Here is a 56,157-nt window from a genome sequence, read left to right on the forward strand (position 1 = left end):
GAACGAGTTAGGCTTTTTGCGTTTAAGTCCCTCAGCAACAGCTAAACCAGCTCATTTCACCTTGCGCAAAGTAAATGTACTCGCGTTGCTCGCTGTCATTGTACTTTGCACTTCATTCATCCATGAAGCTGGGTTGGATGGTGAAGCTCGTACCTAGCAACCTTTGGGCACATCTCCCTGTGGGGGGCTCCCGGCGCGTAATGCGTGTTATCGGCGTCCATGCCTCGCGTTCATCGCGCTGCGAAGCGGTGCTTCGGTCGCAATTCACCCTTGCGCAAAGTAAATGTACTCGCGTTGCTCGCTGTCATTGTACTTTGCACGTTACCTTTGCTGGTTAAAGGCGATTAACCATTGCGAAAAAATGATAACTGTATATACTCACAGTAAATGCACTGTATGGAAAACCAGTTATATGCGACCGCTTACTAAACGACAAGAACAAGTTTTTGAACTTATAAAAGTTTTCATTAAGGATACTGGCATGCCGCCGACTCGAGCAGAGATTGCCGAGTCACTTGGGTTCCGCAGTGCGAATGCCGCAGAAGAGCACTTGAAAGCATTGGCTAAGAAAGGTGTAATTGAAATGGTACCTGGTGCAAGTCGAGGGATCCGTTTGGTTGACGACGAGCCAGAGCAACTAGGGTTACCTTTAATTGGCCGAGTTGCAGCTGGTGAGCCGATACTCGCACAAGAGCATATTGAAAGCCATTGTTCGGTCGATCCTGCAATGTTTCATCCTGCCGCAGATTACTTGTTGCGGGTTAATGGAATGAGCATGAAGAACATAGGGATCATGGACGGAGATCTACTTGCAGTACACCGTACTCAGGTTGTGAATAACGGGCAGGTTGTCGTTGCACGAGTTGAGGAAGATGTAACAGTTAAGCGCTTTGAAAAGCTTGGTAAGAAAGTATACTTGCACGCTGAAAATGAAGACTTCTCTCCTATCGAGGTTGACCTAGAGCAACAGAATTTCTCTGTCGAAGGTTTGGCTGTCGGCGTGATACGCAGCGATATTTAATTCTTTCCTACCGTCCGGCGTGAGACATGCCGGGCGGATTTTACTTCTTGTAAACACTTATATGCAGCCACCCCAAGTGGTTCAGCGTATGAGTGACTCCTAACAAACAGCTATTTTTCAATTGTTTCCCTACCCTAGAAAACAAAATCAGCGTCAGATAAAAACTTGCTAAACGGTTAAATTTTGACTAGTTGTTAAATGGTCGTGCAGTACGCATGGGTTAACCCAAGTGAAATGACAGTCATCCGATAATAAGAACCGTTGCTTCGCACTCCTGAGGCAATCGAGGGAGACGTCTAATGAAAATAGCGAAACTCATCATAGTTGCGATGTGTTTACTCGTCAGTACGCTCGTGTTCGCAAGCGACTACAATATGCGTACGGGGGTTACAGACATCAGTAACCAAGTTTATCAGTTACACATGACCATATTCTGGATCTGTTGCGTAATTGGGCTGATAGTCTTTTCAGTCATGTTTTGGGCATTGATCCACCACCGGCGCTCTAAAGGTGCAGAGCCTGCGCAATTTCATGAAAGTACTAAGGTCGAAATCCTTTGGACAGCCATTCCGTTTTTAATTTTGGTGGCCATGGCAGTGCCTGCAACAAAAACTTTGATTGCGATGGAAGACACTGACAAGGCAGACCTGACAATCAAAGTAACGGGGTCACAGTGGAAATGGCATTACGAATATCTTGGCCATGATGTCGACTTTTATTCCTTAATGTCTACACCAAGAGCGCAGATAGACAATATGGAGAGTAAAACAGAGAACTATCTGCTCGAAGTCGACAAGCCACTGGTCATCCCAACTGGCAAGAAAGTGCGGTTTTTACTTACTTCTGACGACGTGATTCACTCCTGGTGGGTACCCGATTTCGCAGTTAAAAAGGATGCGAATCCTGGGTTTATTAACGAAGCATGGACGAATGTGAATGAACCGGGAACATATCGAGGTCAATGCGCGGAACTGTGTGGCAAAGACCATGGTTTTATGCCTGTTGTAGTGGAAGCAAAGCCCGAAGCTGAGTTTCAGTCGTGGCTTGCTAACGAGAAGGCGCAAAGAGCGCTTGCTGCGCAGCAAGAGGCCGCTTTATTAGATCAGACGCTTAGCAAAGAAGAGCTGATGGCAACTGGGGAGCGCGTCTATATGGCTTATTGTGCTGCTTGCCATCAGCCTACGGGCTTAGGTTTGCAGGGGGTGTTTCCTGCCTTGAAAGGCAGCGCTATGGTCACTGGGGACTTGCAAGCACACATAGCAATTATTATGGATGGGCGTCCAGGTACCGCGATGCAGGCTTTTGCCAAGCAACTCTCATTAAAAGAAGTAGCCGGAGTTATAACCTATAAAAGAAATAGCTGGGGGAATGATACCGGGGAAGTTATCCAACCCAGTCAAATACAAGCTTACCTTGACGGAAAACAGGAGGAAGCCAAATGACTTCGAGCACACAGCAAGCTGAACACGAGCACGATCATGCGCACCACGGTCCGGCAACCGGTATCAAGCGTTGGCTTTTCACAACGAATCATAAAGATATAGGGTCATTATATTTGTTGTTCTCTTTGTTGATGTTTCTGATCGGCGGTGGGATGGCTATGGTGATCCGGGCTGAACTGTTCCAACCGGGGCTTCAGCTTGTAGACCCCCACTTTTTCAATCAAATGACTACAGTCCATGGTTTGATCATGGTGTTTGGTGCCGTAATGCCTGCCTTTACCGGACTGGCTAATTGGATGGTACCCATGATGATTGGCGCGCCCGATATGGCGCTACCACGGATGAACAACTGGAGCTTTTGGATCTTACCATTTGCTTTTCTGATATTGCTGGCCTCGCTCTTTATGGAAGGCGGTGGCCCAGCGTTTGGCTGGACCTTCTATGCGCCTTTGTCCACCACTTACAGTAACGACAATACCGCTTTATTCGTCTTTGCAGTTCATATCATGGGTGTCAGCTCAATAATGGGGGCAATTAATGTCATCGTGACCATAGTCAACATGCGCGCGCCCGGTATGACATGGATGAAGTTACCTTTGTTTGTATGGACCTGGCTGATCACCGCATTTCTGCTGATCGCTGTAATGCCTGTGCTGGCTGGAGCGGTAACTATGGTGTTGACGGATAAGTATTTTGGAACGAGCTTCTTTGATGCTGCCGGCGGGGGGGATCCCGTGATGTTCCAGCATATTTTCTGGTTCTTTGGTCATCCAGAAGTATACATCATGATATTACCGGCTTTTGGGGTGATCTCTACGATAGTGCCGACTTTCTCAAGGAAAAAACTGTTTGGATATGCATCCATGGTATATGCAACCTCATCCATCGCCTTGTTGTCTTTTATTGTGTGGGCACATCATATGTTTACTACCGGTATGCCGTTGGCCGGTGAGCTCTTTTTTATGTATGCGACTATGCTTATCTCTGTACCAACCGGCGTCAAAGTTTTTAACTGGGTAGCTACAATGTGGCGTGGTTCAATCAGTTTTGAAGTGCCGATGTTATTTGCTATCGCGTTTATTGTACTGTTTACGCTCGGAGGCTTTTCGGGCTTAATGCTGGCGATTACGCCCGCCGATTTTCAGTATCACGATACTTACTTTGTGGTTGCTCATTTCCATTACGTGCTGGTCACAGGGGCTGTCTTTTCGATTATGGCAGCAGCTTACTACTGGTTGCCTAAGTGGACAGGCTATATGTACAGCGAGACCTTGGCTAAATGGCACTTTTGGTTGTCATTGGTCAGCGTGAATATCTTATTCTTTCCGATGCACTTTGTTGGGCTCGCAGGAATGCCACGACGGATCCCCGATTACGCACTGCAATTTGCAGACTTCAATGCTTTGATAAGTATTGGCGGCTTTGCCTTTGGTTTATCTCAGCTACTGTTTGTGGCTGTGGTATTCAAGTGCATAGCAGGCGGGCAGCGTGCGCCAGCCAAGGTGTGGGATGGAGCAGAAGGGTTGGAGTGGGATGTTGCGTCACCTGCACCTTATCATACTTTTAGTACACCTCCTGAGGTGAAGTAATGCATGCTCCGTTACTGAGAAAGCTTTTGTTATTGGTGCTGGGTATGTTTGCATTTGCGTTTGCCCTGGTGCCGCTTTACGACGTGTTCTGCGACATCACAGGGCTCAATGGCAAAGTAGAGCTAACAGCCGCTGAGGCAAGCAAAGAGCAAGACTTAGCGCGCAAAGTAGATGTGAGTTTCACAACGCATACGCAAGGACAGGCACCCTTTAAGGTGCAGGCCGAGACCTATCAAGTGACTGTTACACCTGGCACGTTAACAGAAGTCAGTTTTACGGCCGAAAATCTGAGCGTTGATGCTCGCATAATGCAGGCTATTCCATCTGTCTCTCCTGGTATGGCGGCAAAGTATCTGCATAAGCTCGCTTGCTTTTGCTTTGATCAACAAAGTATGCAAGCAAGGCAGAAAATGTCTTTCACCTTACGATTCTATGTCGACACAGAGCTGCCTACTGACATCGCAGAGCTGACGCTCGCATATACGTTGTATGACATCACAGATAGAAATGCGGCTGTTTATGGTATGCCTCAGTACCCAGCAATAAAGCAGTTTGGTGATTTCGAGCGTGACGCGGTTGGTAAAGGTTACGTTTACAGTATACAAGCCGCAGTGTATCAACAAATACGAGGATTAAGTCATGGCTAGTGGTTACGAAAAATATTATGTACCTGAGCAAAGCCCTTGGCCCATAGTGGGGGCCGTAGCCCTGTTTGGAGTTGCTGTAGGGGGAGGGTTAACCGTAATGAAAAGCCCTGCTGGCCAGTTTATTTTATATGCCGGGATTGGCTTACTGTTGTTTATGTTAGCCGGGTGGTTTCGGCATGTTATTCGGGAGTCGCAAGGCGGTTTATATTCACAGCAGATGGATCGTTCATTTCGACAGGGGATGGCCTGGTTTATTTTTTCTGAAGTGATGTTTTTTGCTGCATTTTTTGGTGCTTTGTTCTATGCGCGTATGTTTGCGGTGCCCTGGCTGGGTGGTGCAAGCAATAACGCTATGACAAACGAGTTACTGTGGCCTAGCTTTGAAGCGGTATGGCCTTTACTGAACACACCAAGTGGTGACACAACACAAGCCATGGGATGGCAAGGTCTGCCGCTGATAAACACCATTATTCTTTTGATTTCATCTGTCACACTGCATTTTGCGCACGCTGCCATGGAGCAGGACCAAAGAAACAAAGTAAAGGTGTTTTTAGGGTTAACTATTTTGCTGGGGTTTGCCTTTTTGGCCCTGCAAGTTGAGGAATATGTGTATGCCTATCAGGATTTGGGGCTTACTTTAGAGTCAGGCATTTATGGTAATACCTTCTTTATGCTCACTGGATTTCACGGTATGCATGTCACGCTTGGCGCTATTATTTTAGCAGTGGTTTGGCTACGGGTAATGAAGGGGCATTTTAGTGCACATCATCATTTTGCATTTCAGGCAGGTGCCTGGTACTGGCACTTTGTTGATGTGGTCTGGCTGTGCTTGTTTGTGTTTGTTTATGTGTTGTAGCGCCCGGGGCTGGGTTGAAGTTGAGCCAGCCCAGTCCTTTCGCAATGAGAATAAGCAGCAAAACGCTTGCTGAGAAAAACACCCTTTTACCCAACAGCCGAGACATTGACTCTCCTGATTGAGTCCCTTTGAGCATGATGAACAAAGCTCGAAACAGGTTATAGATGATGCTGAAAAGCAAAACAATAATAATTAATTTGAGTAGCATGACATATGACGCAGGTAAACATAAGTAGATCAAAGGTTAGCGCATATTGCTCAGTTTTGGCAGTGGGTGTTGTGGTGTGCACTTGCCTGGCTCTTTCTCTATGGCAGTGGCAAAGAGCGGCGCAAAAGATCCACCTGATTGAGAAGCGACAAAGCGATCAGTCACCGCTCGAGTTTAATGCGCTTGCTGACCTGCAAAACCCAAGTGCCCTGGAGGGAAAGCTGTTTAGGGTGAGGGGGTATTTTGATACGTCACGTTTTTGGCTGCTCGACAATCAGGTATTAAATGGCGCACCTGGCTATGATGTAGTTACCTTATTTCGCCCTGTTTACGGCGAAACGTGGTTGGTTGTCAATCTTGGCTTCATCCCGGCAACACACAGCCGCGCCGTTTTACCTGAGATTACACTCCCCAGCGAATTACAAACCGTTGACGTAGAGTTCAAAATCGGTAAGTGGGCAGGTTTTACGTTAGCTGCGCAGCCTGATCTGAATGTGACCCAGCCCGAGCTGCTCCAGTACCTTGATCATGCCTTTTTTGTTGCGCAGACACGGCGTCCGGTAGTACCTGCCTTAGCGTATGCTTCACGCCCAGTTATGAGCAACATACAGCCCCACTATGAAGCGGTTGTTATGGGGCCAGAGAAACATCGGGCCTATGCACTGCAATGGTTGTTGTTGGCAGTTGCTGCAGTGGTTGTTCCCTATTTTGCTTATAAAAGGAAGAATGATGAATAAGGTAGCCGGATTATTTTTAGCCTGTTGTATGTTACCTCTGATCGCTGCATGGGTGGTGCTCTGGTCGGGTTGGCAACCGGATAGCACGACTAATCAAGGTAACTTTCTGAGTCAGGAGGTCATCCTGGATGTGCCAGAACAAAGCCACAAGGCCTGGTTTATTGCTTTGAATCAGCCAGCTAGTTGTGCTCAGTTATGTCAGAGCCAGATTGCTTTGATGGAGCAACTCACTGTTGCACTGGGTAAGCATCGTCAGCAAGTGGGCTTGCTTTTGTTGGGTGAGGGACAAAGCGAACAAGCCAGTGTACTGCCAGAGGTTGCAAGTTTATCGCCGGGGGCTTTTTATCTGGTCGACAAGCACGGTCTGGTGGTACTGGAGTATTTACCGCAGCCAGACCAAACCGCAAACAGGGTGCTGCTGAAAGGCCTGCTGAAGGATTTAAAAAAGCTACTGTCTTACGAGCGAAGCAGTGCGGGAGGTAAGCAATGACGCAAGGGTTTAGAAGATTAGTATTTATGTCAGCCTTGCTGGCAGCTCTGGTGGTCACATTGGGGGCCTATACCCGGTTGAGTAATGCCGGCCTTGGCTGCCCGGACTGGCCGGGTTGTTATGGCTTTTTGACGGTGCCTAACGAATCTCATGAATTAATGTCGGCGCAGCAGAAGTTTCCCGGTGCAGAAGTACACCAAAAAAAAGCGTGGATCGAAATGATACACAGGTATTTTGCTGGCAGTTTAGGCTTGATAGTCGCAGTGATTTTTTTTATGGCACTGCGCCACTCCAGCGCCAACAAAAATATAAAAGGGTTGTCGGGGTTACTGGTCGTATTAATCATATTTCAGGCAATGCTGGGTATGTGGACCGTGACGATGAACTTACAGCCTTTGGTGGTAATGGGGCATCTGCTGGGTGGGTTTACCATACTTAGCCTGTTGACGCTGTTATGGCTCAAAGCTCGTCAGCCAGCTGCTGTCCCCATTGCTCATGTTGCCGGTTTGAGGTTTTTGACTCTGGCTGTGTTGTTGATACTGATACTGCAAATTGCGCTGGGCGGATGGCTTGCTGCTAACTATGCTGCGCCTCATTGCCGTGGTTTGCCGTTATGTGAAAATGGCGAGCTGTTCTCACTGAGTAGTCTGTTTCAGTTGCCACATTCTTCCGCCAGTTATGAGTTCGGTGTACTACCGTTTGAAACCCGGCTTTCCATCCACCTGGTTCATCGGGTCTGGGCCATGGTCACGTTGTGTGCCATCTTGCTGTTAAGCTGGCGTTTGTACCGGGGCATTCCCGACAAGCATGTGCGACCTGTCATTATGTTGCCGGCTATCCTTGTATTGTGCCAGGTGCTATTGGGCGGGGCGATTGTACATTGGCAGTTCCCGCTGTTGCTGACGCTATTTCACAATGTGATGGCGGCGCTTTTACTGCTGAGCATGGTTCGGGTGTGTTATCTGCTGTTTTATCAATCTAAGGAGTAAGTTATGGCTATGAGCGTACATCAACTCGGATCAGCACTGCCCGATTTCTACGCAGGTATCAAGCCCTACCTGGCGATCACCAAAGCTAAGGTGGTCATGATGCTGGTACTTACTGCTTGGGTAGGCCTTGCGCTTGCACCGGATACAGGGCGCACTGTGGTACAACAACTAATGAGTTTGCTGTCAATTGGTCTTATCTCTGCGGCGGCTGCTGCGGTTAATCATGTCGTTGATCGAAACAGAGACAGTAAGATGGCACGAACGCGCCACCGTCCCCTGGCGAGGCAACAACTCTGTGTATCAAAGGCGCTGTTGTTTGCCGCTTGTCTGGCTATTGTCGGAACCACAGGTTTATTGGTGTTCAGTAATTGGTTATGCACCGTGTTAACCCTATTGGCCTTGCTCGGATATGCGGTTGTTTACACTATGTTCCTCAAACATATGACGCCGCAAAATATCGTAATTGGTGGACTGGCTGGAGCTTTACCCCCATTACTGGGCTGGGTAAGCGAAACGGGCAGCATGGCGGCCGAGCCCTGGTTATTGGTGATGATCATTTTTGCCTGGACGCCTCCGCATTTTTGGGCACTGGCGATAGCGCGCGAAGCGGATTATGCCAGGGCAGGCACACCTATGTTGCCTGTGACGCATGGGATCCAGTTCACTAAATTGTGTATCGCCGTATATACACTGTTGTTGTCAGTGACCTGTGTGCTTCCTTATCTGATAGGTATGGTGGGGTATGTGTATTTGGCCACGGCCAGTGTACTCAATGGATTGTTTATCTTTTTGGTTGTGCGTTTGTATATTCATCATACAGGTCAACAGGCGATGGGGGTTTTTCGTTTTTCTATCTGGTATTTGCTGTTACTCTTTGTCTCACTATTCGTTGACAGAGCTCTGATATGAAAAAATTTTTTGTTCTTCTATGTACGATTGCACTGCTCCTTGGGTGCCAGCCTGCCCCCAAAGTGTCAGAGTTTGCCGTACATTATGAACAGCCAAGGGCGCTTAAGCCCTTTACGCTGGAAGATCAACATGGCGCGCCGGTTACAACCGAGCAATTAAAAGGGCAATGGAGTTTGTTGTTTCTCGGTTACACACACTGCCCTGATATCTGTCCAATGACTTTGGCCAAACTCACCAATATTGCCGATCAGTTAAAGCCTTACCAAAATGTCAGCGTCTGGTTTGTTGCGGTAGACCCACAGCGCGATACGCAAGAAAAACGAAAACAATATATTGATTACTTTAATCCTGATTTTGTCGCTGCATCAGCGCCCCATAACGTCTTGTTCCCATTTGTTCGGGACATTGGCTTGATCTATGCCATTAATAACAGTGACCAACCAGAGTATTATGTCGACCATAGTGCATCGATTGCATTAGTTAACCCGCAAGCGCAATTGGCGGCCATATTCAAGCCTGAGTTCAAGGCCGGGGAGGTGCCCGTTATTAATGAGTCTCAGCTAATTGAAGACTTTAAAGTGATAGTCCCTGGTCAGTAGTAGGCTGCGTAAAGTGACTGAATTTAATAATTAATTATTTCTTTTAAGTTATAAATATGGCAATTTCACGGTCACGGTCTAATCTATTCATATCAATAAGATTTGCAAGGAATGTGCAAGGCACATGATTAAACTTCCCCCGGAGCTGGTCATAAACCAGGTTGAAGAATTGCATCAGCAGCTGGTGCTTGAGCTTGATGCAGGCCATGCTATTTCTTTAGACATCAGTGAGATTGTGCGTGCAGACACGGCTTCAATCCAACTGCTGTGTGCGTTGCAAAAATATTTGTTGGATATTGGACAGCACATTTCCTGGGTAGGCGAAAGTGCCGCGTTGTCTTCATCTGTTGAGAAACTAGGGTTAACCGAACTTTTATCTATCAGTAGTACGAATTAAGAGGTCATTATGAAAAAGATTTTAGCTGTGGATGATTCTGCTTCAATGCGTCAGATGGTTGGCTTTACTTTAAAAAAAGCGGGCTTTGACGTGGTCGAGGCAAAGGATGGCAGTGAAGCGCTCAATCTGGCTAAACAACAAGGGTTTGATGCTGTGATCTCGGATGTGAATATGCCCGTTATGGATGGCATTACCCTAATTCGGGAGCTGAGAAACTTACCTGATTACAAGTTTACTCCGTTGCTGATGCTCACCACCGAGTCGGGCCTGGATAAGAAAAGCGAAGGTAAAGCGGCAGGCGCTACGGGCTGGATTGTGAAACCATTTAACCCTGAACAATTGCTGGCTGTACTGAAAAAAGTCATTCGTTAATCCTCACGAGGTGCTGCCATGAGTATCGACTTAAGTCAGTTTTTCGATGTGTTTTTTGAAGAAAGCTTCGAAGGGCTCGATGCGATGGAGTCTGAGTTACTGAACCTTGAACCAGGTAAAGAAGATCAGGAGACCATCAATACCATTTTTCGTGCTGCACATTCAATAAAAGGTGGAAGTGGTACCTTTGGCTTTACAGCAGTTTCTGACTTTACTCATGTGCTTGAGACTTTGTTAGACCAAATTCGCAACGGGCAACGACAGCTTACTGCGGAGCATGTCAATCTGTTGCTCAAGGCCGTTGATTGTTTACGGGCGATGCTGACGGCTTTGCAGGCGCAACAGGAGCCCGAGCAACAAGAAGCAAACGAATTAAAACAGCGCTTTGAAGCCATTCTTAATGGTGACGGTCGCACTGACGAGCAAGGGCAGGCTACCAGTACAAGCGACGATACATCCGAAGAGCAGGCACACCTTCCTATCACGTTTCAGATCGATTTCAAGCCTTTGCCCTACCTGTTTAAAACGGGCAATGAGCCCTTGTACATGATTGCTGAGTTGTCTGAACTCGGAGAGCTGGAAATCCAAGCTCTGCACGATGAGTTGCCTAAGTTCAAACAGCTGACGCCCGATGATTGCTACCTTTATTGGCGGTTTTTCCTGACCACCACACGTGGCGAGGCGGCAATTCGTGAGATCTTCGAATGGGTAGAAGATGATGCCGAAATCACCATAGTGCAATGCGGCGGTCTATTCGATGCGCCTGCTGAACCCACAGCACAAGTCGATATGCTGCCTTACGAGCAGGCTGAGCCCGAACTACCACTAGAGATAAATGTCCCTCAAAAACCGCTGCACGAAGTTAAAAAGGAGCCATCGGCGGGTAAAGATGCGCGTAAAAATGCAGATCCCAGCACCACTTCCATTCGGGTCGGTATAGATAAGGTGGATTCACTCATCAATATGGTAGGAGAGCTGGTTATTACACAGGCTATGCTCAGTCAGATAGGTGAGCAGGAAATTACCGAGTCCAGTATCGCGGCGCTGCAAGAGGGTCTTGCGCAACTGGCGCATAATACCCGCGATCTGCAGGAAAACGTGATGCGTATTCGTATGCTGCCGATCAGCTTTGTTTTCAGCCGCTTTCCACGACTCGTGCGCGACATTTCACAAAAATTAAATAAGCAGGTAGAGCTTAAGTTGATTGGAGAGCAAACCGAGCTAGATAAAACCGTCATGGAAAAGCTCTCTGATCCTATGGTGCACCTGGTACGCAACTCGCTGGATCATGGCCTTGAGACACCCGAGCAGCGCATTGCTCAGGGTAAGGATCCGGTCGGAACAGTCACGCTGAATGCATTTCACCAGGGCGGTAATATTGTGATTGAGATTATGGACGATGGCAAAGGACTGGATACCGATAAAATTCGCAACAAAGCTATTCAAAACGGGCTCATCCAGGCGCAGGACGAACTTTCTGTTGACGAGATCAATGAACTAATTTTTATGCCCGGCTTTTCAACCGCAGACAATGTCAGTGAAATATCCGGCCGGGGTGTTGGCATGGATGTGGTGCGTAAAAATATTCAGGCCTTGAATGGCTCAGTGGAAGTGAGTTCTGAAGCTGGCGTTGGGTCAACTTTTACTATCCGCTTGCCACTGACGTTGGCAATTTTGGATGGGCAACTGGTACAGGTTGCTGAACATACTTATATTATTCCACTGATCTCGATTGTTGAATCGCTGCAAATTGATATTACCAAAGTCAGTAACGTTGGTAAGGGCTTACAGGTGCTACGTTTGCGCGATGAGTACATTCCTATCCTTCGTTTGTATGACATTTTTAACCACAAAGGTGCGCGCGAAGAACTGGACAAGACCTTGCTGGTGGTGGTTGAAAACGACAATTACAAAGTGGGTATCCTGGTGGATGATTTATTAGCTCAGCAGCAGGTTGTGATAAAAAGCCTTGAAGCCAACTATCAACGTGTTGATGGTATTTCAGGGGCAACCATTTTAGGGGATGGCACGGTGTCTTTGATCATTGATATCAGTGGCCTGATAAAACTGAGCGGTTTAAGGCGACCTGGCTCGTCTGAGCTGCTCGTTGACCTGAAGACGGATGAGGGTATCCCGGCATGACAGAGCGCATGAACTTGAATCAGCAACTGGTGCTGGATGCCAATGCAGACGAGAAGCAGTTTCTGACGTTTATGATGGATGAAGAAGAGTACGGGATTGATATTCTAACGGTCCAGGAAATTCGTGGCTGGGAGCCTGTAACTGTGATCCCCAACTCTCCATCATTTGTTAAAGGTGCGATGAATCTGCGCGGGACGATAGTACCCATTATCGACCTGCGGCAGCGGTTTGGTATTACTCACATCGACTATGGCCCGCTCACTGTGGTGATAGTGGTGTCGGTAACCCTCAATGAGCAGAAAAAACTGATGGGCATTGTCGTAGATGCGGTGTCCGATGTGTATAGCATCTCAGAAGAGACCGCGAAGGATGTGCCCGATTTTCAGGACTCAGAAAATGCACAGTTTGTTCATGGTCTGGTCAATGTAGGGGAAAAAATGGTGGTGTTATTAAATTTGAAGAAAGTGCTCGATTTACACGACAAAAGTTGTGTTAAGAGTAACGGGGGCTGAAATGAGTAGTCAGAGTATCCAAAGTCGTTTAAACAATAAAATCATAATCGCCGGTGTGATACTGGTTGTCAGCATCGTACTGGGACTTCAGCTTGGGGGCACAGCTTCTGAAAGCATGAAGCTGGTGGCAGTGGCCTTACCTCTGTTTGGGGTTGTCGTGGCTTTAGGATACCTGAGGATGGCGCTATCAGCGTTTAGTGACCAGCTGGGTTGCGTGTATCGCGTGTTGCCGCATGTCTCGGTGGCAGATCAGGATGTGCTGCAGGGCATAGACCTAAGTGACTTTCCTGACTTGTTCAAAGCGTTAAAAGCCTCAGACGATGAGCAGGAGCAAAACGATTATACACAGAGCTTGCTGCTGGCACTGCAAGGTTGCCAGGCCAATATTATGGTGGCAGACGCCGATCTGAATATTGTTTATCTGAATGACTCCGTAAAATCTATGCTCAAAGTGAATGAGCAGCAATTACAGCAGGATTTACCGGGATTTAGTGTTGCCGGCCTGATAGGCACCAATATTGATTCCTTCCATAAAAACCCAAGTCATCAGCGTAATATTCTGGCCAATTTGCGCGACACCTATCAAACCAGAATTAAGGTTGCGGGGCTGTCATTTGATCTCATTGCCACACCCGTCTTTGATGAGGGGCACCGGATTGCGACACTGGTTGAATGGAAAGACCAGACGCAGTGGCTTGCGGCTGAAGAAAAACACCGCAGCCTGGCTGAGAAGAATGCGCGAATTTCCCGTGCCCTGGATGTGTGTCAGGCGAATGTAATGTTGGCCGACGAGCACCTCAATATCGTCTATGTTAATGAGTCGGTACTGGCCATGCTCAGAGGCAATGAGGCCCAGCTTCGCACGGCATTGCCTCACTTTGATGCTGATTCTTTAATTGGTACCAACATCGATGTGTTTCATGAGAATCCGCAGCATCAGCGCGGTTTACTGAACAAGCTATCAGATGTGTATAGCACCGATATTGTGGTTGCTGGATTTAATTTTGGTTTGATTGCCACGCCGGTCTTTGATCAAAAAGGGGCGCGCATTGGCACTGTGGTTGAGTGGGAAGATAAAACGGAGCGTTTGGCTGCTGAGCAAAAAGCGTTGCAGGCTGCGGGTGAAAACCTGAGGGTACGCCGTGCACTCGACAATGTGCAAACCAATACCATGATTGCTGACGCCAACAATACCATAGTGTATATGAATCAGGCGGTACTCGAGATGATGAGAAATGCCGAGTCTGATATCCGCAAAGACCTGCCTAATTTCGACAGTAACCAATTGGTTGGGCAAAATATCGATGTATTTCATCGCAATCCTGCGCACCAGAGACGCCTGTTAGAGACCTTGTCTAAACCTTATCAAACCGAAATAAAGGTTGGCGGGCGTACCTTTGGCCTGGTTGCTAATCCCATCATCACGGATGCTGGTGAGCGTGCCGGTACTGTGGTCGAGTGGGAAGACAGAACTGGCGAAGTCGCAATTGAGCAGGAAGTGAATGCGGTGGTGGAGTCGGCTCGTGCGGGGAATTTGTCAGCGCGACTGGAGGAAGGCGATAAGCAGGGGTTTTATTTACGCCTCACTCAGGGGCTCAATGGGTTGCTTGAAAGCGTCGATGGTGCTGTGACCGACACGGGGAATATGTTAGATGCGCTAGCCCGAGGCGATCTTACACAGCGCATTGAAGCCGACTATCAGGGGGCGTTCGACAAGCTGAAACAAGATGCGAACAGCACAGCTGACAAACTGACCAATGTGCTTGAGCGGATCAGTGCGTCAGCCACTTTGGTTGCCAGTGGTGCAGAGGAAATATCGCAAGGTAATGCAGACTTAAGCCAGCGTACTGAAGAACAGGCCTCTTCGTTGGAAGAAACGGCGTCGAGTATGGAACAAATGACCAGCACGGTGCGTCAGAATGCAGACAATGCCAAGGTCGCCAATGAGCTGGCTGAAGAAACCAGCGAAAAAGCAACGCGCGGCGGTGAGGTGGTTAATCGTGCGGTCGAAAGTATGTCTGCAATCAACGATTCGAGTAAAAAAATCGCCGATATCATCAGCGTAATAGATGAAATTGCTTTTCAGACCAATTTACTGGCGTTGAATGCCGCGGTAGAGGCAGCCCGGGCTGGTGAACAGGGGCGGGGTTTTGCCGTGGTGGCAGGCGAAGTGCGAAACCTGGCTCAGCGCTCCGCGGGAGCGGCAAAAGAGATCAAAGATTTGATCCGGGACAGTGTTAGCAAAGTTGAAGATGGTACGCTGTTGGTTAATGAGTCAGGTGAAACACTCAAGGAAATAGTGGCATCTGTCAGACGTGTCACCAATATGATCTCTGATATTGCGGATGCTTCGGTAGAGCAAAGCTCCGGGATTGAACAGGTAAATAAAGCCGTTACTCAGATGGATGAAATGACCCAGCAAAATGCAGCGCTGGTGGAGCAAGCATCCGCTGCGGGTGAATCAATGGCTGAACAGGCAAATGATATGCGCAATATGCTCAACTTCTTTAAAGTTGGAGAGGCGCCAGTTGCCCGCCAGGCTATAGCGAATAAACCTCAGGCGACAAATGGTCAGGCTCGCTCGCCTGCCATGGGTTTGTCGGCGCCTGAAAGTCGCACTACGCAAGCGCCTTTGGAAACCAAAGCCAACCGTTTTGCGGACGACTCTGAGGAATGGGAAGAGTTTTAACAGTTCTGGTTTGTTTGCACCGCTGTGCTGCGGTGCCGCGCACTTCGCATCAGCTTCGTGACAGTGGCACGTCTTAACCCACCGGAATTATCACATACCGAGTGCACGTAACACTGCATGATACGAGCGCTCGGGCTCATGACGCTTGGGTGAGGAGGGATATGAAAGAGTTTTTGATGACGGATGAGGACTTCAGCAGTATATCTCGGCGAGTTTACGAGACCTGCGGTATCGTACTCGGTCCTCATAAACGCGACATGGTGTACTCGCGACTAGCACGCAGAGTGAGGGCCAACGGATTAAGCTCATTTGCAGATTATCTGGCGTTTCTCAATGAAGAACCCGATGCAGAGTTTAGCCACTTTATTAATGCCATCACAACGAACCTCACCTCCTTCTTTCGCGAAGTGCATCATTTTGACTTTTTACACCAGAAGGTGATCCCTGAGCTAAAGCTCAAACATAAAACAGATAAACGGGTGCGGATCTGGTCCGCAGGCTGCTCGACTGGTGAAGAGGCTTATAGTATTGCGATGACCATAGGCAACGCATTTCCAGCTGACTGGGATGTGAAGGTACTAGCCACGGATCTGGACTCGAACGTATTGCACAAAGGCCAGGAAGGTATTTATAACAGTGCATCGGTGACAGGGTTGAATAGCGAGCATCTGAAAAAATGGTTTATGGGCAGCCCAGATGGCACTCAGTACAAAGTAAAAGAAACGTTGCGCTCGAGCGTGTACTTTAAGCGCCTTAATTTGCTGGAGCCGTGGCCAATGAAAGGGCCTTTCGATGTGATTTTTTGTCGTAATGTGCTGATTTATTTTGACAAGGCAACCAAAGACAGGTTGTTTGAAAACTTTTATCAACTGCTGGCCGAACAAGGTTATTTATTTATCGGTCACTCGGAGACGATGGGCAAAGAGCATTTGGAGTTTAAAAACCTGGGGAGAACTATGTATCAAAAGGCGGCGCAGATATGAACCAGTTTAAGCCTGTGTTACATGGCTTTGAACATGTAAAACGATTCTGGGATTCGGGTCGTGGTGCTGTTGTCGCAAAAGTGTTACCCGGAGAGTTTTATGTATCAAAGAATGATGAGCTGATCTCCACGGTATTAGGCTCCTGTATTGCGGCTTGCATTTATGACGAACACCACAGGGTGGGTGGTATGAACCACTTTATGCTGCCAGGTGTAAAAGGGACGACCGCGATTCATGCCGACGATCTTAATTGTCGCTATGGTAACTGGGCTATGGAATACCTGATCAATGAAGTGATTAAAAACGGGGCCAGACGAGAGAATCTAAAAATTAAGCTGTTTGGCGGCGGGAAAATCATCAGCTCGATGACAGACATAGGTATTGGCAACATTCGCTTTGCAGAAGCCTACGTAGAGGAAGAAAATCTCACTCTTATCTCCCACGATGTCGGTGGGCCCTGGCCACGCAAAGTGGTATTTCACCCTCAAACGGGTAAAGCTCAGGTGAAGAAGCTGCGTCAGATGCACAACGACACCATTGAAAAACGCGAGGTTAAGTATCTGCATGATATTGAAGAGCAAGGCAAGCAAACTGATATTGAGTTGTTTTAGAGAGAGCGCATGATTAAGGTACTGATAGTTGATGATTCCCCTTCGCTGAGAGCGATACTGACCAAGGTCCTTGAGCTTGCCCAGGATATCCAGGTGGTCGGGACGGCCGAAGATCCCTATGAAGCGCGTGAGATGATTAAGAAGCTCAACCCCGATGTGTTAACCCTGGATATTGAAATGCCAAGGATGAACGGGCTGAGCTTTCTCAAAAACCTCATGCGCCTGCGCCCGATGCCTGTGATCATGCTATCAACCTTAACGCAGCAGGGGTCGCCTGCAACGCTCGAGGCGCTGGAACTGGGTGCCATTGACTTCATCGCCAAGCCAACCTCAAATGTGGCTGCCCAGCTACACGCTTACGCAGAGACATTACATCAGAAGATCCGTATTGCCCGCCAGGCCAACCTGTATGCCCTTCGTGCTGAAAAAGATGTGCAACAGGCACCTGTATCGCAGCATACCCAGTTCAAAACCAGCGCTGTGTTGGCGCTGGGAGCATCTACAGGCGGTACCGAGGCATTACGTGAGGTTTTGGTCCGGTTACCCCAGCACTGCCCACCCGTGGTAATTGCGCAGCATATCCCCCCGGTATTTAGCACGTCGTTTGCGCAGCGTATGGACCGTATTTGCGATGTATCGGTTAAAGAAGCCGAAGATGGGGATGTGCTTATGCCCGGGGAGGTGTTTATTGCACCAGGAGACAGGCACCTTAAAGTGGTTCAAAAAGGAGGGCGCCTGCTGTGTCAGCTGTGCCAGAGTGAGAAAGTTAACCGCCACAGGCCCTCAGTGGATGTGTTGTTCGACTCTCTATTGCCATGGGCAAAACAGGTCAGCGCGGGTTTATTGACTGGTATGGGCAGTGATGGCGCTGCAGCGCTGCTGCGTCTCAGAGAGGCCGGAGCAAAAACGCTGGCGCAGGATGAGGCGACCTCTGTGGTGTGGGGCATGCCACGGGCCGCCGTTGAAATGAAGGCGGCCGATAAAGTGGTGCCGCTGTCCAAGGTAACGATGGAGCTGCTTAGTGCTGTGAAGCGTCCGTGATCACCCAAGGTTGCGAGTACCAGTAAAATTGTCCACTTTGTTTTTTTGAAGGCGCCGTACAGTTATAGCGAGAACGCCCATTCGATAAGGGTTTTGGTGTTGTAATCGTCACGGTTTTATCACCCTGCCAGGTCAGCTCTGCTTTGCCTGCACCAGATACAAAACAGGCGAACTGGCTCTGGTAAAAATCCATCTCTTTAAAGGTCAGGGTAATTGAGGGTGTGCGGTTATCCGTGACCGAATCCTGATATTTAGCCTGAGCCAGTGAAAACGGCAGTGAATAAAGCTTGGTTTTTAAGGTTTTCAGACTGGCATAGATGCCTGAAGCGGGAAAACGTGGCAGACGGGTAAAGTCTGAGTCTGGTCCAACGGCGCCAGAATGTTGTCCAATCCCTACCAGGTTCAGCTCGGCGACTAACGCTTGCAAAGGGCGGTTAAACTCGCCATAGGGGTAAGCGATATAAGGTAAATCATGGCCCACCTCGGCTTTGATCCGCGCTTGTGACCAAAGCAGATCCTCACGGATCCGGTTACGCCACTGAGCCTGGCTTTCTCCGGCTAGCTTATGATGCAGGTAATCGTGCTGAGCGCTGTGGTTGGCAATTAATGCACCGCGTTTTGCCAGCTGGCGCAGCTGCTCCCAGCTCATTACATAGCCTTTTTTCTCATCAATCAGTTTAGGGTTAACAAAAATCGTATAGGGATAACCAAATTGCTTAAGCAGTGGGGCTGCCGCTTCCATGTTGTTCAGGTAACCATCGTCAAAGGTAATGGCGACGGTTTTTGTAGGCAGTGCGTTACCTGCCTGCAGTTGCGTGATCAGCGTATCCAAGGCAATCACGTTAAACTGCTCTGTTTTGAGAAAGGTCAGGTGCTCAAGAAAAGTGGCTTCACTGACGCTGGTGACGGCCGGCAGTTTTTCACTGACATGATGATACTGTAGAATGACCGCGGCCAGGCCTGCCCGGGTGTTGAATAAAACGAGTATAAGAACTAAAACATGAAACCACTTAATCGCGCGCATACTTCCCACCATTTTCAATTGCTTGCTATTGCTGCCCCGATGATTTTATCAAATATCTCGGTGCCCCTGTTAGGATTAGTTGATACGGCGGTTATCGGCCATCTGAGTGAAGCCTATTACCTTGCTGGTATTGCGCTGGGTTCCGGCAGCATTGCCTTACTGTTCTGGCTGGCCAGTTTTTTGCGCATGAGCACCACCGGGGAAATTGCCCAGGCAAATGGCCAGCAAGACGCTGGACGGGCGCTTCAGTCGTTGTCGGCCAGTATGAGCTTTGCTGTGTTGTTTGCTCTGTTGTTGATAGCGAGTACGCCCTGGTTACTTGACCTGATCGCGGCGCTATCCGCGGCCACCCCTGAAGTTTTTGAACAAGCGGCGATATACTTTTCCATTCGTATCTTCAGTGCGCCCGCTGCCATGCTGAATCTGGTGATGCTTGGATTTATGCTGGGGATGCAATACGGACGTGGTCCTTTCTACGTGGTGTTGTTTACTAACATCGTTAATATAGTACTGGATGTCCTGTTTGTGGTAGTGCTGGACTTTGCCGTTGCAGGGGCGGCCTGGGCATCTGTGATTGCTGATTATTCCGCGCTGGTGTTGTCTTGTTATTTGCTGCGCGGGGTGCTTGAGCGGGCAGGCTGGCAGTGGCAGTTCAAAGTACCACACAAAGAGGAGATGCAACGTTTGCTGCATCTTAACCGTGATATTTTTATTCGTTCTCTCATGCTGCAGCTGTGTTTTAGCTTTATGACTTTTTATGGCGCGAGGCTGGGCGAAGATATTCTGGCTGCCAACGCGGTGCTGCTGAACTTTCTGATGCTGGTGAGCTTTGCGATGGATGGCATTGCGTATGCTGTTGAAGCCAAAGTCGGGCAGGCCAAAGGCGCACGAGACTTAGCTATGTTAAGGCGTTGGGTGCGGCTGAGCTGCTTCTGGGCTGGTTGCTTCGCCCTGGTGTATACCCTGGTGTTTGCTTTGTTTGGTCCGGCTGTGATTGGCTTACTCACCGACATTCCGGTGGTTATTGATACTGCACTGGTGTATTTGCCCTGGCTGGTCGTGTTACCTGTGATAGCAACCAGCTGCTTTTTATTTGATGGCGTATTCGTTGGCCTGACCCGGGCGAAGGAAATGCGCAACAGTATGTTACTGTCCGCTGTGCTTGGATTCTTTGTGCCGTTTTTGCTGGCTCAGCAATGGGGTAATCACGGATTATGGTTTGCCATGAGTTGCTTTATGGGATTAAGAGGGCTGACACTGATTGTGAAATATCAGCAGCTGAGTGCCAGGCAGCAGTTACTGGATTAAATCAACCTGCGGTATGCGCCAAAAGGCGCTGATGGCTTATTTCCATTCATCAAAGGCCTTTTTGGCCTCGGCTTTAGCGGCGTCACGTGCCGACAGTACCTGAGAAAAGCGATTGGCGAAGATCCCCAGATAGCCATAGCCGGCCACACCCAGTGCGAGCGCTAGTATGACTAAGCCAGGCAGCTGGAGCCAGGCTTGATAGAAATAACCCAGCGCAATCAGCGCCGCGCTGAGTGCAAACAACGCGAGCCCGCAGAGGAAAAACCGCAGACTCCGCTTAGGGTGAGACCCTAAGCGGTAAATCAAACGCCGCATACCCAATTAATAGTATGAGTGATCGCCTCGTGAGTGCTCGGTGATATCACGCACCCCAGTGATCTCTTCGAACTTGGCGATCATTTCTTTTTCGATGCCTTCTTTAAGCGTGACATCAATCATTGAGCAGCCGTTACAGCCACCACCGAATTGTAGTACCGCAATACCTTCAGCTGTGATTTCAACCAGGCTAACCTGACCACCGTGGTTGGCCAGCTGAGGGTTCACTTCGGTAACCAGCATGTGTTCAACGCGCTCTTCCAAAGAAGCATTGTTGCTGAGCTTTTTGGCTTTCGCATTCGGTGCTTTCAGGGTGAGCTGGCTGCCCATTTTATCGGTGACAAAGTCAATTTCAGCTTCTTCCAGGAATGGCGCGCTTTCTGCGTCAACGACGGCTTCAAAACCATTAAAGGGCAGGCGAATATCGCTGTCTTCAACGGCATCGGCTGGGCAATACGACACACCGCACTCCGCCTGAGCGGTACCTGGGTTGACGACGAATACGCGAATGTTAGTTCCATCGGCCTGATCGGCCAATAACTTGGCAAAATGTGACTGAGCTGTCTCTGAAATTGTGATCATAATCTACGCTATACTTGACTAAATTACTCGGTTAATCCCTATGATACTCCCCTCATCTTGTTGTAGCTAGTGTTGGGCGTAAAAATTTGCAGCAACTGGAATCGGGTTGCTAGCGTACTGGCTGGTTAAAAATTGCCAGAATAAACGGAGTATTTATGCATCGCCTGTTAATCGTGCTGTGTGTGTTGAGTTTACAGCTCAGCGCCAGGCCCCTGAGTTTTTATTTTGATGACACCAGTCAGTTCGACCCTAGCATCCCAAAACCACATGAGGTGATAGGCTATGACGTGGGCGAGTGGCATGTACGCCCCGAGCAGTTGGTTCAGTATTTAAACGTGCTGGCAGAGGCCAGCCCCAGAGTATCGATAAAAACGATAGGGTACAGTCATGAGCGACGTCCTTTGGTGTTACTGACGATCACTGAGCAGGCACGACAGGGCAATATTGAGGCCGTCAAAAACGCCCATCTAGCTGCGCTTGAGCAGCCGCAGCCGCGCAAAGATGCGCCGGCGGTTGTCTGGCTCGGTTATAGTGTGCATGGCAATGAACCCTCGGGCAGCAACACCGCTATGCTGGTGGCATACTATCTGGCCGCGGCACAGGGCGAGAAGATTGACGCCCTGTTACGCGATACCGTGATTCTGCTTGACCCGTCACTCAATCCAGACGGGTTGGCCCGCTTTGCCAGCTGGGCGAACAGTCACCGGGGAGCAGTGTTATCCAGCGATCCAGAGCACAGAGAGCATGTAGAAAGGTGGCCATCTGGCAGAACGAATCACTACTGGTTTGACTTAAACCGCGACTGGCTGCTGTTGCAGCACCCAGAATCACGCGCCCGGATCGCCGCCTTCCATGACTGGAAACCAAATGTACTGGCTGATTTCCACGAGATGGGCCCAAACTCCAGTTACTTCTTTCAGCCGGGGATCCCGTCACGCACACACCCGCTGACGCCAGCGCGCAACCAGAGTTTAACGGCGGCGATTGGCCAGTTTCATGCTGATGCGCTGGATCAGGCAGGTCAGCTGTATTTTACCCAGGAGAGCTTTGACGATTTTTACTACGGCAAAGGCTCGACCTATCCGGACATCAATGGTTCAGTCGGTATTTTGTTTGAACAGGCCAGCAGTCGTGGTCATATGCAGCAAACCATCAATGGCTTGCTGACTTTCCCGCAGACCATTAAGAACCAGTTGATCACCTCGTTATCTACTTTGCAAGGCGCAGCGGCTAACCGTCAGGCACTGCTTGACTATCAGCAGCACTTTTATCTCAGTGCGGAAAAGGAGGCCAAGCAGCAGGACTATCAGGGGTATGTGGTATCGGCAGGGCAGGATCCCTATCGTCTGAAGCAATTTGTGGAACTGCTTAGTCAGCATCAGATCACAGTAAAACAGCTGGAAAAAGCGCTGAAAATAAAAGACCAGCAGTTTAAAAAGGGTGACCTTTACATACCGCTGTCACAGCCGCAAGTACGTCTGATCAAAGCCATGTTCAGCGAGCAAACACATTTTAAAGACAATACCTTTTATGATGTATCGGGCTGGACACTGCCCTATGCCTACGATCTGGACTTTGCCCGGGTCACCAGCAGCTGGGGACTTAAGGTGAGCGAGTCAGGCTGGCAAGCGCGCAGCCTGGCAGCGCAAACGCCTGATGATGCGGCTTATGCCTACGCCTTTTCCTGGCAGCATTATCTGGCGCCTAAGTTACTCAACCGCCTGCTGACAGACGGTATTGAAGCGCGCGTTGCATTGCAGCCGTTCACGGCCAAGCTCACCCAGGGAGAGCAACAGTTTGAGGCGGGCACTGTGGTGATCCCAGCTGGCTTACAAGATCTGGACAAATGGCGAACTGTACTGGCCGAACAGGCTGTGAAACTGGGGATAGAGCTTAAGGCGATTAGCTCAGGTCTGACGCCTGAGGGAATTGATTTGGGCTCACGCCGGATGATGCCCCTGCACAAGCCACAGGTGTTACTGGTTGGCGGGCTGGGCACCAGTCAGTATGAAGTCGGTGAGATCTGGTATCACCTTGACAGACATATAGGAATTGCACCCAGCATCATAGAGCTGGACCGTCTAGAACGGGTTGACTTGAGCCGTTACAGCCACCTGGTTTTGGCCGATGGGCGCTATTCGGCGCTGAGTAAAAAAGCGCAGGCAGCCATTATCAGCTGGGTCCAAAAAGGGGGCGTGATCTGGGGACATAAACGCGGTGCCCAATGGCTGATTGAACATCAGTTGCTTAAGGCTGAGATCATCAGCACGAAAGAGCTGCGCGCGACCTTCGACACTCAGGGGCTGCGTTTCAAGGACAAAGAGCAACTGGCTGCCCAGCAGCGTATAGCAGGTGCCATTTTTGGCACTCAGCTGGACCTTTCTCATCCACTGGCATTTGGTTTTGACAACGCCATGTTACCCGTATTTAAAAACAGCGCCTGGGTGTTGCAGGCGAGCGAGGCCCCTTTTCGGGATGTGGCGGTATATCAGACGCAGCCTTTGCTAGCGGGGTATGCAGACGAAAGAAATGTCTCGCAGATAGCGAAATCCTCAGCACTGATGGCTGATACCTATGGTAAAGGGGTGGTCATTGCCATGCCGGATAACCCGGTATTTCGCGGTTTCTGGTATGGCAGCAGCCGCTTGTTTAATAATGCACTGTTTTTCTCGCAGGCCATTCATTAAGCGGGCGTCAGGCAGGTTGCACAGGCCCAGATCTGAGTCGCGCCCGCGCGTCGACAGAGCTGGGCTGCGGCATTCATAGTCGCGCCTGTGGTGATCACATCATCAACCAATAAGATACGCTGGCCTTTAAGGGAGCCTGCCAGGCTAAACGCCTGATTCTGATTGTGTAACCGCGCCCGACGATTTAAGGTTTGCTGTGCACGCGTCATGCGTTTCGACAAAACCGGCAGGATAGGCAGCTGTCCGTTGAGCACGCAGCCCCAGGTTTGCATCACCTGATTAAAACCTCGATTGATCAACCTGTGTCTGGGTAATGGGATGACGACGGCGGTATCCACTTGTGGCACTTGCTCTATGCAATAGCACTGCCACTGATAGGCGATAACCTGGCGCAGTAAACGGGCGGCATGGCGTCGCTGGTGCAGCTTTAACTCACATAACCAGCGCTTTAGTACCCCATGATACCAGCCACAGGCTATCAGCCCGTCGCAATCAGGCAAGTTAAACTGGGTTTGGATATCAGCACGCAACAACAGGTTACCCTCCTCAGGGAGAAACAGTGGCAGCGCCTCCAGGCAGGGCGTGCATAAGCCTTCATGAGTAACCGGGCTCTGGCAACACGCACAGTAGCGGGGAAACAGCGCCTGTGCGAGTACGTGGGACAATGACATTGCTTTCCATCCTTGAATCGCTATCATAGCGACAAGTTTGGTTGGAGAAGTGAATTAATGCAAAGCGAAATAGTCCTATTGCACGGCTGGGGGATGAATAAACAGGTATGGCAGCTGAGCATTGAGCAGCTTCAGCAGGCACAGCCTTTGGCGGTTCGCTCAGTCAATTTACCCGGCTTTGGGGGGGCTGCATTTGCGGAGCATATTTCCACGTTAGATGACCTTGCGGATGAGATTGCACGCGATCTCAGTGAGCACTCTGTATTAGTTGGCTGGTCTTTGGGTGGACTTGTGGCTATTAACCTGGCGTATCGCTATCCGGATAAAGTTGCCAAACTGGTGCTGGTGGCATCGAGCCCGTGCTTTGTTGAGTCGCCAGAGTGGCCGGGGATCAAGCCAAAAGTACTGGCGGGGTTCAAACAAGCACTGGCCGATGACAGTGCCAAAACCATAGAGCGATTTCTTGCGATCCAGGCCATGGGCAGTGAGCATGCTCGGGATGACATTAAACAGCTGCGCAAACTATTAGGTCAGCTACCCGCTGCACACCCCGAGGCGCTGAGTCTGGGGCTGGATGCATTACAAAGCTGTGACTACCGCGCTTATTTTGGCGCGCTCAGCCAGCCTGTATTCGGTCTTTTTGGCCGTCTTGATGCGTTGGTCCCGAGCGAGGTTATAGAGCGAATGGCGGCACTCAATCCACAATTCAAGGCATTCACCTTTGCCAAAGCATCCCATGCGCCGTTTATCTCTCACAAAGATGAGTTTGTTACTCATTTAAAATCAATTCTTTAGTTTTGCGCAACGAAAAAGCGGCAATTTTTTGCCGCTCTTACTTTATTTTGTTTATAAATTAAGCAATAATTAGGTGGAGAATTTTTAACTTTAGGGCGAGATATGGCAGTCAATGATATCCTCAATGCAGGTGTTCAGGGTTTTGAGTTTGCCCGCCAAAGTGCCGAGCAAGCCGCAGTCGATATCAACAAGGCAACGCTGGACCAGCAAAGTGAGCAACAGGTTGCACAGCAACGTCAGCTTCAGGGCGCGTCCAGTAATGAAGGTGTCACCGCACCTGTAGGACAACCTCCCAGGTTAGATGAAGCTGTGGTTGACCTGAAAGTAGCAGAATTTAACGCCAAGGCGAATGCGCAAACCATTCGCACAGCAGACGAAGTATTGGGTACTTTGATTGATATTAAAGTGTAATGAACATAGTAACGCCACCCCCGGCGATGAACCTAAACACGGCGAACGTCTACACTGAGACGGCGCAACGTGACAATCAGCTTCGCGAGGTTATTCCAAAACCCGCGCCAGTCTCCCCTGCGTTTACCGAAAACAAACCACTGTCTGATGGCGAAAAGCAAAAGTCATTCTCGGCGGACGATTCTGGCCTGTACGACAGCACGGGTCAGCTCAAAGAAGGTAAAACCATCGAGGAGCGTCAGGAAGGCGCACAAAGCGAGCAAGGGGAACAAAAGGATCAGCAAGATCCGCAGGAATTAAGTGAGCGCGAACAAGCCGAGCTGGAAGCTGAACAAGCTCAGCTGCAGGAGTTAAAAGACCGCGACCGGGAAGTGCGTCTGCACGAAGAAGCCCATGCCAGAGTGGGTGGTCAATATGCGGGCTCACCAAGCTATGAATACCAGCGTGGTCCGGACGGTAATAATTACGCCGTCGGTGGTGAGGTGATGATTGATGTCGCACCGACCGGAGATCCGCGCGAAACCATAGATAAAATGCAAACGGTCCGAGCGGCAGCGTTAGCACCGGCAGAGCCGTCGGGCGCCGACAGGGCCATTGCTGCGGATGCCACGGCTAAAATTGCTCAGGCGCAGGCAGACTTGGCCAAGCAATCTATCAGTGGTGATGAGGCAGAGGAAAGCAACAACCGTGTTGTTGGCTATCAAACTCGTCGCCTGAATGAGGATGAACTCAGCGAGCAACAACCTGAGTCCGCCCGGTTGGAAGAAGAAGTGGATCCCTTTGCAGTGGCATTGCCTATCGAGCGGGATCCTGAAATTGCCTCACGGGCGCTGCGAATAGAGGGCTTTTATAGCCATGTGACTCAGCCCAAAGAAGCCTCTCAGTTATCCGTGGTGATATAGCATTAGTATTCTCACCAATCAGTTAAACGACACAGGCCCGCATTTGCGGGCCTGTTTTTTTTGCTTCTATTTCTTTGTCTCTAAAGCAACTATTTTTTCAGCTTGGCAAAGGCTTCAGCAAAGGCATTGCCCATTGCGGCGTTGCCATTGTCGCGTCGGTTGTCTCGGCGACTATCTTTGCGTTGTGCAGGTCGCTGAGATTTGCCGCCTGGCTTTTGCGCGACCGGTTTATTTTGCTTTTGCCCTGTATTTGCCGGGATCTCGTCGTTCAGGCGCATGGTAAAGCTGATCCGTTTGCGGGCAACGTCCACTTCAATGACTTTGACTTTCACTATGTCACCCGCCTTGACCACCTCACGTGGATCTGAAATGAATTTATCAGTCAATGCTGAGATATGGACCAGGCCATCCTGATGCACACCAACATCGACAAAGGCACCAAAGTTTGCCACGTTTGACACTACGCCTTCCAGAGTCATACCAACTTTCAGATCTGCAATGGTTTCGACGCCGGCTTTAAACTGTGCTGTTTTAAATTCAGGGCGCGGGTCACGGCCCGGTTTGTCGAGCTCTCCCAGGATATCTGTGATAGTCGGCACGCCAAACTTATCGTCAACATACTCGGCGGGATCCAATTTGCTCAGCACATCGCTATTGCCAATCAACGCGGTGACATCAAGCGACTTGCTGGTGCAGATTTTCTTCACAACAGGATAGGCTTCCGGGTGAACCGCAGAGGCATCCAGAGGATCATCGCCATTGGCAATACGCAGGAATCCAGCTGCCTGTTCAAAGGCTTTTGGTCCCAGACGCTCTACCTGCTTCAGCTGTTTACGATTGCTGAACGAACCATTGGTATCGCGGAATTTAACGATGTTGGAAGCCAGAGTTTTATTCAGTCCGGATACGCGTGTTAGCAGAGGGACGGAAGCGGTATTGACGTCTACACCCACTGAGTTTACACAGTCTTCCACAACTGTGGTCAGCGTCTGACCCAGCTGGCTTTGTGATACATCATGCTGATATTGACCCACACCAATAGATTTGGGCTCAATTTTTACAAGCTCTGCCAGCGGATCCTGCAGTCGGCGTGCAATTGACACGGCACCACGCAATGATACGTCCAGGTCAGGGAACTCGTTGGCGGCAAACTCAGAAGCAGAATACACCGAAGCACCTGCTTCACTGACCATCACTTTCGTCAGTTTAAGCTCGCTGGCGGCTTTAAGCAGCTCGGCGGCCAGCTTGTCGGTTTCGCGAGACGCGGTCCCGTTACCGATAGCAATCAGCTCAACTTTGTGCTGACGGCATTGTTGTTCCAGCGTGCGCAGTGACTTGTCCCAGTGATTCTGCGGCGCATGTGGGTAAATGGTGCTAGTCGCCAGTAGTTTACCGGTTTTATCGACAACTGCGATTTTACAACCGGTTCTGAGGCCTGGGTCAATGCCCATAGTTACGCGCGGACCTGCCGGGGCCGCCATCAGTAGATCTTTGAGGTTTTTGGCAAAGACATCAATCGCGCCCTGTTCGGCATTCTCACGCGTCGCACCCAGCATTTCGTTTTCAAGGTGGGTGGCCAGCTTAATTTTCCAGGCCCACTGCACCACCGTCATTAACCAGCCGCTTGCCGCGCTTCCCGATACATCCAGACCGTAATGATCCGCTATCATTTGTGCACAGTACTGCTGTGGGTCTTCAGCCTGTGGCTCGGGATTAATTGACAGCTGTAAAATCCCTTCGTTACGTGCTCTAAGCATGGCCAGTGCACGGTGAGAGGGCACACCCGCCAGCTTTTCGTCGTGTTCGAAGTAGTCACGATATTTGCTGCCCGCTTCTTCATGCCCCGGAACAACACGGCTTTGTAAATAACCATGCTGTTTCAGCTGGTTTCTGAATTTGCTCAGCAGTTTTGCGTCTTCAGCGAAGCGCTCCATCAGAATAAACTTGGCGCCATCGAGTGCCGCTTTGCAATCTTTAATGCCTTTGTCGGCATTGATAAACGCTTCTGCCGCCAGCTCGGGTGTCTGACTTGGATCAGAGAACAGCAGGTCGGCCAGTGGCTCAAGCCCGGCTTCTATGGCTATCTGGCCTTTGGTACGGCGTTTAGGTTTGTAGGGCAGGTATAAATCTTCCAGTTCGGTTTTGCTTTGCACCTGATTTAGCTCTGAGGCTAACTGCTCTGTAAGCTTACCCTGCTCATCAATGGTTTTAATGATAAAAGCGCGGCGCTCCTCCAGTTCCCGCAGGTAGCCGAGGCGCTGCTCGAGTAAGCGTAGCTGTGTATCATCCAGGCCGCCGGTTACTTCTTTACGGTAACGGGCAATAAACGGAACGGTTGCACCTTCATCCAGTAGTGCGGTGGCAGCATTCACTTGCTGTTGTGATGCGTTTAGCTCAGCAGCTAAACGGGCTGAGATATTGCTCATGCAAAATCCTTATATAGTTCAATTGGCTAGGCCATTTTCTGGGCCTGCGTTTGCGCTCATCATATCATATCTGTAACGGTTGTGTTCAGGCCGTGTAGTCGATCTTATTGACGTACCAGAGCATCTCACCTTGCGGGGTTTTGACACTGTATTCTTCATCGACAGATTTTCCAAGTAATGCCCGGGCCATGGGGGAATCAATGGAGATATAATCGTTTCGCTCGTAGATTTCATCGGGTCCGACGATCCGAAAACGCTTTACCTCGCCATCATCATTTTCGATTTCGACCCAGGCACCAAAATACACCTTGCCCTGCTGCTGCGGTGAGTACTCAACAATTTTTAAATCTGGCAGGCGCTTTCGCAGGTAGCGTACACGGCGGTCTATTTGTCGCAACAGGCGCTTGTTAAAAGTATAGTCGGCGTTTTCTGAGCGATCGCCCAAACTTGCCGCCCAGTTTACGATTTTGGTCACTTCCGGGCGCTTTTCAAACCACAGGTGGTCGTGTTCCTGTTGCAGCTTGCGATAGCCCTCTGGGGTAATTAGGTTGGTTTTCATCTGGTTGCTTACTATCTCGGAACAACTACATGTGTCTAGTGTAATGTGGATCCCGGTCGATACCAATCTCACTGTGCCTGAGAGTAGCCGGATCACGTCATGGCATATCACGCCCGCACTTGTAACGTTCGGTAACAATCTTATTCACTGTTTATGGTGTCTAAGCGTTTTAATTTCAATTATATTTAGGGTCAACTAAAGAAAAAATAAGAAGAATGCCCATGGGGAATGAAACCACCAAAGTGTTAGTCGTCGACGATGATATGCGTTTGCGCAGCCTGCTGGAGCGATATCTGGTCGAGCAGGGGTTTATCGTTCGCAGTGCAGCCAATTCAGAGCAAATGGACAGGTTACTGGAGCGTGAAAACTTTCATCTTATGGTCTTGGATCTGATGTTACCCGGTGAAGATGGTTTGTCTATTTGTCGCCGTCTCCGACAGAAAGAAAATGAAATTCCCATTGTGATGTTAACGGCCAAAGGGGATGAAGTGGATCGGATCATCGGACTGGAGCTGGGCGCGGATGATTACCTGCCTAAGCCGTTTAATCCGCGCGAGCTATTAGCACGGATCAAGGCGGTGTTACGCCGCCGCGCCAAAGAAGTGCCGGGTGCACCTGCCGCGGAAGAAAACGAGGTCGAGTTTGGCGCCTTCAAACTTAACCTGGCAACCCGGGAAATGCAAAAAGGCGATGAAACCATTGCCCTGACCAGTGGCGAATTTGCAGTACTGAAGGCGCTCGTGAGTCACCCTCGTGAACCGCTGAGTCGGGATAAGTTGATGAATCTGGCTCGCGGCAGAGATTACAGTGCACTGGAGCGCAGCATCGATGTGCAGGTATCGCGGTTACGCAGAATGATAGAAGAAGATGCGTCTAACCCGCGTTATATCCAGACCGTGTGGGGTCTGGGTTATGTGTTTGTGCCAGATGGCGAAAAATAAATGAGTATTCTGCCGCGCAGCGCATTCGGGCAAACGGTTTTTTTTGTCGGTGCGCTGCTATTGATCAATCAGATAGTCTCCTACATTACCGTCACCCTGTATGTGTTCAAGCCGACTTTTGAACAGGTTAACCTGATGCTGGCCAAGCAAGTGAAGACGGTTTTCATCGACTGGGAAGAAGGGGTGGAGATTGACTCCACCCTGTCGGAAAAGTTTTTTGAGATCACCGGGATTGAGGTGATGAGTCAGCGGGAGGCCTATCGCAACGGGCTGGGAGATGCGAAAGAGTATACCTTGCTGTCGCGCAGTATGTCGGAGCAGCTTAATGGCTCAGCCCGGGTGCGGATCAGCCAGGGTGACCCTGTGGTGTACTGGGTCGAAGCGCCTCAGGCTCCGGGCTATTGGGTACGGGTGCCGCTCACCGGTTTTTCAGAAACCAAAATGGAATTTTTGGTGTTTTACCTCTCCAGTATCGGTTTTTTAAGTGTGCTCGGCGGCTGGCTGTTTGCCCGGCACCTGAACCGGCCACTCAAGGCATTGCAGATTGCGGCCAGCCGGGTAGGGGTTGGCGACTTTTCTACTCGTCTGGTTGAACATGGCTCTACCGAAGTCATTGAGGTGACTCGGGCGTTCAATAAAATGTCCAAGGGGATCGCCGAGCTGGAGAATGACAGACGTTTATTGATGGCGGGTGTATCCCACGATTTAAGAACGCCACTAACGCGTATTCGTTTAGCGACGGAAATGATGTCGGATGAAGAAGCCTACCTCAAAGACGGCATCATCGACGATATTGAAGACATGAATGCCATCATAGATCAGTTTATTGAATACCTCAGGCACCACAATAGTGGTGAAATGGTACTGGATGATGTGAATGCTGTTGTCGAGGAAGTGGTCCATGCAGAGCAGCAGCATCAGCGCGAAATTGTACTGACGACAGCCGCCAATGTTCCCGCCGTGATGATGAACCACGTGGCACTGAAGCGCGTAGTGACCAATATGATTGAGAACGCTATTCGCTATTCAGACGAGCGGATAGACGTTATGACAGAATTTAGTGCTCGCCATAAGGCGGTGTTTATTAAGGTCAAAGACCGAGGACCGGGGATCCCTGAAGAGGAGCTGGAAACGCTGTTTGAGCCTTTTAAGCAGGGCGACCTTGCACGGGGCAGCGAGGGCAGTGGTTTGGGCCTTGCGATCATCAAACGCATTGTCTCTACGCATGGGGGCAAAGTCCGTTTGCGTAATCGCAGCGAGGGTGGGCTCAGTGCTGAGGTCATGCTGCCGGTGGCGAAAAAGTTTACCCCCGTGACCCCTTCATCTGAGCCCAAGTCCAGTGAATAAGCGCGACTTAACCTATCACAGAGGTTGTCTCAGCAGCGCTGCCAGAGCGCAGCTGTTGTCTATTATTGGACAGTGCTTTGAGGGCATAGAGCCCGAGGCCTATTTTGCTTACTACTTTGAGCAAGACGGACTCATTATCCGGCGGCTGCGCTTGTATTACACGCAGGCGGGTGAGCTGGCAGGTTACTGTCTGCTCACCTTTGACGACAGCCATCAGGCATTTTGTGTCATCGGCGCATCGGCCGGCTTTTTGCCGCAGTTTCGCGGCAAGAACAACACCTTTTCTTTTTCCATTGCTGAGGTCACCAAAGCGTATTTGCGCCGTCCCTGGCGTACTTTATTATATGCCGACACCATGCTGAGCCCCGCGATGTTTCGGGCCATGGCGAAGAATATCGCCACTGTTTATCCAACGGCGTCTGGCTCTGATACTGAATCACAACTTTATCTGACATTAAATCCCACGGGTCTTGTGTGTGATGCAAATGGTCTGCTGTGTCTCAAAACGGTGGGACGAAAAACGCGTTATTCAGCCGAGGAAGTGGCTCAGTTTAAGGCCAGCAGCAAACCTGAAATTGCCCATTATTGTGCCCTGAACCCCAATTTCGATAACGGGGTGGCATTACTCGCTGTGATCCCTGTGACTTTTAGACAACTCCTCGCCACAGCCTGGAAACAGCTCAAAAATAAACTTTAGTTTTTCGTTCAATACTAATACCAATTTCACTTAATACCTGTTCAATTTGACGGAGCAAATATGACGCTAACTGTGTTAAAAATTTTTCATTTAGAACGACTAAATAACAAAATTTTTGCCTAGTTATCGACCATATTTTCTCGCCTCAAAATAGCACACTTAATTAAGCAAATTGGTATAAATCTCAGGCACAAAAAAACGCCCAACGAGGGGCGCTTTTGATAAAGGAATCTGAATCTAAATCAGCTTAGCCGCGAGGACCTGCTGATTTGATGGCTTCAGAGACATCGTATTTAGCGAAGTTCGCTTCGAAGTCTGCAGCCAGCTTAGACGCATACTCAGCATATTTTGCTTTGTCTTCCCAGGTGTTGATTGGGTTAAGCAGTTTGCTGTCTACGCCTGGTACAGCAACCGGTACGTCCAGGTTTAGCGCGTCAATGTGTTGTGTTTCTACGCCTTCCAGTGTGTCGTTAACGATAGCATCAATCACAGCACGTGTGGTCGGGATATCGAAACGCTTACCAATGCCGTAAGGACCGCCAGTCCAGCCGGTGTTAACCAGGTAAACTTTTGAGTTGAACTCACGTACACGCTTCATCAGAAGCTCAGCATAAACGCCTGCCGGACGTGGGAAGAAAGGTGCGCCGAAACAAGTCGAGAAGGTTGACTCGATGTCTGACGTAGAACCAATTTCTGTTGAGCCCACTTTGGCCGTATAACCGCTCAGGAAGTGGTAAGCTGCTGCTTCTTCAGACAGAATAGACACTGGAGGCAGTACGCCGCTCACGTCACACGTCAGGAAGACGACTGCACGAGGCTCACCAGCACGGTTTTCTACTTTACGCTTTTCAACGTGCTCAAGCGGGTAAGCTGCACGGGTGTTTTGCGTCAGGCTGGTGTCATTGAAATCAGGTACGCGTGCTTCGTCTAGTACCACGTTTTCAAGGATGGTGCCGAACTTGATTGCGTTCCAGATAACCGGCTCGTTCTTTTGCGACAGGTCGATACATTTAGCGTAACAACCGCCTTCGATGTTGAAAACACTGCCTGGTGCCCAGCCGTGCTCGTCATCACCGATCAGGAAGCGTTTAGGATCTGCCGACAAGGTTGTTTTACCTGTGCCAGACAAACCGAAGAATAATGTCGTGTCGCCTGCTTCGCCTACGTTTGCACTACAGTGCATTGGCAGTACGCCCTTCGCTGGTAACAGGAAGTTTTGTACAGAGAACATAGACTTTTTCATTTCACCGGCGTAATGCATACCTGCGATAAGCACTTTGCGATCTGCAAAGTTGATGATGACTGTACCGTCACTGTTTGTTCCGTCGCGCTCAGGGTCGCAAACGAAAGAAGGTACATTCATTACCTGCCATTGGGGTAAATCAGCTGCATTGTATTTTTCAGGCTCGATAAACATGTTCTTGGCAAAAATATGGTGCCAGGCTGTTTCTGTTGTTACAACAACGGGTAAATAGTGCTCAGGATCTGAACCCACTTCAAGGTGAGAGACGAAGTGGTCGTTGCTGTTCACGTGTGCTTCTACACGGGCCCACAGCGCGTTAAATTTGTCTGCATCGAATGGGCGGTTAACGTTACCCCATTGGATGTCATTTTCTGTGCTTGGCTCTTTAACGATAAAACGGTCGTTAGGCGAACGCCCGGTGCGGCGGCCAGTTTTTGCTACAAAAGCTCCATTTGCGGCCAAAGTCCCTTCACCACGGCGGATGGCGTGTTCGACAAGTTCAGCTGCAGTTAAATCGACAAAACGAGTAGCGCTTGAAGTCATGTTTATACCTAAATGTGAGAATTGAACGGGATAGCTCTGGAGAAGTTTCACCAAAAGCTGAAATTATAGTAACAGATGAAATTCAGATATTCGAGCCCTGAAAGCGGGTAAAACGCCATAAATTTGTCAAAAAAACTGAATAATTTCAATGATACCGGTGTCATGAAATGTGACCTTTTAATGACACCGGTATCAATTTTTAGCGACAAAAAAGCCGCCAAAATGGCGGCTAGTGTTCAATTTGATAAAAACAGCTCGGCTAATTAAAGATTGCCTTAATATCCTGTTCTTCAAATCGGTAATTTTTTAGGCAGTAGTGACAACTGATGTTGATCTCACCCTGCTTTTGGACATCTTCCAACAGGGCTTCACGGCCGATATTGACCAAAGCGCTGATAGTTTTATCGCGGCTGCAGCCACAGACAAAATTAATTTCCTGTGGCTCGAATAATTGTGGGTTATCTTCGTGATATAAGCGTGTCAGAACGGTTTGTGCGTCAAGTTCGAGCAGCTCTTCATCTTTAATGGTGTTGCTGAGTGCTTCTAAATGCGCAAAATCTTCTTCCGATTTGGCCTTGTCTACTGGCAGTACTTGCAAAAACAGGCCGGCTGCCTTAGCATGCACGCCACTGACATCCGTGGCAAACCACAGGCGAGTTTTTAATTGTTCAGACTGAACAAAATAGTCTTCCAGGCAGGCAGCCAGGGTTTCGCCACTGAGTGGTACAACGCCCTGATAGCGTTCGCCCTTATCTGGGGTAATGGTGATAACCATATAGCCTTTGCCCATCAGATCCTGAACACTGCTGCCCGTGACTTCACCTTGCACTCGAGCGATGCCGCGCATATTCTGCTTATGATCGCCATTGATGGCGGCGTATTTAACCGGCCCATCACCTTGTAATTGTACCGTGATGTCGCCTTCAAACTTTAATGTGGCAGTCAGCAGGCTGGACGCAAGTAGCAGCTCACCCAATAAAGTTTGTACTTCCTTCGGATAGTCATGGCCGCTGATAATGTCATTAAAAGTGTGTTCAATTTGTACGAGCTCACCACGTACATCAAGTTGATCGAAAATATATCGATGAAGTAAATCTTGTTGCATCAATTCAGATCCTAGCTAGATTTCAATTTAAGCAGTTCGCGACGCTGCTTCTTATCTGGTTTATGCTCCGGCCGCGGGGCAAAAAAGCTGTTGTTTTTGCGCGCAATGGCATTTTGCGCCCGTTTTTCAAGGCTGGCAGCGGACTCCTCGTAGAGAGTCTGAGCAATGGGGGCACTTTGACGCTTTTCCATAATTTGCAGCACGGTGACTTCCTTTTCATCAAAGCCTTGTGCCAATTTGATGGTTGCGCCTACCTCAACCATTCGGCTGGGTTTACAGCGCTGGCCGTTGTAGTGTACCTTGCCACCTTGGATCATCTCACGGGCAATGGTACGGGTTTTATAAAAGCGTGCCGCCCAGAGCCATTTGTCCAGGCGTACTTTCACTTCGCTTAGGTTGTTTTCTTGATTGACTTTTGTCACAATTCGTTAACTAATGCCCAAAGCTAATTTAATCGGTGAAATTTAACACATTTGATGAGGCAAAAAAAGCATCTGAACACGCGCTGCTGTGGTTATATCTCAGCCACAGGTCTTGTTAATACTGTGTTCAGTTAGGTATTCTAAGTTGTACCTATTTACTTTAAAGTTTCATATACGCGTGCTTGTTGAATCGAATTCGAGGCGGTACACTGAGGCGCTCAACAGAATAAGAATATGACATATGGAATTACAGCTACAACAGTTGCAAAAATTATTACATAACTTACCCCATGCGAAGCTTAGCCGCCTGGTGGTGTATTTGGCTGTTGTGTATATCGCGTTTCTTTTTGCTAAGTTATTTTGGCTGCTTTGGCCAGCACCTCAGACCCAGCCTTTGCCAACCCAATCTCAAGTTTATGCACAGAATTCAGCAGCCGTCAGTAGCCGCTCTATCTTAGGTCATAATGTCTTTGGCAAAGCCAATGAAAAGCCTGTGGTTGAAGCCCCTAAGCCGGTTATTTCCGATGCGCCTGAAACCCAGTTAAATGTGCGCCTGACGGGGATTGTCGCGGTCAGCCAAGATGATGCTGCCGGACTGGCAATTATCGAATCTCAGGGCCGTCAGGAAACCTATCTGGTCCAGGATGCCATTAAGGGTACACGCGCTAAATTGGCTCAGGTACTGCCAGATCGGGTGATCCTCGATGTCAGTGGCCGGTTTGAAACCTTGATGCTCGACGGTATTGAATTTAGCCGCCAGGTTGCTACGCCTGTGCAGTCGCGCCGTACCACAGCTGCTAAACCAAACAGAATGAGTGATAAAGCCCGTAAAGAACTTAAGCAACGCCGTGATGAGTTGCTGGCTGAGCCGGGCAAACTGTTCGATTACATTCGTATTTCGCCTGAAAGGCGCAACGGTCAGCTGGTTGGCTATCGTTTGCGTCCGGGCAAAGACCCTGAGCTGTTTAAAAAAATGGGTCTTAAAAATAACGATCTCGCCATTGCTATTAATGGCTTCCAACTCACGGATATGAAACAGGCTATGTCAGCGATGAACGAGCTGAGAAATAGCACTGACGCCAGTATCACGATTGAACGTGACGGCCAAACTGTCGATGTGCAATTTAGCCTGTAAAGACAATAATTTTGGAGTTATAAAAATCATGGGTAGAAAGCTACACCTCACAAAAATCAAAAAAGGGTTAGCTAAGTATGCAGCTCTGTTATTTGCGGCTGGATTGTCCTTGTCTGTTTCTGCGGTTGAGTATGCGGCCAACTTTAAAGGCACTGATATTAACGAGTTCATTAATATCATCAGTAAAAACCTCAACAAAACCATCATCATTGACCCGAATGTGCGCGGTAACATCAACGTCCGCAGCTATGAGTTAATGGATGAGGCGCTCTATTATCAGTTTTTCCTCAATGTCCTAGAAGTCTACGGCTACGCGGTCGTTGAAATGGAAACCGGGGTATTGAAGGTTGTTCGCAGCTCGGATGGTAAAAAAGCCAATGTACCTTTGGTCGGAGATGGAAGCGACAACAACGGGGATGTGATGATCACCCGCGTTGTGGAAGTTAAAAACGTCAGCGTACAGGAACTGGGTCCGTTGATCCGTCAGTTCAGTGACCAAAAAGACGGTGGCCACGTAACCAACTTCAACTCAGCCAACGTGATGATGCTGACGGGTCACGCCGCGTCGGTAAACCGTTTGGTGAATATTATTCAGTCAGTGGACCAGGCGGGTGACCAGCGCGTTGATATCGTGCGCCTGAAACATGCGACGGCCGACGATGTCGTCCAGGTGGTTGAGAAAATCTATAAAGACGGGGGTAAGAACCAGGTCCCGGAGTTTTTGATCCCTAAAATTGTCTCGGATAATCGTACCAACAGCGTTGTGGTCAGTGGTGAAGTACAAGCGCGTACCCGTGCTATTGAATTGATCAAGCGCTTGGATGAAGAGCTCGAAAATCAGGGCAATACCCAAGTGTTCTACCTGAATTATGCTAAGGCCGAGGAGCTGGTTAAAGTATTGCAAGGTGTGAGCAAGTCGCTGCAAGAAGAAGCGCAGGGCGGTAGCAAGACACGTACCCGCAGCAACAAGAATGAAACCAGCATTGAAGCACACGAAGACTCTAACTCTCTGGTTATCACCGCACAGCCAGATACCATGCGTTCACTGGCCAGCGTCATCGAAAAGCTCGATGTTCGTCGTGCTCAGGTACTGGTTGAGGCCATTGTGGTAGAAGTACAGGAAGGTGACGGTATCAACTTTGGCTTGCAATGGATCACCGAAAAAGGCGGTATGTTGCAGTTTAACAACGGGACAACCGTACCTGTGGGTGCATTGGCTGTGGCAGCCGAACAGGCCCGTGATAAAACCGTGGTTCGAACTCAGGCAGGTACAGAAGATCCGACCAAGATAACAGAATACAACGAAACCGTTGAAGGTGATTTAGGTGCACTGGGATCCTTGCTGGGCGGCATCAATGGTCTGGCAATGGGGGTTGTGAAAAACGACTGGGGCGCGATCATTCAGGCAGTTTCGACCGATACCAATTCAAACATTCTGGCGACACCGTCGATCACTACCATGGATAATGAAGAAGCGTCCATGATTGTGGGTCAGGAAGTCCCTATTATCACAGGCTCCACGGCCAGTGAAAATAACTCGAACCCGTTCCAGACGGTCGATCGTCAGGAAGTGGGTGTGAAATTAAAAGTCACGCCTCAAATTAATGATGGCACTGCGGTACAGCTGACCATAGAGCAGGAAGTGTCCAGCGTCAGTGGTGCAACCGCGGTCGATATCTCAGTGAACAAGCGTGCGATTAACACAACCGTCATTGCCGACGATGGCGGCATGGTGATCCTGGGTGGCCTGATTGATGAAGACGTGCAGGAAAGTGTGTCTAGAGTGCCTCTGTTGGGTGATATTCCAATCTTAGGGCACTTGTTTAAGTCAACGAACACGACTAAGCGTAAGCGTAACCTGCTGGTCTTCATTCGCCCGACGATTGTTCGTGACAGCCGCAGTATGAACGAACTGAGCCATGCTAAATATAAATTTATCCGTGGTGAGCAGTCCAAACAGCGTGAAGATGGTATTGATCTGATGCCACTGGAAGATGCACCTATTCTGCCTCAGTGGGATGATGCGATGGTGTTGCCACCAACGTACGAAGAGTTTCTGAGCGAGCAAAACGAGAAGAAAGATGACTGAAGCAATACAGGAACTGATTGACGGTCATGACGAGACGGCGCTAGCGCTGGACGAGCAAATGGAAGCAGAACCCGCACCCCATGTGCGTCTGCCCTTTGCTTATGCCAGACGTCAGAGCTTGTTGTTAAGTCAGCAGCCGGACGGGCTTAAGGTGTATTATAAAGGTCAGCCTTCTCTGGATGCCTTGCTTGAAGTGCGGCGCATTGCTCAGGATGGCTTTACCCTGGAGCAACTGGACGACGACAAGTTTGAGTTGCTGCTGGAAGCCTCGTATCAGCGTGACAGCTCAGAAACACAACAAATGATGGAAGACATCGGCAACGAGGTCGACCTATTCTCGCTGGCCGAAGAAATGCCGCAAACCGAAGACTTGCTTGCTGCCGATGACGATGCGCCGATCATTAAACTGATCAATGCCATGCTCAGTGAAGCAATCAAAGAAGGGGCCTCGGATATTCACATCGAGACCTTCGAGCAGGAGCTGGTGATCCGGTTCCGGGTCGACGGCGTGCTAAAAGAAGTACTTAAGCCAAATCGTAAATTAGCCTCGCTGCTGGTGTCGCGGATCAAGGTTATGGCTAAACTGGACATCGCAGAAAAGCGGGTGCCACAGGATGGCCGCATTAGTTTGCGGATCGCCGGTCGCGCCGTTGATGTGCGGGTATCGACCATGCCATCAAGCTTTGGTGAGCGAGTCGTACTGCGTCTGTTGGATAAGAACAACGCGCGACTGAACCTCGAAGATTTGGGGATGACAGAGCGCAACCGTGAGCTGTTTGCTGAGATCATTGCCAAACCTCACGGTATTATTCTGGTCACCGGCCCAACGGGTTCTGGTAAAAGTACCACCTTATATGCCGGTATGACGCAGATAAACTCCAGAGACCGCAACATACTGACGGTTGAAGACCCGATTGAATATGAAATTCCGGGCATTGGTCAGACTCAGGTTAATCCGAAAGTGGATATGACCTTCGCCCGTGGCCTGCGTGCAATCCTGCGTCAGGATCCGGATGTGGTGATGGTCGGTGAGATCCGGGATCTCGAAACCGCACAGATTGGCGTACAGGCGTCACTGACTGGTCACTTGGTGATGTCAACGCTGCACACCAATACGGCTTCCGGTGCGATCACCCGGATGGAAGACATGGGGGTTGAGCCTTTCTTATTGTCATCTTCTTTGCTAGGTGTATTGTCACAGCGACTGGTACGAACCTTATGCCCGAACTGTAAAGAAGCCCACCTGGCGGACGACCGTGAATGCGAGTTGCTGGGTGTTGAAAAAGGTTCACAAACGACGATTTATCGCGCCGTTGGCTGTGAAGAATGTAACTTCAATGGCTATAAGGGCCGAACCGGTATTCATGAACTACTGATTGTAGACGAGCACATTCGTGAACTGATCCACAATGGTAAAGGTGAGCAGTCGGTTGAGAAGTACATTCGTACCTTTAGTCCCAGTATTCGCCAGGACGGTTGTGCCCGAGTACTGAAAGGTCAGACGACGCTGGAAGAGGTGATGCGGGTCACCCGTGAGGAAGGCTAATGGCTGCGTTTGAGTATCGTGCTTTAGACGGCAAGGGAAAAGAGAAAAAAGGCATACTGGAGGCGGATACCGCCAAACAGGTTCGCCAGATGCTGCGCGAAAAAGCCATGATGCCGCTGGAAGTCTCACCCGCTGCGGAAAAAGAAAAATCCGCCAGCTCAGGTGGCTTTAGTCTAAGACCTAGCTATAAACCTTCGGTTTCTGATATTGCCCTGATCACCCGTCAGCTAGCAACCTTGATCCAATCTTCTTTACCGGTAGAGGCAGCGGTGATGGCCGTTGCTGAGCAGTGCGAAAAGCCGCGTCTTAAGCGCATGCTGATGGCGGTGCGCTCGAAAGTGGTAGAAGGTTACACTCTGGCCGATGGCATGTCCGAGTTTCCACATGTGTTCGATAATCTTTATCGGGCCATGGTCGCAGCCGGCGAAAAGTCGGGTCACCTCGATGAAGTACTGAATCGTCTGGCGGATTACACCGAACAACGACAGCACATGCGTAGTCAGATCACCCAGGCGATGGTGTATCCGACCATATTGGTGATATTTGCGATTGCGATTGTCTCGGTTTTGCTCGGGACCGTGGTGCCTAAAATATTAAAAACGTTTGAGAAATCTAAGCAAGTTCTGCCCTGGACAACGGAATGGGTTATGGCGGCCAGTAATTTTGTGCAGGCATACTGGATGATTTCGTTGGTTGTTATTTTCGGCAGTGTCTTTTTGATCAAGCAAGCACTGAAACGGCCTAAAGTCCGTTTTTGGTACGATACTAAGCTGTTGCAGCTTCCGGGGATAGGTAAAATCAGCCGGGGGATTAATACTGCGCGTTTTGCCCGTACTTTGAGTATTTTGTCCTCCAGTTCAGTTCCTTTGCTGGAAGGGATGAAAATTTCTGGTCAGGTACTGGAAAATGAGAAAATAAAAGCGGCCGTGACTGAAGCGGCAACCCGTGTCAGTGAAGGGGCAAGCTTGCGTGCTGCACTGGCACAAACAAAGTTATTTCCGCCCATGATGCTTCATATGATTGCAAGTGGTGAAAAGTCTGGTGAGTTGGAGCAAATGCTAGAGCGTGCAGCCAACAACCAGGACAGGGAATTCGAAAGTATGGTCAGCGTTTCGTTAAAACTGCTCGAACCTGCCATGATTGCAAGCATGGCCGTGATCGTGCTGTTTATCGTAATGGCTATCCTACAGCCAATCATGGCGATGAACAAAGCAATTGGTCTGTAGTCAAATTAATTGCATGTACAACATCAGCGTGTCGGTCTGACGCCGCACGCTAATAGCATTGAGGTAATCAACGTGAAAAAACAATCCGGCTTTTCATTATTAGAAGTAATGGTCGTTCTGGTGATCATCGGTATGATCATGTCTATCGTGGCACCCAACATTATGGGTCAACAAGAAGAAGCAGCAAAAGAAAAAGCGATGCTGGACATTCGTCAGATTGAAGACGCAATGAAAATGTATAAGCTTAAAAACAAAAAGTACCCAAGCACAGAGCAAGGTCTGGAAGCTTTGGTAACACAAACCACCATAGATCCAGTGCCTAAGCGCTTCCCTGATGGCGGCTTCATTTCAAAGCTTCCGGAAGATCCTTGGGGTAACCCTTACCAGCTAGTGAGCCCGGGTGAAATGGGTAAGATCGATATCTTTTCTATGGGTCCTGACGGCGAAGTAGGCACCGAAGACGACCTGGGCAACTGGGACAGCGAACAAGACCGTTAATCCTTATGCATACAGCAGTCAATGTTCAGTCGGGCGTGCATCAGGCACGCCTGTGTAAATCCACTCGCCAGAGCGGCTTTAGCCTTATCGAAATCCTGATGGTGCTGGTGATCATTGGCTTTTCTGTCAACCTGGTCACTTATACGCTGTCTGACGATATGGAAGAAGAGCTGGAGCGTGAAGCGCTCCGACTGCACAGTGTGATCAACATGGCCTCTGAGTTCGCCATTCTCAATCAAATCGAACTGGGTTTTCATCTGGATAAAAAGAAGCTGGAATTCCTGGTCTTTGATGGTGAGAAATGGACGACCTTCGATGCCGAAGAGCTCTACCAGGCGGTAGAATACTCTGATGAATACAAAATAGCCCTCAGCACAGAAGATTTGGCCTGGGCACAGGATAATATGCTGGAGCAGGCAAACTGGCGTGAGTTGATGGGCAGCGGTGATGAAGAGAGCCTGCTGGAACTGAAAAAGCTGAAAATTCCCCAGGTTTTGTTGCTGTCATCGGGTGAAGTGAGCGCTTTTCAGCTCAGCCTGGAACTCGAAGAGCAAAGCGAGCCTGTGTATTTTATTGAAGGCGAGTTTATGGCGCCGGTGAATTTGCGCAAGGAGCCGGAAGATTCATGAGTGACCTGATTGCACGGACAAAACAAGCTGGTTTTACGCTCCTTGAAGTCATGGTGGCGCTCAGTATCTGTGCCGTGGCAGGTATAGCCGCGATGCAGGCAACCGGCGAGCACATCAATCACATCAGTACTTTGGAGCAGCAAGCTTATGCCTCCTGGGTGGCCGAAAATCGCCTTGTTATGATGCGTGCGGGTGCCAAAGAAGGTGCCGTTAAAAATGGTCTAAAGGGCGATGAGGAAATGGGCGGGGTGACCTGGTATTGGTCCCAGTCGACCCTGGCAACGGCCGACCCCACTTTTGTGAAGGTGACAATAGAAGTGTTTTCCGATGAGAAACGTGAGCACTCAGTGTATGACCTGACCACCTTTATTTATAAGAAAGGGAAGCGATAATGCGTGCGCATATTTCCTCCCGCCAGGGTGGTTTTACCCTGATTGAAGTACTGCTGGCATTGGCTATTCTGGCCATGGTGGTGACTGCAACCCACCAAATCCTGGATACTACGCTCAGAGCCAAAGAGGCATCTGAAGAAACGGTGGCCGAGCTGGAATCATTGCAAACCATGTTTCGTCTGATGGATCAGGATTTCAACCAGATGACCAAGCGGGAAGTGCGTAATGAGGCGGGAGACTTCAGCCCGACTTATATCATCCACGGTCGCTATAACCTCAGCAGCCAGTACGATGGCATTGCGTTTGTGCGCGACGGATGGACCAACCCGATCAGCTTGCTGCCGCGCTCTGAGTTGCAGGCAGTCGGATACCGGGTAATAGATGACAATCTCGAGCGTATATACCGAATTTATGTTGATCAGCTGGATGGCACGGAACCTCGCAGCCAGGTGATCCTGGAAAACGTTGAAGAGCTCAAGTTTGAGTTCCTGGACGACAAGCAGAAATGGCAAAATAGCTGGGATATTAAAGCATTGCCTCTGGCGGTGGCGGTCACGATCCAGCAAAAAGAGGCCGACCCCATCCGTCGTATATTTCTGACTCCGGGCGATGGCAAAGTGAAACAGGCCAGCAGCAATAACAACAATAACAACAACAACACAGATCAGGATAACAATGATGGACAAAGGAGGGGCTAGCGTGAAATCTCAACGTGGTGCTGCGTTAGTCATCGTTTTGTTTATTGTGGCCCTGGCTGCGACTATCGCAACTGAAATGACCATGAGTCTGATGGTACAGGTACAAAAGGCCACCAATCTGCAGGCTCATCAGCAGGCCAAGTGGTACAGCTATGGGGCGGAGGAATTGGTTAAAAAGGTGCTGCTCGATAGCCGTAAAGACGAGCCAGATAAAGTTCACCTTGGCCAGCCCTGGGCGCTGGAAGAAGTGCCTTATCCGGTTGATCACGGCACACTGAGCGGCCAGATCACCGATTTGCAGGCATGTTTAAACCTCAATGCGCTACGCAATAAACCGCAACAAAATAGCGGTGGCCGAAATAATACAAACCCGGCGCACAAAGCGCTGCTTGAGCTGTTAAAGAACATCGAAGACTTGCCCAGTGAGGAAAGCGAAGAGGCCATGGCAGACAGCGTCTATGACTGGCTGGATGACGACAGCATCACTTTTCGCTCTGGTGCAGAAGAAGACGAATATATGTCGCTCAGAACCCCATACCTGACGGCAAACAACTTGTTTGCCTCGGTGAGTGAGCTGAGGATCATCAAGGGGTTTAACCCACTGGTAATGGAAAAACTTTTGCCTTTCGTGTGTGTTATCCCGGGCAGCACTGAGCTGGCTATCAATGTTAATACCATTCAACCCGAGCAGGCGTTGCTACTGAGCGCATTAATGGAGGGGTTGAGCCAGTCGGGTGCTGAAGCGATTATTTCGGCCAGACCGGAAAAGGGTTTCGACTCAGTGCAGGATTTTTACGCAGAGGCGGCAAATCAAGGCGCCTCTGATAAGCAAAAAAACGATAAAATTTTTACTATTTCAAGCAATTATTTTAAGTTACGAGCAAAGGCTCAGTTCGATGAGCGTTTGTTTCGCCTGACCTCAATAATCGAAATAAAAGATGGTCGGGCGAGCATCCTAGCGCGTAAATTTGGAGGCGTTTAGTGTCAGAAAAATTGATGATCCGTGTGGGTCACTCACAACAAGAGCCGGTGCACTGGTTAGTCTGGTCGGCGCAAGACGCGCAGATCATTGCCAGTGGTGAGCTGGAGCATGCCGGACTACTCGGTGAGCTTAGTGAAAAAGCACAAAGCCGCTCGGTAGCCGTGTTGCTGCCTGCCTCTAGTGTGCAGTTAAAAACGATTGATTTGCCGGCAAAGTGGAACCGCAAGTTGGAACAGGCTTTGCCATTTATGTTGGAAGAGCAGATTGCCTGCGACATTGACAAGGCGTTTATCGCGGTTGGCAAAGCAGGACAGCGTGATGAGCAGCACACCATAGATGTTGCGCTGTGTGATAAAGCCTGGCTCACCGGCTGGATGGCGTTATTCGATGATTTTGATATCAGCGTTCAGCGCTTGTTGCCGGATGCCTTATTGCTACCCGAACCTACACAAAATGCCATCAGTGCCATTGAGCTGGGCACCCAGTGGTTGTTCCGTACGGCTGACTGGCAGGTGAGTGGTGTCGAACCGGATTGGTTGGCAGGTTATCTGAGCTTGTTGCCAGCTGAGCGTATTCAGCATTACAGCCCGGGCGAGACCTTGGGAGCGGCGAAATCGCTGGAAGCGATGGAAAGTGAGTACGACTTGCCACTGGCACTGTTCGCAAAGCAGCTGGAGCAGCAGAGCTTTAACCTGCGTCAGGGTAAATTTGCCGCCAAGAAAAAGCAGCCTCAGTGGTGGCGCGACTGGCAAAGTGGCTTGATTGCCGCATCAGTGGCACTGGTATGTTTTATTGCGGTCAAGTCCACACAGCTGTTGTTGCTGCAAAATCAGGCAGACGAACTCAGTGCTCAGGCGATTGCCAGCTACAAGCAAGCGTTTCCGAACAAGGTGGTACGTCCACACTTGCTGAAAAAACAGATCCAGAACGAACTGAACAGTTTGTCGGGCGATCAGCAAGGCGGGTTTTTGGAGCTGACCAACCATTTTGTCACTGTGTTCGATGAGGTAAAGGACTTCGAGCCGGAGACACTGCGTTATGATCAACGCCGTAATGAGCTGCGGATCCGAGCCAAAGCCAATGGCTTCCAGGTCTTTGGTCAGGTGAAGAGTATTCTGGAACAACGCGGTATGACGGTGCAGCAAGGCGCACTCAACAATGACGGCGACTACGTGATCGGTGAGATCCGCATTCGAGGTGCAGCATGAAACAGCAAGTGATTAATTATTGGCAATCTCTGAAAGAGCAGGAGCAAAAGCTGCTGATCGTTGCGGGCGTTGTCTTCTGTATTTTTGTGCTGGTGATGGGCGTGATCCGACCGCTTAACAGCGCGGTGGAAAAAGCCGCCAACGAAGTCGATAAACAACAGGCGTTGGTGTCCTGGGTGGGCAAAAGTGTGACGCAATTAAAGAGCCAGGGGGCAGGCCGTGCTGCCGCGGCTAATGTGAACCTGACGCAACTGGTCAACCGCACGCGTGGTAAATATAAAATTGCCATCAGCAAAATGCAGCCAAGCGATAATTCACTGCGTGTAAATATCGACAATGTGGAGTTTAACCAGTTGATTGCCTGGCTGGACGAGCTGACCAATCAGCATGGTGTTAAAGTGGCTAATCTGGATCTGGGGAAGGAAGATGCCCCCGGATATGTTCGCGTTAGCCGCCTGGTATTAGAGAATTAAGTATGAAGAAGATCATCAGTTTAACGCTGGTTTTTTTGCTGGCCTTTGGCGTATTTACAGCCATTAGTATGCCAGCGAGCATCGTTTTTCAGCTATCACAGGGCTCCCTGCCCAGAGCGCTGGCCATTGGTGCTGTGTCGGGTTCTGTTTGGGAAGGACGGATCAGTGAAGTTCGTTACGAAAATGTCCAGCTTAATGATGTCACCTGGCAGCTGAATGGCTGGGGACTGCTGACCGGACAGTTACAGGGTAAAGTACGGTTTGGCTCTCCCAGAGCGCTTGACGAAATCTCTGGCAACAGCAATTTCTCAGTGTCTTTGCTGGATCAAGCGGCAAAGCTGGACGACGCGGTGCTACGTTTTAGCGTTGAACAGGCAATGCAGCAGGTGACCCTGCCTCTGCCTGTAGATGCCAAAGGTCGGGTCATCCTGAACATTGATAAGTACCATACCGGACTGCCTTATTGCGATGCGCTGAGTGGTGAGATAAGCAGCCCTAATATTGATATTAAAGGCCTGACAGGCTGGTTTAGTATCGGGGACATGAGTGGCACCTTGAGCTGTAAATCCGGCGATATTGCCGTGACCGTCGACCCGGAAAACCGACTCGGGCTGCGGGCCGATGCGACTTTGGCGGCCAATATGCAATTCCGTGTTGCAGGTAATATTAAGCCAGAGGCTTCTTTGCCAAAAGAAGTACACGATGCGGTTAAGTTCTTAGGACGTCCGGACAGTGAAGGGCGTTACCCGGTCAATTTATAAGCTATGATGAACTTCAATTACGAAACGCAGCACCAACAGGCGCTGACTGATTACCTGGCACAACGGCCGGGGACATTGAGCTTACGTGGTGTAGAAGGCTACCTGTTCGCACTCATTTGCAGCCCGGATGGCATCGAGCCAGAGCAATGGCTGAGTGAGCTCACTGTTAATGATGAGGCGCTTGAAGAGCACACTGTGTTTGCCTTTTTGGCGCTGCATCATCACATCAGCGAGCAGGTGTTCTCTGATCAATTCTCTTTGCCTGTACAGGCAGGCTCTGTCTGGACTGAAAAGCAGCAGTGGAGTCAGGGCTTTTTGCTGGCCAGCGAACACTACTATGAGCGCTTGATGAGCGCAGCCAGTGTATCGCAAGAATTACACCAGGCGCTGCAAATGGCCACAGAGCAGTTGGCGTTTTTCAGTCTGCAGGAGCAGCAGGTTGCGCAGTTTTGTCAGCAGTCAGGTCAGGATATGGCGGTGTTTTGTGCTGAGCAGCTGGCGTTAGCCAATGACTTTGCGCAAGGGTATGCCGCCTTGATAGAGCAGGTCGCCCTGGCGAGCGGCCTGTATAACGAGTAATTCAGTTAGTTACATCAGATCCAGTTCGATGTGGGTGCAGCCTTTTGCACAATGTGCACTGCCCTTGGTACCTTCGGCAACCTTCAGATCAAGCTGAACAGGCTGGTTACAGTGCTTACATAACACCGTCTGGCCTTTACTCAGTTTCTTGAGCAGTGCCTTTTGTTCATTAAAAGATTTTGCACTGGCTTTGTTCAGGTGTGAAAAGTCCATTACAGTCCCGCCTCACGCAGCGAGCCGGCCGCAATTTCACACACCGTGAGTAGTTTCGGGCCATAGAAATACATATTGAGCTCGTTACCTTCACAAAACTTCAGATGAAACACCTTCATTTTTTCATTGGTCGACAGAGCAGACATAATGTAATCCTGCTCTGACTCGGTCAGCGTCAGCTCCTTATTGATCTGCTGGCGTGCCAGTTTGGCCGCCAGGCTGTATTGGGCTTTACTGGTGTCGCCTAGCAGGTCAACGCCGTACTGGATCATTTGCTCGCGTGGTTCTTTGATCTTCGGGTGATCTATGGTGAACAACGCGAGGATCACCACCACTAAAATCAGATACTTTTTCATAACTGCAACTACTTTGATCTAAACAGCCAAAAGATGTCGCCAGTGTAATAAAATGACGGAATTAAAAGCAAGTTTAGCGCTCAGAATTTTTTATTACCTGGTTTTATCTCAATGCTGTTTTATATCTGCTTTTCCCTTTAAAATGAGCAAGATCTAATCCAGATTGATATACTAGACATATGAAATAGAGGTCACTGTAGCAAGTACCTGTCCCAGGCGCGTAAGGAGCTGTGATGGACAAACAAATTAAGGTCAAGAACATCCCCGTCGATGTCAAAATCCACAAACCCGACGATTTACAACCTGACAGGTTTAACCCCCGCAACCGCATCTATGTCAGGGCCGTCACCGGGTTGCATCAGAAACTCCGAAAGCAGATTGGCTTTATCGGTATGCTGGCATTCATGCTGTTGCCCTGGATTAATTTCAATGGCGAACAGGCGGTGCTGTTCGATATCTTTGAGCAAAAATTCAATATTTTTGGCCTCACCTTGTGGCCACAGGATCTTACCATTCTGGCCTTTATATTGATGATTGCGGCCTTCGCGCTGTTTTTGGTGACCACCTTCTATGGCCGGGTGTGGTGCGGTTATACCTGCCCGCAAACGGTCTGGACTTTTATTTTTATCTGGTTTGAAGAAAAGTTAGAGGGCACAGCCAATCAGCGTAAAAAGCTTGATCAGCGGCCAATGGACTTTGACAAGTTCTGGCGCAAATCCGCCAAGCACCTCAGCTGGATACTGTTTTCTCTGTACACGGCTATTTCGTTTGTGGGCTATTTTACGCCCATCCGCGAGTTACTCCCTGATCTGCTGATGTTCTCGGCGTCTGGTTATGCGGCGTTGAGTGTGCTGGTCTTCACCTTATGTACTTATGGAAATGCCGGCTGGATGCGGGAGATCATGTGTCTGCATATTTGTCCTTACTCACGTTTCCAGTCAGCGATGTTCGACAAAGATACCTTTACGGTGAGCTATGATAACGAGCGCGGTGAGAGCCGCGGACCACGCGGACGTAAGGAAGATCCAAAAGCCCTGGGACTGGGGGATTGTATCGACTGTAAGTTGTGTGTGCAGGTTTGCCCGACCGGCATAGATATCCGTAACGGCCTGCAATACGAGTGTATTAATTGTGGCGCTTGTATTGATGCCTGCGATGGCGTGATGGATAAAATGAATTACCCCAGAGGCTTAATTTCCTATACAACTGAGCGCAACCTGGAAAGTGGCAGCGAAAAAACCAAAGCGGTGCGCGGTAAGCTCATTGGCTACTTACTGATCCTGATCGTGCTCAGTGGTGCGCTGGTTGCTAATGTTGCGATGCGTAAAACGCTGGATCTGGATATTATTCGGGACAGAAACCAGCTTTACCGGGTGAATGTAGAAGGGCTGGTCGAAAACACCTATACGCTGAAGATGATCAACAAGGCACAGGTGCCTCAGACCTTTATGATCAGTATCCGAGGTTTATCTGACTTTACCATTATCGGTAAACAGGAAATTGAGCTAGCGGCTGGTTCGACGATCGATCAGCCACTGTCTGTGGTCATTGACCCATATGATCTGACACTGCCCGTGACCGAGTTTGAGTTTGTCATCACTGTGAAAGATGAGCCCTCGGAGTTTATTGCACAGCCGACGAACTTTTTTAAAGGTCGTTAGCAGAGATAGGGTACAATGAGGCAACTCATATACATCACAAAAGCGGGTTAGCCCGCTTTTTTGTTACTTGGCCCAGCGCCATTGAGGTGCCGGGCTGTGAAAGGTAAAAACTATGACTGATTTCAGCTTTCAGAATTTAACCCCGGATCTGATCCTCGATGCCATTGAAAGCGTAGGGATTTATCCTGAGTCCGGGTTACTCCCGCTCAATAGCTATGAGAACCGGGTTTACCAGTTTCGTGCCGACGATAATCGCCGCTACGTGGCTAAGTTTTATCGTCCGGAGCGCTGGCACTCTGAGCAGATCCAGGAAGAGCATGATTTCACTCTCGCCTTGCAGCAAGCCGAAGTGCCCGTTGTCTCGCCTTTACGTGTTGACGGGCAAAGCTTGTTCGAGCATCAGGGCTATCGCTTCTGCTTGTTTCCAAGCGTTGGTGGTCGCCAGTTTGAAATGGACAACCTGGATCATCTGGAAATGCTCGGGCGTTATATTGGGCGCTTGCACAGTGTTGCCATGCAGGAGGAGTTTGCGCATCGTCCGGCCATTGATACAGCCAGCTATTTGCATCAGCCGCGCACGGATATTCTTGCCTCTGACTGTCTGCCGGATACTTTGCGGTTGGCATTTAGCACCGTTCTTGATCAGGTAATTAACAAGGTAGAAGAAAAATTTACACCATTCCAGCAGATCCGTTTGCATGGTGATTGCCATGCTGGCAATATTCTATGGTCTCAGGAACAGTTAATGATTGTGGACCTTGATGATTGTCGTCGGGGCCCCGCTGTTCAGGATCTCTGGATGATGCTAAGTGGAGACAGGCAAAATCAGGTGATGCAACTTGATACCCTGTTATCCGGCTATGAAGAGTTTGCAGCATTTGATACCCGAGAGCTTGCTCTGATAGAGCCGCTCAGGGCCATGCGTATGGTGCATTACATGGGATGGCTGGCCAAGCGTTGGCATGATCCGGCGTTTCCCCGGAACTTTTCGTGGTTTGCAACAGACAAATACTGGGAACAGCAGATCCTGGCATTAAAAGAACAACTTGCCGCACTGGATGAAGCGGCGATCAGTCTTTATCCATAAAAATTTAGAGAGAATAGTAATGTTAAAATCGATTAAGGTTGCGCTAATTGCGTTGTGTATGCCTGTGTTAGCGATGGCAGCCGACTTCACGGATGGTAAACACTATCAGACATTAACGACAGCAAAGAGCGACTCGGCCAAAGTCACTGAGTTTTTTTCCTACTACTGCCCGCATTGCTTCCAGTTTGAACCTGTGGCCAAAGCGCTGGAAAAAAACCTGCCAGCGGGTGCTGTATTTGAAAAAAGCCACGTTAACTTCCTGGGTGGCTTGTCACCGCAAGTACAGAGCTATCTGAGTTATGCCTACATCATTGCTAAGCACCATGGTAAAGCGCAGCAGGTGAGCGATCAGATCTTCAACACCATTCATGTCCAGCAGGTACAGCTTAAAGACCTCAAAGACATCAAAAAGCTGCTAGAAGCCAATGGGATCAGTGGTGAACAGTTTGATGCTGCCATGGCCAGCATGCCAGTGATCAGCGCTGAGAAAGCGATGGTTGAAAAGCAAGATACGTTCAGTAAAGCGGGTGCACTGACTGGCGTGCCGACTTTTATTGTGAACGACAAATACAAAATTAACCTGAGAGAGCTGAGCAGCCAGGCTGAGCTGGATGAGCTGGTTAAACACTTACTAGAAAAATAAGGGAGCAGTCTATGTTCAAATCAATTTATGCCGCCGCGTTGGCGCTGTTACTGCCTGTGATGGCCCAGGCTGCCAACTTTCAGGAAGGCAAGCACTACGAGGTAGTAGCAGAGCGCGGTACTAAAAAACCAGAAGTCACAGAGTATTTCTCTTTTTACTGCCCGGCTTGTAACAACTTTGAGTCGTTGATCGGTGAGTTTAAGCCTAAGCTGGACCAGGGCGTGAAATTCAAAAAAAGCCACGTTGACTTTGTTGGCGTGCGCAACCCAGAAATTCAGCAGATGATGAGTAATGCGCTTGCTACGGCGTCGGTACTGCCGCAAAAAGACAAGCTTGTTGCGGCAATGTTTGCTCACTTGCATGCTAAGCGCGGTAACTTTAATGAAGTGGCTGACATCAAAGACTTGTTTGTTGCGCAGGGCGTACCAGCAGAGAAATTTGATAAGCTATACAAGAGCTTCTCTGTACGCACTAAAGCGAAGAAAATGAAGCGTTCACAAGAGCAAATGCAAGATAAAGGTGCCCTGACTGGCGTCCCTACGTTTATCGTTAATGGTAAATACAAGCTGATCTTATCGCGTGAATCTGGTGTGACTTCACCGGACGATATTGCCGCTTTGATCAACTACCTTGCGAAAAAGTCGTAATTTGTAAGATGATAAAAAACCCGCGATGAACGCGGGTTTTTTTATGCCTCAAATTCACTTTATTTTCTGGTCAGGAAGACACCTGACTCCACATGGTGGGTGTAGGGGAACTGATCGAAGATAGCGATACGTGAAACCTGGTGTGTGTCGCACAGCATGTCTAAGTCGCGCTCCAGCGTATCCGGATTGCAGGAAATATAAATGATGTTGTCGTACTGACTGACCAGCTTACAGGTCAGCTCGTCCATACCAGCACGGGGCGGATCGACCAAAATGGTTTGGCAGTTGTAACTTTGCAGATCTATGCCTTTAAGGCGGGAGAACTGCTTTTCGCCTTTCATGGCTGCCGTGAATTCTTCACTCGACATACGAATGATATCCAGGTTATCCACCTTATTGGCTGCAATATTGTATTGTGCCGAATGAACGGACGATTTAGAGATCTCTGTGGCAAGTACTCGGTTAAATTGCCCGGCCAGGGCAATAGAAAAGTTACCATTACCACAGTACAGCTCCAGCAAATCATTTTGCAGTGGTGTGCACAGGTCTTGTGCCCAGGCCAACATCTTTTCATTTACTGCCGCATTAGGCTGAGTGAAACTGTTTTCAACCTGCTGGTAAGTGTACTGTTTACCATTAACGCTGAGTTGCTCTGTCACAAAGTCATCGCCAAACACCACTTTTTGTTTTCTGGCACGACCTATAAAGTCAACTTTATAACTTTGTTGTAGCTCCTGACGCAAAACCTGCATAGCCTCTTGCCAGGCGTCGTCCAGTGCTTTGTGATAAAGCAGGCTGATCAGCACTTCACCGCTAAGGGTGGTGAGATAATCAATTTGGAATAGCTTACGACGCAGGAGCTCGTTATGGCGCAGCTTATCCATCATGACCTGCATCATCTCGTTTACCAGCGGTGCGCCCGGATCGAATTGATCAACGCGGATCTTCTCCTTGGTTTGTTGATCGAACATGATGTGGAACAGATCGTCCCCATCATGCCAGACGCGGAACTCGCAACGCTGGCGATAGTGGCTTTTGGGGGAGTCGTACACTTCCAGTTGTGGCGCATCGAAGCGGGCAAATTGCGCACTGATCCGCTGTTGTTTTTCTTTCAACTGTTGCTCGTAGGTCGAAGTGTCAATCGTGATCACCGCCATATTAAAACCACCATAGTTAATGCAAAGAGGCGCTATTTTAGGATGCACTTTTGATTTGTCCAGCAAAGAGCAAAATATTTTGCTCTTTTATTGTACAATAGACTTAAGCTTAAGGCGTTTTGGCCGATAACCAACTATCAAGTAAAGCGGAGAGCAGACATGAAAATCGGACAGTTGAATCAGCTGTTGAATCCGGCGATGCAGCATAACGCGGGTAAAGCCAAATCGCTTATCCCTAATATGTCAATTAATACGGATAGTTACCACGGAAACAAATCTCAGGCAGCGGCAAAGATCCTCGATGACAAACTGGCGCAGGCGCTGGGGATCGAGAAAAAAGAAGAAAAAGATAAGCCCCTGTTTGATTTTGAAGAAATAGTCAAAAATGTCCTGGGGTTTGTTCAGGGGGCGGTGAAAAAAGCCAAGGCCGCCGGGGAAGATGATGACACACTCAAAAGTATGCTTGATCAAGCACGCAAAGGCGTGCAGATGGGGATTGATGAAGCATCTGAAGACTTAAAAGGCACAGGCCTGTTTAATGATGAAATTGAGGAAGGCATAGAAAAGTCTCGCGAAGGGATTTTTAAAGGGTTGGATGAGTTTGAAAAAGAACTGTTCGATCCTAAGCCGCAGCAAGTATCAGTGAGTGCGGCGCAATTCGCCAGTTTATCTAATCAAGCCGAGTATGCCTTCACCACAGCTGAAGGCGACGAAGTGGTGATCTCTTTCAGTGATGCGATGAGTCAGTCTAAGGCGGCAAGCTATGCGCGTAATGGTGACGGTGAAGGGTTTGCGTATGGCGAGCAAAGCAGTCATGAGCTTAATTTTTCTATCAGTGTGAATGGCGACCTCAATGAAGATGAGCAGGCCGCTATTAATGACATGATGAAAGACATCCGCGATGTGAGCGACACCTTTTTTGCCGGTGATTACGATGATGCCTTTGCCAAAGTGCAGGAGCTGGGGATCAACAGCGAGCAAATCGTCAATTTCACCATGGATCTACGCCAGACCAAAACGTCGGCTGCAATTGCTCAGTATCAGCAGAGCAATCCGATGAAAGATCTGGAAAAAGCACTACAGCCACTGGATCAGCGTCTGGAGGGGATTCACGATGAAGCGAAGGGGCTAGGGATAGAGGCACAATTGCCGGATATTATGGCGTGGATCAACCAAGGCCAGGCTCGTTTGAATGAGTTTCTCGACTATGCCGAAGGTTTTTTTGCTGCACTAGAATCACGTCAGGCAGATAAGCAAGATCAACAGGTTTAGTTATAACAGGGTCTGCATGAATTGCAGGCCCAGGTAAGTATTTATTTTATATCCTGACCGTGGCACACTGCGCGCGAACTGTAAATAAGGAGCGCATGTGCCACACATTCTTGTTTTTGATTCTGGTATTGGCGGAACCAGTGTACTCACGCACATTCGTAACGCTTTGCCGCATGCCGACTACAGTTATGTGATGGATAATCAGCTGTTGCCTTATGGCTTGCAGTCCCAACAGACGATCCAGCAGCGTTTGGCTGCGCTGATCAAGTGGATTGATCGTGAGCAGCATCCTGTCGATATGATAGTGATCGCATGTAATACCGCCTCAACCTATGCGTTGGGAGCAACTCGCCAGTTAACCTCAATTCCGATTGTCGGAGTAGTCCCAGCGATTAAGCCCGCGGCATTAGCCAGTCGCGCAAAGCACATTGGCTTACTGGCGACACCTGCCACCTCCCGGAATATTTATACGCAGCAACTGATCCAGCAATTCGCCAATGAATGCCGGGTTGATCTTTATCAGTCGACTAAATTGGTCGAACTGGCTGAGCAATTTTACTGGTCTGGTGATATTGACCATAATCAGCTTGTCGCTGAGATTAACCAGCTTAAACTCTCACCTGAGTTAGATCATCTGGTACTGGGTTGCACGCACTTTCCCATTATTGCCAGACCTCTGAGCGAGTCTATCCC

General features: G+C 49.3%; 57 protein-coding genes and 1 pseudogene (1 of these 58 only partly in view). 45 read left to right on the forward strand and 13 right to left on the reverse strand.

The window, feature by feature from the left end; translation table 11 throughout:
* The first annotated feature begins 412 nt into the window (after positions 1–412).
* The 5 genes and pseudogenes from lexA (at position 413) to L1285_RS22385 (ending at position 5,555) form a co-directional block, all read left to right on the forward strand.
* Positions 413–1,021: a transcriptional repressor LexA gene (gene lexA, locus L1285_RS22365; protein ID WP_046007083.1), complete on the forward strand. Its 609-nt coding sequence runs from the start codon at positions 413–415 to the stop codon at positions 1,019–1,021.
* 329 nt (positions 1,022–1,350) lie between these two features.
* Positions 1,351–2,463 carry a cytochrome c oxidase subunit II gene (gene coxB, locus L1285_RS22370; RefSeq protein ID WP_235414431.1) on the forward strand — a complete coding sequence of 371 codons (1,113 nt, stop codon included), beginning with the start codon at positions 1,351–1,353 and terminating at the stop codon, positions 2,461–2,463.
* The gene (gene ctaD / locus L1285_RS22375) at positions 2,460–4,052 is read left to right on the forward strand and encodes a cytochrome c oxidase subunit I (protein ID WP_046007081.1); all 1,593 of its coding nucleotides are present in this window, start codon (positions 2,460–2,462) and stop codon (positions 4,050–4,052) included. The genes coxB and ctaD overlap by 4 nt, the downstream gene beginning before the upstream one ends.
* Positions 4,052–4,567: pseudogene (locus L1285_RS22380) on the forward strand (cytochrome c oxidase assembly protein); the annotation flags it as partial. The gene ctaD and the pseudogene L1285_RS22380, both read left to right, overlap by 1 nt.
* A 124-nt stretch (positions 4,568–4,691) precedes the next feature.
* Positions 4,692–5,555, forward strand: coding sequence for a cytochrome c oxidase subunit 3 (locus L1285_RS22385; protein WP_235414393.1), 864 nt, complete (start codon positions 4,692–4,694; stop codon positions 5,553–5,555).
* Here L1285_RS22385 and L1285_RS22390 read toward each other — a convergent pair.
* Entirely contained in the window at positions 5,455–5,763 is a 309-nt protein-coding gene (locus tag L1285_RS22390) for a DUF2909 domain-containing protein (protein WP_082079009.1), read from the reverse strand. The two genes, L1285_RS22385 and L1285_RS22390, sit on opposite strands and share 101 nt — an antisense overlap.
* 62 nt (positions 5,764–5,825) lie before the next feature.
* Between L1285_RS22390 and L1285_RS22395 the strand changes: the two genes are divergently transcribed.
* From L1285_RS22395 to L1285_RS22455, 13 genes are all read left to right on the forward strand, one after another.
* Complete coding sequence (locus L1285_RS22395; RefSeq protein ID WP_235414432.1) at positions 5,826–6,500, forward strand: SURF1 family protein; 675 nt, start codon at positions 5,826–5,828, stop codon at positions 6,498–6,500.
* Entirely contained in the window at positions 6,490–6,990 is a 501-nt protein-coding gene (locus tag L1285_RS22400) for a transmembrane cytochrome oxidase associated protein (protein ID WP_235414394.1), read from the forward strand. The genes L1285_RS22395 and L1285_RS22400 overlap by 11 nt, the downstream gene beginning before the upstream one ends.
* On the forward strand, positions 6,987–7,979 hold the full coding sequence (locus tag L1285_RS22405) for a COX15/CtaA family protein (RefSeq protein WP_235414395.1): 993 nt from the start codon (positions 6,987–6,989) through the stop codon (positions 7,977–7,979). The genes L1285_RS22400 and L1285_RS22405 overlap by 4 nt, the downstream gene beginning before the upstream one ends.
* A 3-nt stretch (positions 7,980–7,982) precedes the next feature.
* Positions 7,983–8,888, forward strand: coding sequence for a heme o synthase (cyoE, locus tag L1285_RS22410; RefSeq protein ID WP_235414396.1), 906 nt, complete (start codon positions 7,983–7,985; stop codon positions 8,886–8,888).
* The gene (locus L1285_RS22415; protein ID WP_235414397.1) at positions 8,885–9,487 is read left to right on the forward strand and encodes an SCO family protein; all 603 of its coding nucleotides are present in this window, start codon (positions 8,885–8,887) and stop codon (positions 9,485–9,487) included. Before cyoE ends, L1285_RS22415 begins: the two co-directional genes overlap by 4 nt.
* Before the next feature lie 124 nt (positions 9,488–9,611).
* Complete coding sequence (locus tag L1285_RS22420; RefSeq protein WP_046007073.1) at positions 9,612–9,884, forward strand: STAS domain-containing protein; 273 nt, start codon at positions 9,612–9,614, stop codon at positions 9,882–9,884.
* 9 nt (positions 9,885–9,893) lie between these two features.
* The gene (locus L1285_RS22425; RefSeq protein WP_046007072.1) at positions 9,894–10,256 is read left to right on the forward strand and encodes a response regulator; all 363 of its coding nucleotides are present in this window, start codon (positions 9,894–9,896) and stop codon (positions 10,254–10,256) included.
* An 18-nt stretch (positions 10,257–10,274) separates the two neighbouring features.
* A complete protein-coding gene (locus tag L1285_RS22430; protein ID WP_235414398.1) occupies positions 10,275–12,398 on the forward strand; it encodes a chemotaxis protein CheA in 2,124 nt (707 codons plus the stop codon).
* Positions 12,395–12,910 (forward strand): chemotaxis protein CheW, encoded by a 516-nt coding sequence (locus L1285_RS22435; RefSeq protein ID WP_125721762.1) that lies wholly within the window; start codon positions 12,395–12,397, stop codon positions 12,908–12,910. Before L1285_RS22430 ends, L1285_RS22435 begins: the two co-directional genes overlap by 4 nt.
* A gap of 1 nt (position 12,911) precedes the next feature.
* Complete coding sequence (locus L1285_RS22440; RefSeq protein ID WP_235414399.1) at positions 12,912–15,599, forward strand: methyl-accepting chemotaxis protein; 2,688 nt, start codon at positions 12,912–12,914, stop codon at positions 15,597–15,599.
* Positions 15,600–15,760: 161 nt separating this feature from the next.
* Complete coding sequence (locus L1285_RS22445; protein WP_235414400.1) at positions 15,761–16,582, forward strand: CheR family methyltransferase; 822 nt, start codon at positions 15,761–15,763, stop codon at positions 16,580–16,582.
* Complete coding sequence (gene cheD, locus L1285_RS22450; protein WP_046007067.1) at positions 16,579–17,193, forward strand: chemoreceptor glutamine deamidase CheD; 615 nt, start codon at positions 16,579–16,581, stop codon at positions 17,191–17,193. The genes L1285_RS22445 and cheD overlap by 4 nt, the downstream gene beginning before the upstream one ends.
* Positions 17,194–17,202: 9 nt before the next feature.
* Positions 17,203–18,234 (forward strand): protein-glutamate methylesterase/protein-glutamine glutaminase, encoded by a 1,032-nt coding sequence (locus L1285_RS22455; protein ID WP_235414401.1) that lies wholly within the window; start codon positions 17,203–17,205, stop codon positions 18,232–18,234.
* Here the strand turns inward: L1285_RS22455 and L1285_RS22460 are convergent.
* Positions 18,212–19,258, reverse strand: a complete 1,047-nt coding sequence (locus L1285_RS22460) for a polysaccharide deacetylase family protein (protein ID WP_235414402.1) — start codon at positions 19,256–19,258, stop codon at positions 18,212–18,214. The two genes, L1285_RS22455 and L1285_RS22460, sit on opposite strands and share 23 nt — an antisense overlap.
* Here L1285_RS22460 and dinF point away from each other — a divergent pair.
* A complete protein-coding gene (gene dinF, locus L1285_RS22465; protein ID WP_268836296.1) occupies positions 19,235–20,566 on the forward strand; it encodes an MATE family efflux transporter DinF in 1,332 nt (443 codons plus the stop codon). The genes L1285_RS22460 and dinF overlap by 24 nt on opposite strands.
* A 36-nt stretch (positions 20,567–20,602) precedes the next feature.
* On the opposite strand, the gene L1285_RS22470 is transcribed toward dinF, so the two are convergent.
* Positions 20,603–20,881 carry a hypothetical protein gene (locus L1285_RS22470; protein ID WP_235414403.1) on the reverse strand — a complete coding sequence of 93 codons (279 nt, stop codon included), beginning with the start codon at positions 20,879–20,881 and terminating at the stop codon, positions 20,603–20,605.
* A 6-nt stretch (positions 20,882–20,887) separates the two neighbouring features.
* The gene (gene nfuA / locus L1285_RS22475) at positions 20,888–21,463 is read right to left on the reverse strand and encodes a Fe-S biogenesis protein NfuA (RefSeq protein WP_235414404.1); all 576 of its coding nucleotides are present in this window, start codon (positions 21,461–21,463) and stop codon (positions 20,888–20,890) included.
* Between the two features lie 155 nt (positions 21,464–21,618).
* Between nfuA and L1285_RS22480 the strand changes: the two genes are divergently transcribed.
* Complete coding sequence (locus L1285_RS22480) at positions 21,619–24,150, forward strand: M14 metallopeptidase family protein (protein ID WP_235414405.1); 2,532 nt, start codon at positions 21,619–21,621, stop codon at positions 24,148–24,150.
* On the opposite strand, the gene L1285_RS22485 is transcribed toward L1285_RS22480, so the two are convergent.
* The gene (locus tag L1285_RS22485) at positions 24,147–24,821 is read right to left on the reverse strand and encodes a ComF family protein (protein ID WP_235414406.1); all 675 of its coding nucleotides are present in this window, start codon (positions 24,819–24,821) and stop codon (positions 24,147–24,149) included. The two genes, L1285_RS22480 and L1285_RS22485, sit on opposite strands and share 4 nt — an antisense overlap.
* A 57-nt stretch (positions 24,822–24,878) precedes the next feature.
* Here L1285_RS22485 and bioH point away from each other — a divergent pair, with 57 nt between their 5' ends.
* The 3 genes from bioH (at position 24,879) to L1285_RS22500 (ending at position 26,929) form a co-directional block, all read left to right on the forward strand.
* On the forward strand, positions 24,879–25,616 hold the full coding sequence (gene bioH, locus L1285_RS22490) for a pimeloyl-ACP methyl ester esterase BioH (protein WP_235414407.1): 738 nt from the start codon (positions 24,879–24,881) through the stop codon (positions 25,614–25,616).
* A gap of 102 nt (positions 25,617–25,718) precedes the next feature.
* Positions 25,719–26,027 (forward strand): hypothetical protein, encoded by a 309-nt coding sequence (locus L1285_RS22495; RefSeq protein WP_235414408.1) that lies wholly within the window; start codon positions 25,719–25,721, stop codon positions 26,025–26,027.
* Positions 26,027–26,929 (forward strand): putative metalloprotease CJM1_0395 family protein, encoded by a 903-nt coding sequence (locus L1285_RS22500; RefSeq protein WP_235414409.1) that lies wholly within the window; start codon positions 26,027–26,029, stop codon positions 26,927–26,929. The genes L1285_RS22495 and L1285_RS22500 overlap by 1 nt, the downstream gene beginning before the upstream one ends.
* Positions 26,930–27,018: 89 nt before the next feature.
* On the opposite strand, the gene L1285_RS22505 is transcribed toward L1285_RS22500, so the two are convergent.
* Both L1285_RS22505 and greB read right to left on the reverse strand, forming a co-directional pair.
* On the reverse strand, positions 27,019–29,355 hold the full coding sequence (locus tag L1285_RS22505) for a Tex family protein (RefSeq protein WP_235414410.1): 2,337 nt from the start codon (positions 29,353–29,355) through the stop codon (positions 27,019–27,021).
* A gap of 85 nt (positions 29,356–29,440) precedes the next feature.
* Positions 29,441–29,914, reverse strand: a complete 474-nt coding sequence (gene greB, locus L1285_RS22510; protein WP_046007056.1) for a transcription elongation factor GreB — start codon at positions 29,912–29,914, stop codon at positions 29,441–29,443.
* 221 nt (positions 29,915–30,135) lie between these two features.
* Between greB and ompR the strand changes: the two genes are divergently transcribed.
* From ompR to L1285_RS22525, 3 genes are read left to right on the forward strand one after another with little or no spacing between them, the layout of a single operon-like run.
* Positions 30,136–30,855 (forward strand): osmolarity response regulator transcription factor OmpR, encoded by a 720-nt coding sequence (ompR, locus tag L1285_RS22515; protein ID WP_046007055.1) that lies wholly within the window; start codon positions 30,136–30,138, stop codon positions 30,853–30,855.
* Complete coding sequence (gene envZ / locus L1285_RS22520) at positions 30,856–32,202, forward strand: two-component system sensor histidine kinase EnvZ (RefSeq protein WP_235414411.1); 1,347 nt, start codon at positions 30,856–30,858, stop codon at positions 32,200–32,202.
* Positions 32,195–32,899, forward strand: a complete 705-nt coding sequence (locus tag L1285_RS22525; protein WP_235414412.1) for a hypothetical protein — start codon at positions 32,195–32,197, stop codon at positions 32,897–32,899. Before envZ ends, L1285_RS22525 begins: the two co-directional genes overlap by 8 nt.
* A 247-nt stretch (positions 32,900–33,146) precedes the next feature.
* Here L1285_RS22525 and L1285_RS22530 read toward each other — a convergent pair whose 3' ends face one another.
* From L1285_RS22530 to hslR, 3 genes are all read right to left on the reverse strand, one after another.
* Entirely contained in the window at positions 33,147–34,685 is a 1,539-nt protein-coding gene (locus L1285_RS22530; protein WP_046007052.1) for a phosphoenolpyruvate carboxykinase, read from the reverse strand.
* Positions 34,686–34,944: 259 nt separating this feature from the next.
* Positions 34,945–35,790 carry an Hsp33 family molecular chaperone HslO gene (hslO, locus tag L1285_RS22535; RefSeq protein ID WP_235414413.1) on the reverse strand — a complete coding sequence of 282 codons (846 nt, stop codon included), beginning with the start codon at positions 35,788–35,790 and terminating at the stop codon, positions 34,945–34,947.
* An 11-nt stretch (positions 35,791–35,801) separates the two neighbouring features.
* Positions 35,802–36,212 (reverse strand): ribosome-associated heat shock protein Hsp15, encoded by a 411-nt coding sequence (gene hslR / locus L1285_RS22540; RefSeq protein WP_046007050.1) that lies wholly within the window; start codon positions 36,210–36,212, stop codon positions 35,802–35,804.
* Between the two features lie 241 nt (positions 36,213–36,453).
* On the opposite strand from hslR, the gene gspC reads away from it, so the two are divergent.
* The 13 genes from gspC (at position 36,454) to L1285_RS22605 (ending at position 48,428) form a co-directional block, all read left to right on the forward strand.
* Entirely contained in the window at positions 36,454–37,347 is an 894-nt protein-coding gene (gene gspC / locus L1285_RS22545; RefSeq protein WP_235414414.1) for a type II secretion system protein GspC, read from the forward strand.
* A gap of 28 nt (positions 37,348–37,375) precedes the next feature.
* Positions 37,376–39,436: a type II secretion system secretin GspD gene (gene gspD / locus L1285_RS22550; protein ID WP_235414415.1), complete on the forward strand. Its 2,061-nt coding sequence runs from the start codon at positions 37,376–37,378 to the stop codon at positions 39,434–39,436.
* A complete protein-coding gene (gene gspE, locus L1285_RS22555) occupies positions 39,429–40,982 on the forward strand; it encodes a type II secretion system ATPase GspE (RefSeq protein WP_442960531.1) in 1,554 nt (517 codons plus the stop codon). The genes gspD and gspE overlap by 8 nt, the downstream gene beginning before the upstream one ends.
* Positions 40,982–42,208: a type II secretion system inner membrane protein GspF gene (gspF, locus tag L1285_RS22560; RefSeq protein ID WP_235414416.1), complete on the forward strand. Its 1,227-nt coding sequence runs from the start codon at positions 40,982–40,984 to the stop codon at positions 42,206–42,208. Before gspE ends, gspF begins: the two co-directional genes overlap by 1 nt.
* Before the next feature lie 72 nt (positions 42,209–42,280).
* Positions 42,281–42,706, forward strand: a complete 426-nt coding sequence (gene gspG, locus L1285_RS22565) for a type II secretion system major pseudopilin GspG (protein ID WP_235414417.1) — start codon at positions 42,281–42,283, stop codon at positions 42,704–42,706.
* A gap of 5 nt (positions 42,707–42,711) precedes the next feature.
* On the forward strand, positions 42,712–43,335 hold the full coding sequence (locus L1285_RS22570) for a type II secretion system protein (protein WP_235414418.1): 624 nt from the start codon (positions 42,712–42,714) through the stop codon (positions 43,333–43,335).
* Entirely contained in the window at positions 43,332–43,727 is a 396-nt protein-coding gene (gspI, locus tag L1285_RS22575; RefSeq protein ID WP_235414419.1) for a type II secretion system minor pseudopilin GspI, read from the forward strand. The genes L1285_RS22570 and gspI overlap by 4 nt, the downstream gene beginning before the upstream one ends.
* Positions 43,727–44,425 carry a type II secretion system minor pseudopilin GspJ gene (gene gspJ / locus L1285_RS22580; RefSeq protein WP_235414420.1) on the forward strand — a complete coding sequence of 233 codons (699 nt, stop codon included), beginning with the start codon at positions 43,727–43,729 and terminating at the stop codon, positions 44,423–44,425. The genes gspI and gspJ overlap by 1 nt, the downstream gene beginning before the upstream one ends.
* Positions 44,406–45,407 (forward strand): type II secretion system minor pseudopilin GspK, encoded by a 1,002-nt coding sequence (gene gspK, locus L1285_RS22585; RefSeq protein ID WP_235414435.1) that lies wholly within the window; start codon positions 44,406–44,408, stop codon positions 45,405–45,407. The genes gspJ and gspK overlap by 20 nt, the downstream gene beginning before the upstream one ends.
* Complete coding sequence (gspL, locus tag L1285_RS22590; protein WP_235414421.1) at positions 45,407–46,615, forward strand: type II secretion system protein GspL; 1,209 nt, start codon at positions 45,407–45,409, stop codon at positions 46,613–46,615. The genes gspK and gspL overlap by 1 nt, the downstream gene beginning before the upstream one ends.
* Positions 46,612–47,088, forward strand: a complete 477-nt coding sequence (gene gspM, locus L1285_RS22595; protein ID WP_046007042.1) for a type II secretion system protein GspM — start codon at positions 46,612–46,614, stop codon at positions 47,086–47,088. The genes gspL and gspM overlap by 4 nt, the downstream gene beginning before the upstream one ends.
* 2 nt (positions 47,089–47,090) lie before the next feature.
* The gene (locus L1285_RS22600; RefSeq protein WP_235414422.1) at positions 47,091–47,849 is read left to right on the forward strand and encodes a type II secretion system protein N; all 759 of its coding nucleotides are present in this window, start codon (positions 47,091–47,093) and stop codon (positions 47,847–47,849) included.
* A gap of 3 nt (positions 47,850–47,852) precedes the next feature.
* Complete coding sequence (locus L1285_RS22605) at positions 47,853–48,428, forward strand: UPF0149 family protein (RefSeq protein WP_235414423.1); 576 nt, start codon at positions 47,853–47,855, stop codon at positions 48,426–48,428.
* Between the two features lie 9 nt (positions 48,429–48,437).
* Here the strand turns inward: L1285_RS22605 and L1285_RS22610 are convergent, their stop codons facing one another.
* A complete protein-coding gene (locus L1285_RS22610; protein WP_046007039.1) occupies positions 48,438–48,641 on the reverse strand; it encodes a hypothetical protein in 204 nt (67 codons plus the stop codon).
* Positions 48,641–48,997: a hypothetical protein gene (locus L1285_RS22615; protein ID WP_046007038.1), complete on the reverse strand. Its 357-nt coding sequence runs from the start codon at positions 48,995–48,997 to the stop codon at positions 48,641–48,643. The genes L1285_RS22610 and L1285_RS22615 overlap by 1 nt, the downstream gene beginning before the upstream one ends.
* 233 nt (positions 48,998–49,230) lie before the next feature.
* On the opposite strand from L1285_RS22615, the gene ccoG reads away from it, so the two are divergent.
* From ccoG to L1285_RS22635, 4 genes are all read left to right on the forward strand, one after another.
* Positions 49,231–50,658 (forward strand): cytochrome c oxidase accessory protein CcoG, encoded by a 1,428-nt coding sequence (gene ccoG, locus L1285_RS22620; RefSeq protein WP_235414424.1) that lies wholly within the window; start codon positions 49,231–49,233, stop codon positions 50,656–50,658.
* A 112-nt stretch (positions 50,659–50,770) separates the two neighbouring features.
* Positions 50,771–51,745, forward strand: coding sequence for a serine/threonine protein kinase (locus tag L1285_RS22625; RefSeq protein ID WP_235414425.1), 975 nt, complete (start codon positions 50,771–50,773; stop codon positions 51,743–51,745).
* Between the two features lie 19 nt (positions 51,746–51,764).
* Positions 51,765–52,388, forward strand: coding sequence for a thiol:disulfide interchange protein DsbA/DsbL (locus L1285_RS22630; RefSeq protein WP_046007035.1), 624 nt, complete (start codon positions 51,765–51,767; stop codon positions 52,386–52,388).
* Between the two features lie 11 nt (positions 52,389–52,399).
* A complete protein-coding gene (locus L1285_RS22635) occupies positions 52,400–53,035 on the forward strand; it encodes a thiol:disulfide interchange protein DsbA/DsbL (RefSeq protein ID WP_235414426.1) in 636 nt (211 codons plus the stop codon).
* Positions 53,036–53,094: 59 nt separating this feature from the next.
* Here the strand turns inward: L1285_RS22635 and trmA are convergent, their stop codons facing one another.
* Positions 53,095–54,192 (reverse strand): tRNA (uridine(54)-C5)-methyltransferase TrmA, encoded by a 1,098-nt coding sequence (gene trmA, locus L1285_RS22640; protein WP_235414427.1) that lies wholly within the window; start codon positions 54,190–54,192, stop codon positions 53,095–53,097.
* 159 nt (positions 54,193–54,351) lie between these two features.
* On the opposite strand from trmA, the gene L1285_RS22645 reads away from it, so the two are divergent.
* Together L1285_RS22645 and murI are read left to right on the forward strand one after the other, a co-directional pair.
* Positions 54,352–55,464, forward strand: coding sequence for a DUF5610 domain-containing protein (locus L1285_RS22645; RefSeq protein ID WP_235414428.1), 1,113 nt, complete (start codon positions 54,352–54,354; stop codon positions 55,462–55,464).
* Between the two features lie 97 nt (positions 55,465–55,561).
* A protein-coding gene (murI, locus tag L1285_RS22650) for a glutamate racemase (protein WP_235414429.1) crosses the window boundary here: on the forward strand, positions 55,562–56,157 show its 5' portion. The gene runs 208 nt beyond the window's last position; only the first 596 of its 804 coding nucleotides appear in the window; the start codon lies at positions 55,562–55,564; the stop codon falls past the right edge of the window.

It is taken from the genome of Pseudoalteromonas sp. DL2-H2.2, from assembly GCF_021532535.1.
Lineage (GTDB): Bacteria > Pseudomonadota > Gammaproteobacteria > Enterobacterales > Alteromonadaceae > Pseudoalteromonas > Pseudoalteromonas rubra_A.

What these genes read in the sequence shown, in the direction of transcription:
- lexA (WP_046007083.1), top strand. Translation starts at nt 413, where the DNA reads ATGCGACCGCTTACTAAACGACAAGAACAAGTTTTTGAACTTATAAAA.
- coxB (WP_235414431.1), top strand. Translation starts at nt 1,351, where the DNA reads ATGTGTTTACTCGTCAGTACGCTCGTGTTCGCAAGCGACTACAATATG.
- ctaD (WP_046007081.1), top strand. Translation starts at nt 2,460, where the DNA reads ATGACTTCGAGCACACAGCAAGCTGAACACGAGCACGATCATGCGCAC.
- L1285_RS22385 (WP_235414393.1), top strand. Translation starts at nt 4,692, where the DNA reads ATGGCTAGTGGTTACGAAAAATATTATGTACCTGAGCAAAGCCCTTGG.
- L1285_RS22390 (WP_082079009.1), bottom strand. Translation starts at nt 5,763, where the DNA reads ATGCTACTCAAATTAATTATTATTGTTTTGCTTTTCAGCATCATCTAT.
- L1285_RS22400 (WP_235414394.1), top strand. Translation starts at nt 6,490, where the DNA reads ATGATGAATAAGGTAGCCGGATTATTTTTAGCCTGTTGTATGTTACCT.
- L1285_RS22405 (WP_235414395.1), top strand. Translation starts at nt 6,987, where the DNA reads ATGACGCAAGGGTTTAGAAGATTAGTATTTATGTCAGCCTTGCTGGCA.
- cyoE (WP_235414396.1), top strand. Translation starts at nt 7,983, where the DNA reads ATGGCTATGAGCGTACATCAACTCGGATCAGCACTGCCCGATTTCTAC.
- L1285_RS22415 (WP_235414397.1), top strand. Translation starts at nt 8,885, where the DNA reads ATGAAAAAATTTTTTGTTCTTCTATGTACGATTGCACTGCTCCTTGGG.
- L1285_RS22420 (WP_046007073.1), top strand. Translation starts at nt 9,612, where the DNA reads ATGATTAAACTTCCCCCGGAGCTGGTCATAAACCAGGTTGAAGAATTG.
- L1285_RS22425 (WP_046007072.1), top strand. Translation starts at nt 9,894, where the DNA reads ATGAAAAAGATTTTAGCTGTGGATGATTCTGCTTCAATGCGTCAGATG.
- L1285_RS22430 (WP_235414398.1), top strand. Translation starts at nt 10,275, where the DNA reads ATGAGTATCGACTTAAGTCAGTTTTTCGATGTGTTTTTTGAAGAAAGC.
- L1285_RS22435 (WP_125721762.1), top strand. Translation starts at nt 12,395, where the DNA reads ATGACAGAGCGCATGAACTTGAATCAGCAACTGGTGCTGGATGCCAAT.
- L1285_RS22440 (WP_235414399.1), top strand. Translation starts at nt 12,912, where the DNA reads ATGAGTAGTCAGAGTATCCAAAGTCGTTTAAACAATAAAATCATAATC.
- L1285_RS22445 (WP_235414400.1), top strand. Translation starts at nt 15,761, where the DNA reads ATGAAAGAGTTTTTGATGACGGATGAGGACTTCAGCAGTATATCTCGG.
- cheD (WP_046007067.1), top strand. Translation starts at nt 16,579, where the DNA reads ATGAACCAGTTTAAGCCTGTGTTACATGGCTTTGAACATGTAAAACGA.
- L1285_RS22455 (WP_235414401.1), top strand. Translation starts at nt 17,203, where the DNA reads ATGATTAAGGTACTGATAGTTGATGATTCCCCTTCGCTGAGAGCGATA.
- dinF (WP_268836296.1), top strand. Translation starts at nt 19,235, where the DNA reads ATGAAACCACTTAATCGCGCGCATACTTCCCACCATTTTCAATTGCTT.
- L1285_RS22460 (WP_235414402.1), bottom strand. Translation starts at nt 19,258, where the DNA reads ATGCGCGCGATTAAGTGGTTTCATGTTTTAGTTCTTATACTCGTTTTA.
- L1285_RS22470 (WP_235414403.1), bottom strand. Translation starts at nt 20,881, where the DNA reads ATGCGGCGTTTGATTTACCGCTTAGGGTCTCACCCTAAGCGGAGTCTG.
- nfuA (WP_235414404.1), bottom strand. Translation starts at nt 21,463, where the DNA reads ATGATCACAATTTCAGAGACAGCTCAGTCACATTTTGCCAAGTTATTG.
- L1285_RS22480 (WP_235414405.1), top strand. Translation starts at nt 21,619, where the DNA reads ATGCATCGCCTGTTAATCGTGCTGTGTGTGTTGAGTTTACAGCTCAGC.
- L1285_RS22485 (WP_235414406.1), bottom strand. Translation starts at nt 24,821, where the DNA reads ATGTCATTGTCCCACGTACTCGCACAGGCGCTGTTTCCCCGCTACTGT.
- bioH (WP_235414407.1), top strand. Translation starts at nt 24,879, where the DNA reads ATGCAAAGCGAAATAGTCCTATTGCACGGCTGGGGGATGAATAAACAG.
- L1285_RS22495 (WP_235414408.1), top strand. Translation starts at nt 25,719, where the DNA reads ATGGCAGTCAATGATATCCTCAATGCAGGTGTTCAGGGTTTTGAGTTT.
- L1285_RS22500 (WP_235414409.1), top strand. Translation starts at nt 26,027, where the DNA reads ATGAACATAGTAACGCCACCCCCGGCGATGAACCTAAACACGGCGAAC.
- L1285_RS22505 (WP_235414410.1), bottom strand. Translation starts at nt 29,355, where the DNA reads ATGAGCAATATCTCAGCCCGTTTAGCTGCTGAGCTAAACGCATCACAA.
- greB (WP_046007056.1), bottom strand. Translation starts at nt 29,914, where the DNA reads ATGAAAACCAACCTAATTACCCCAGAGGGCTATCGCAAGCTGCAACAG.
- ompR (WP_046007055.1), top strand. Translation starts at nt 30,136, where the DNA reads ATGGGGAATGAAACCACCAAAGTGTTAGTCGTCGACGATGATATGCGT.
- envZ (WP_235414411.1), top strand. Translation starts at nt 30,856, where the DNA reads ATGAGTATTCTGCCGCGCAGCGCATTCGGGCAAACGGTTTTTTTTGTC.
- L1285_RS22530 (WP_046007052.1), bottom strand. Translation starts at nt 34,685, where the DNA reads ATGACTTCAAGCGCTACTCGTTTTGTCGATTTAACTGCAGCTGAACTT.
- hslO (WP_235414413.1), bottom strand. Translation starts at nt 35,790, where the DNA reads ATGCAACAAGATTTACTTCATCGATATATTTTCGATCAACTTGATGTA.
- gspC (WP_235414414.1), top strand. Translation starts at nt 36,454, where the DNA reads ATGGAATTACAGCTACAACAGTTGCAAAAATTATTACATAACTTACCC.
- gspD (WP_235414415.1), top strand. Translation starts at nt 37,376, where the DNA reads ATGGGTAGAAAGCTACACCTCACAAAAATCAAAAAAGGGTTAGCTAAG.
- gspE (WP_442960531.1), top strand. Translation starts at nt 39,429, where the DNA reads ATGACTGAAGCAATACAGGAACTGATTGACGGTCATGACGAGACGGCG.
- gspF (WP_235414416.1), top strand. Translation starts at nt 40,982, where the DNA reads ATGGCTGCGTTTGAGTATCGTGCTTTAGACGGCAAGGGAAAAGAGAAA.
- L1285_RS22570 (WP_235414418.1), top strand. Translation starts at nt 42,712, where the DNA reads ATGCATACAGCAGTCAATGTTCAGTCGGGCGTGCATCAGGCACGCCTG.
- gspI (WP_235414419.1), top strand. Translation starts at nt 43,332, where the DNA reads ATGAGTGACCTGATTGCACGGACAAAACAAGCTGGTTTTACGCTCCTT.
- gspJ (WP_235414420.1), top strand. Translation starts at nt 43,727, where the DNA reads ATGCGTGCGCATATTTCCTCCCGCCAGGGTGGTTTTACCCTGATTGAA.
- gspK (WP_235414435.1), top strand. Translation starts at nt 44,406, where the DNA reads ATGGACAAAGGAGGGGCTAGCGTGAAATCTCAACGTGGTGCTGCGTTA.
- gspM (WP_046007042.1), top strand. Translation starts at nt 46,612, where the DNA reads ATGAAACAGCAAGTGATTAATTATTGGCAATCTCTGAAAGAGCAGGAG.
- L1285_RS22600 (WP_235414422.1), top strand. Translation starts at nt 47,091, where the DNA reads ATGAAGAAGATCATCAGTTTAACGCTGGTTTTTTTGCTGGCCTTTGGC.
- L1285_RS22605 (WP_235414423.1), top strand. Translation starts at nt 47,853, where the DNA reads ATGATGAACTTCAATTACGAAACGCAGCACCAACAGGCGCTGACTGAT.
- L1285_RS22610 (WP_046007039.1), bottom strand. Translation starts at nt 48,641, where the DNA reads ATGGACTTTTCACACCTGAACAAAGCCAGTGCAAAATCTTTTAATGAA.
- L1285_RS22615 (WP_046007038.1), bottom strand. Translation starts at nt 48,997, where the DNA reads ATGAAAAAGTATCTGATTTTAGTGGTGGTGATCCTCGCGTTGTTCACC.
- ccoG (WP_235414424.1), top strand. Translation starts at nt 49,231, where the DNA reads ATGGACAAACAAATTAAGGTCAAGAACATCCCCGTCGATGTCAAAATC.
- L1285_RS22625 (WP_235414425.1), top strand. Translation starts at nt 50,771, where the DNA reads ATGACTGATTTCAGCTTTCAGAATTTAACCCCGGATCTGATCCTCGAT.
- L1285_RS22630 (WP_046007035.1), top strand. Translation starts at nt 51,765, where the DNA reads ATGTTAAAATCGATTAAGGTTGCGCTAATTGCGTTGTGTATGCCTGTG.
- L1285_RS22635 (WP_235414426.1), top strand. Translation starts at nt 52,400, where the DNA reads ATGTTCAAATCAATTTATGCCGCCGCGTTGGCGCTGTTACTGCCTGTG.
- trmA (WP_235414427.1), bottom strand. Translation starts at nt 54,192, where the DNA reads ATGGCGGTGATCACGATTGACACTTCGACCTACGAGCAACAGTTGAAA.
- L1285_RS22645 (WP_235414428.1), top strand. Translation starts at nt 54,352, where the DNA reads ATGAAAATCGGACAGTTGAATCAGCTGTTGAATCCGGCGATGCAGCAT.